Genomic DNA, 57,671 nt, shown 5'->3' with positions numbered 1-57,671 from the left:
TTTCCAACGAATGGTTGGACCACCCGCTGCCCCACCAACAACAGGAGGACTGTTATCTTTAAAGGCACCTAAATTACTAAACCACTCCCCATTTTTTTCAGTTTGATAATCAAACTTTGTGACGTAGGTTCCGTCGATCCCGAAACCAAAGCGGCCCGTTGATGTTTGTGGGGTGAGGTAGTTCAGTCCAATATCAAAACCTTGTGTTTTGATATTGCCCATGTTTTGATTTGTGGCAATCACATAATCAATTGAGCCGTTTGCTTTACGAACAAATTTATCTGCATACTTTGTTGGGTCTGCAAAAATACTGTCGGGACTGAGTGCAGAGATCTGGTTTTTCACTTCAATATTGTAATAATCAACAGAGAAAACGAGATTCTTGATTGGTTCAAGTACAAAACCTGCTGTGATTGAGGTTGATTTTTCTGGTTCTAGATTCTTATTTCCGCCATTTTGTTGGTAAAATTGTTGTCCGCAATCTCGTGTTGCATCCCCTTTGCCTGGAAGCGGTTTTCCGCCAGGGCATAAGATCGGATCATCATTAATGGGTGAGTTGGTTAAGGCATTGCCTGTATTTAACTCAGCAAGCGTCGGTGCCCGAAAACCAGTGCTATATGAGCTGCGGAGCATTAACTGTTTAATTGGTTCCCAGCGTAAAGCAAATTTAGGGTTAAATGTGCTGCCCACATCACTATAGTTATCGTAACGGGCTGCCAATTGAGCCTCTAGTGTTTTATGTAATGGAATATTGAGTTCAGTGAAGACTGAGCTAATATTACGGTCACCACTATCATTCGGCTTTTCTGCATCAACACCCGTACTTGGCGCTTGTGCTGCAATATTACGGTCTACTTTATATTTCCAATTATCATAGCGATAGCTCCCTCCAAAAGCGAAACCAACATCACCAGCAGGTAGGCTATAAATCGCGCGGCTTAAAGTGAAGTCAAAGATCGTTGAGTCAAGTGTTGCATCTAGATATTTGCCTTTCACATTAAGCGTATTCCAGATGTTGGGATCATCGCCTACTGCTTGTGGTCCAAAGGGGTTGAGAATTCCTTTGTCTAATACCGTTTGTAATTGGTCCTTGTTAATAAAACCACTTTGCAAACTTTCATTGCTATTACTACGGGCATATGTAACCCCAGTATTTAAATCCCATCCAGCAACGTCACCTTCAATCCCTGTAAACAAACGGTGGGATTCGTATTGAGATTTTTTCTCACGATTCCCTGCTTGTGAGCGAATTCTAAGTTCTAAGGGTTGACCACTTAAGCCGTCTACAGCAGGTACAATACCATTACCAGGGAAGTATTTACTTTGATCATTGATGGTTACGGTATCGACAAAAACATCGGGTGCAACAGAAGTATTGACTTGATTACGTGAATAAATATATTCACCGATTGCATTCAAATTATCACTGAGCTTGAAGGTGATATGCCCGAGTGCAGAAATATCCTCCGTCTTTGGTGTAATACCAATCGAGGATTGGGTATTGAGTCGGCAATTATTACCTACAGCGGTTGTATTTGCATAACCAAGGCAGCCTGTCTTCGCATATGGATTACCGCTTGCATCTTTATTACCTGGATCAACAAAGTTCGCTGGAAATGCGCCAATACTGCGAGATTCAAGACCTAATTCTGGAATGACTCCTCCACGTTTACTGACTTTACGGTCCTTTGCCCAAATTTCACTACCACGACGATAATCAATAACACCAAAAATATTAAAGCGATCTTCATCTAAATCACCATAGCCACCAAAGACACTAATATTTTGTGTATCTCCGCCACTTTCTTCTGGTTGAGTTAATCCCGCACTGAGGTTTAATCCTGTAAATTGTTTTTTGGTGATAAAGTTGATGACCCCACCAATTGCATCAGTCCCATAAATTGCAGAAGCGCCATCGCGGACAATCTCAATACGCTCAAGCATGGCAAGGGGGATAATATTTAAATTGGTCACACCACTATCAAAGGCATTTGCAGCCAAACGACGGCCATTGAGTAAAATGAGCGTTTTATTTGCTCCAATCCCTCTTAAGTTGGCAGTTGCCCCAGCAGTTCCTGAAAAACCAATACTTTGGGATGTGTTTAAACCTGACTGATTCGCTGTAATTTTAGAAAGCGCTTCCTCTGTCGTCGTTACCCCTTGTTTCAGAATTTCGTCTACTTTGACGATGGTAATGGGGGATGCACTCTGGGCTGCAACACCTTTGATGGATGAACCCGTGACTGCAACTTTTACAACTTTGGCTGCTTTTTCCTCGGATGGTGATTCTGCCTCGGCAGCATGAGCCATGGTTAAACACAGCATACTTAAACTAAGCGTACTAAGTTTGAGTATGGTTTTGCTCGTTTTTGACGTAGCGTTTGGTGGAGAGAAATCGGCATTTTTCATTGTTTGTTTAACCCCTAAATGGTTTGCCACTCTAAAATTCGATCAATCCGTTTTAGCAAGACCTGTGCCAAGCCCTATTTTTAGATTTCGCTTAATGTAGAATAAATTATGTAAAAGTGTTTTAGTTTTTATATATAAGCTTTTCATATTTTTACTAAATATTAAAAATATTGAATTATTTAAAAATGTAGACTCGTTGTCATAAAGTTCCAAATAATGCATATTCATGTAATGTATTAAAATGAATCATAAAGTTTTATTTTTGCTTTTTTGTGGTGCAAATATCATTTTGTTGCTATAAAACATGTAGTTTATTGTTTTTATTTCATTGAAATGGAAAATAATATATAAAAATATGATTTGGCATAAAGTTACTTTTATTTAAGATGCGTGAAAATCGGATCTGCTATGAATACGGTTTGATTAAAAAATAATCGCGATTTTTTTATTTGAAAAGTGGCATGAAATTGGCTAGGTAATTTTCAATCTTGAAGGGGTTTTTCTTTGGATTTGATTTTTCCAATTGGTAAAAAACATTAAATAAATGATTTTTTAATAAAAAATTGGAATAAGAATCGTTGGAAGGAAAACGGTTGTAGTGTTGAATGCTATGCGAAAGTCTAGTATTTATTAAAAAACGATGATGTGAGCACTGATTTGAAGTCAACTTTTTTTACGGTCACTGTGTTATCAACTGTTATTGCATTTATGCCGATGGGGTATGCGAAAACACCCGCTCAGGCAGATAAAGTACTCCGTGTTGCTTTTGAAGCGCCAGATGATGGTTTTGATATGGTTAAAACTTTCAATTTTTATAGTGGTAGTGTTGCCGATGTGATTTTTGAAAGGTTGCTTCAATATGATTATCTCGCGAGTCCAGTGAAGTTAATACCTGCAACGGCAGAGAGCTTACCTGTTGTTGAAAAAAATGGTCAGGTATATATATTCAAAATAAAGCCAGGGATTTATTTTACTGATGATCCTGCATTTAAAGGCAAGCGCCGAGAACTGGTTGCTGAAGATTATGTCTATTCAATTAAGCGAATATTAGACCCCAAAAATCATGCCTCAGCATTTTCTTTTATTGATAATAAAATTGTGGGTGCCAATGCGCTGGTTGAACAAGCCAAGAAAACGGGTAAGTTTAATTACGATGCAAAAATTGAAGGCATCAAGGCACTGGATAAATATACGATTCAATTTACCTTGACGCAACCTGATTATAATTTCCCTTATATTTTGGCCTATAGCACCTTTGGTGCGACTGCACGCGAAGTGGTTGAATACTATAAAGATCGTTTAGCTATGCATCCTGTGGGAACAGGGCCATATATGCTGAGTAAATATGTGCCCCGCAGCAAGATCGAACTGGTTGCCAATCCAGATTATCGAGGGTTTGTCTGGAATTTTAAATCGACAGGCACGGCGTGGGATAATCAACTGGTTAAAGAAATGAGTGGCAAGCAAATGCCACAAATTGGCAAAGTCAATATCAGCATTATTGAAGAAGAACAATCTCGTTGGCTCGCTTTTCAGTCCAAGCAACTCGATTTTGATAAAGTCACTGAAAATGCAATCCCAAAAGTACTGGATCAAAATAACCAGTTAAAAGCAGCCATACAAAAACAGGGTATACGCCTTTATGCGAATAAAGAAGCAGAGATCACCTTTTCAATGCTGAATATGCGTGATCCTGTGGTGGGTGGAAATAGTTTAGAGAAAGTGGCGTTAAGACGTGCAATTGCAATGTCTTTTAATGTGCATGAATATATTCGGATTTTAAGAAAAGGGCAGGCGGTAAAGGCAGAAATGCTCGTGCCAGCAGGGATCAGTGGTCATAATCCGAATTATCGCAGTAGCATCGGCTACAATCCAGTACTCGCCAATAAGTTACTGGATCATTTTGGCTATAAAAAAGGGCCAGATGGCTATCGTCATCTTCCCAATGGCAAACCTTTAACTTTAAAAATAAATACAGAAACGGGATCAGCCAAGGTGATTGCCTCTGAGCTTTGGAAAAAAAGTTTGGATGCAATAGGCATTCGTTCTGAGTTTAAAGTGAGTAATTTTGCTGATAATTTGAAAGCTTCAACCCAGTGTCAATACATGATGTGGAGTGGCGCATGGCATGCGGATTATCCAGAGGGTGAAAACTTCACACAATTGCTTTATGGCCCGAATGTTGGACGTGGTAACCAATCCTGTTATCAGTCAACTGCTTACGACAATTTGTATAAACAGGCAATGCAGCAACCCCCTGAAAAACGCATGCCATTCTATGAAAAAATGAGTCGCCAAATTGAAGCTGACAATGCATGGATTTTACAAGACACACGAATTCGGAACTGGTTGATTCAACCAGAAGTACAGGGGTTTAAAGCTCATCCGATCATGAATACCAATTGGCAATACTTAGATATTGTTTCACCAAATCAAAAATAAGTGATGCGTTTATGATGAAGCAAAATTTAAAACTTTCGATGCAACGGAGCTGTCTGGCACTGCTACTGGGGACAACACTGAGTTTTGGGGGCTCGCTTGCAGAAGCGAAAAACCCAGCCGATCCTAAAAAAGTCTTACGCTATGCCTTTCCAGTGGCAGAAACAGGATTTGATCCCGTAGCGACACAAGATCTATATTCAGCACATATCTTGTATTCTATTTTTGAAACGCTCTATACCTATGATTATTTAGCTTCGCCCGCCAAGTTGGTACCGAAAACGGCAGTGGCCTTACCTGAAGTGAGTGCGGATGGGTTGACCTATACCATTCGGATTCAGAAAGGGATTTATTTTACCCCTGATCCTGCATTTAAAGGCAAGCCACGTGAACTCACCGCTGCGGATTATGCTTATTCATTCAAACGTTTACTTGATCCAAATCTGCATTCTCCAAACAGTTGGTTGTTCGAAGATAAAATTGTGGGAATAGAACCTTTTATTCAACAAGCCAGTAAAACAGGAAAATTTAATTACGATCAGCCGATGGCGGGGATACAAACACCAGATCGTTATACTTTGGTCATTCGTTTAAAAGAACCGAATCATAATTTTCCGATGCTGTTGGCACATCAACCCACGGGTGCAGTGGCACGAGAGGTGATCGAAAAATATCGGGATAAAGCAGGTTATGTGATGGGACGGCCTGTGGGAACAGGTCCTTATCTGCTGTCACATTGGACACCGGGTTCACGGATTATATTGAAAGCCAATCCAGATTATCGTGGTTTTACATGGGATTTTAAGGCCAGTAGTCCAGAAGATCAAAAAATCGTACAACAGATGCAAGGCAAAAAAATGCCGCAGATTGGGGTTGTTGATATTCAGGTGATTGAAGAATCACAATCGGGTTGGCTGTCATTCCAAAAAGATGGTTTGGATTTATTTACACTTGATGGGGAATTACCTGCACAGGCCTTGCAATCAGATGGTTCATTAAAACCTGAACTGGCCAAGAAGGGCATCCAACTGTCTCGTATCTCAGATCCTTCGATTGATTATTTGTATTGGAATATCCAAAACCCCGTAGTAGGTGGTTTTAGTAAAGATAAGATTGCATTGCGTCGCGCGATGTCCATGGCAGTTTCTAAAGAAAAATTTATCACCGTCTTGGCCAAGGGGAATGCCAAAAAATTAGAATCACCGATTCCGTATGGTGTCGCAGGACATGATCCAAATTATAAAAGCAGTATTCCTTATTCTGTAAAGGCAGCCAATTTGCTATTGGATCGCTACAACTACAAAGTAGGTCCGGATGGTTGGCGAACTTTACCTGATGGCAAGCCTTTAGTGATTGAGTTTATGCCATCGACCAGCAGTGCACGAAGTATGCAAATGGCCGAGTTACTGAAGAAAGATTTAACCAATATTAAAATTAATATGGTGTCGAAGCCTGTTCCTTTCGCGGAAGGTTTAAAAGCAGAAAAACAGTGTAAAACCATGTTTAAGGCTTCGGCTTGGATTGCAGATTATCCTGACGCAGATAACTTTGTGCAGTTGTTTTATGGCAAAAATATTCATGCAACCAATCATACCTGCTTCAAATTACCTGAATATGACCGTCTCTATGAGCAATCATTGAGACTTGAGGATGGCCCTGAACGCGATATGCTGTATCGCAAAATGTCACGGTTGTTAGAGTTTTATTCACCGGTGCAATTTATGTCGACCCGTTACCGTACCGTGGTCGCGCAGCCGCGTGTGATGGGTTATAAAAAACACCCTGTTCTGCCAGCAGAATGGATGTATATCGATATTCAAGATAAGAAATAACAAACAGATTAAATGGGAGAAAGCGCATGGCGAAACAAATATTGAAGTTGTCGACACTGGGACTGTTATCGATGGCGGTTGCGGGAGTGAGCCAAGCGATTTGGGCTGAAAATACAAGAACCACGTTACCGATCTTAAAAACCAGTGAAAGTACTCAATGGTGTGATGCCAACTTGCAGACATTTAAACAGCGGATTGCTCAACTGGAAAAACAAACAGTAAAACCCCAATCTGATGCTGCACCTGTATTGGCAGAGTGGGATCAGTTGATGGCAAGTTTTGAAGATTTTGCAGGGCCGATTAGTTTATATAGCAATGTTGATCCCGATGCCAAATTACGTCAAGCTGCTGAAGATTGTGAAGTTAAGCTGAATCAACTACAAACTGAAATTTATCAGAATCCAAAACTGTATCAACGTTTTAAAAACACCAAAGCCAACGATGCAATCGATACTAAGTACCGCCAAGATATTCTTGATGCCTTTGAAGATACAGGGGTACAACTTCCTCCTGCAAAAAGAGCACGGGTCAAAACAATTTTTGATGAGTTGACCAAACTTTCACAAGAATTCTCCCGCAATATTCGGGATAACCCAGAAAAATTAGAATTTACGCCTGCCGAGCTGAAAGGCTTACCAGACAATTATATTTCAGGCCTAAAGAAAAATGATAAAGGCAATTATTTATTAGGCTTTGAATATCCAGAATACCAACCTTTTATGGAGTTGGCCGACAGTGATGATGCACGCAAACGTTATCAAACTGCATTTACACGTCGCGGTACAGAAAAGAACTTAGTCTTGCTTAAACAGATTATCGACTTACGTTATGAACTGGCACAGCTGTTTGGCCAGCCAAGCTATGCCGATTGGGCTTTGAAGAAACGTATGGCGAAAACGCCAAAAACAGTGAATACCTTCTTGGCAGATGTACACAAAGTGGTTGCACCACTTGAGCAAAAAGAAGTGGAGGAGTTACGTGCATTCAAAGCCAAGACCTTGAACACAACTGTAGAAAAAGCTGAAATTAACCGTTGGAATGTCAATTATTGGAGTGAAAAACTCCGTAAAGAAAAATACCAAATTGACCAAGAAAAACTGCGTGATTATTTCCCAACCTTAGCAGCACAAAAGTGGCTATTTGCGATTTCATCTGATCTTTATGGCATTGAATTTAAGCCAGCCAAAGTCGATGCATGGCAAAATGAAGTGGAATATTATGACGTCACTGACAAAAAAACAGGTGAAGTCCTTGGTGGCCTATACATGGATAAATTCCCACGTGAAGGCAAGTACGGGCATGCTGCGGTCTGGGGTGTATATGGCGGCAGTACGCTGAGCAAACGTAAACCCATTTCAGTGTTGGTCACCAACTTTAACCGCAAAGGTTTAAATAGTGACGAACTAGAAACCTTTGTGCATGAGTTTGGTCATGCCCTGCATGGCATTTTATCGAAAACTCGCTATTCAGCTCAGTCAGGCACCTCGGTAGAGCGCGACTTTGTTGAAGCGCCATCACAAATGTATGAAGAGTGGGCACGTCGTAAAGAAACCTTGTCTAAAGTAGCCGATTATTGTGACCCCGCTTGTCCACGCGTAGATGATGCGCTGATTGAGCGTCTTAAATCAGTACATAACTATGGACGTGGTCTACGTTATGCGCGTCAAACCCTATATGCACAATATGACATGGCTTTGCATGGTGCAGATGCACTCAAAGTACAGCCGATGGATGTCTGGAAAAAAATGGAATCGGCAACCGCATTGGGCTATGTACCGAACACTGAGTTCCCTGGTCAGTTTGGCCATTTGATGGGTTATCAAGCGGGCTATTATGGCTATATGTGGTCTGAAGTATTGGCCTTGGATATGTTGTCGGCTTTTGGCGATAACTTAAATAATCCAGAAGTAGGACAGCGCTACCGTCAGGCGATTTTGTCACAAGGCAGTCAAAAGAATGCGGCACAACTGGTCAAAGACTTCTTAGGCAGAGAGCCAGATAACAAAGCCTTTTTTAATGAAATTACAGGTCAACGGGTCAAATAAGGATTTGCCATTATGCTTGCTTATGTCGTGCGTAGACTATGGCAAATGATCCCGACCATGTTGGGTGTCATTTTGCTGATTTTCTTCTTGTTTAACTGGGTGGGGGGCGATCCTGCATATATCTTGGCAGGAAAAATGTCCAACCCCGAGCAAATCGAAAACATCCGTAAACAGTTGGGGGTTGATCAACCTTATTATGTGCAACTGTGGATTTTTATTAAACAGATTCTGACTTTCGATTATGGCGCCAGTTGGAGTACAGGTGAATCTGTTTCTCAGATTATCCTGACCCGTTTAGGGCCATCACTGACCTTATTGATTCCACTGACCATTTTGCAAACCGTGATTTCAATCATCTTGGCATTGGCGGTTGCATCAGTGCGTGGTTCCTTGACCGATCGTATGGTGATGATGTTGTGTACCATTGGTATGTCGATCAGTATCTTGGTGTATATCATCGTATTCCAATATGTTTTGGCCTATCAACTCAGTTGGTTCCCTGTTCAGGGCTGGAGCGATAGTTTTAGTCAAAACTTATTCCATTATGCCTTGTTGCCGATCTTGATCATGTTGGTGGTGAGTATTGCTCCAACGCTACGTTTATATCGCAGTTTCGTCCTCGATGAAATTAACCAAGATTATGTGCGGACTGCGCGCGCTAAAGGTGTAGGCGAGTCTCGGGTCCTCGGTGTACATGTATTGCGGAATGCCTCGATTCCCATTGTCACTGAAGTGATGGCCAGTCTGCCAGCCTTATTGATTGGTGCTTTCCTGATTGAACGTTTCTTTGGTATTCCAGGCATTGGTCGAGAAATTATTATTGCGGTTGAGCGTAGTGACTTTCCTGTGATTAAAGCCATCACCGTATATATCGCTGCGATCACCATGATTTTTAACTTGATCGCTGATCTGATTTATAAGCTTCTCGATCCTCGTGTACAGTTGAAATAGGAGGATAACGATGCTCAGTACAATTTTTAAAGGCAAAGCCTCCTCAAATGAATCTTCTGCATCAACAGGACTCTGGCATTTGGCCTTGAATCGATTGAAGTCAGATCGAATTGCCGTGGTGTCTTTTTTGGTGGTGTTATTTTATTTCATCTTGCTCGCTTTATCGATGACAGGGGTAATTGCCTCAAACTGGAATAAAGAAGTTGCAGTCAGTTATGCACCACCGACATTTTTAGGCGCAGATACAGAGTCAGATCAAATTAAATCCAATAGTGAAACCACAGCCGCTTTGCCTGAAAATCCAGTCGATCCCTTGAAAGATGTGATTCAGCAGCTTAATGCCGAAATTCAGGCTGAACAGCAAGGTGGTTCAGTCATTGATAATTATGGCATGGTTGATCCTTTGGCTGAGGATATGCAGCAGATTGATCAGCAACTCGGTGGGCATTTACTCGATCAAAAACAAGAACTCAAAACCACTTTGCCTTTTGGGGCGGATAAGTGGGGGCAAGATATCTTGTTAAAAACCATCAAAGGCGCTGAAACTTCAATTCTGGTCGGTTTATTGTCGGCATTATTGGCGGTGGTGATTGGTACTTTTTTGGGTGCAATTGCAGGTTATTTTGGCGGTTGGGTCGATGATGTTCTGAACTGGTTCTATAACATTTTTACTTCGATTCCTTATCTGTTATTGGTATTGGCCATTGCGGCAGTCCTACAACAAAAAGGCATTCTGTCGATTGTGTTGATCTTGGGTTTAACGGGATGGACGGGAGTATTTCGTCTGATTCGTGCCGAATATATGAAACATAAATCGCGTGAATATGTGTTGGCAGCCAAAGCCATCGGTGTCAGTCATCTGCGCCGTATGTTCGTGCATATTTTTCCGAATGTGAGTCATATTGCTTTGGTGCAGATTTCGATTTTGGTGGTGTCATTCATTAAATCAGAAGTGATTCTGAGCTTCCTTGGTTTTGGTGTACCTGTTGGCGTGGTGTCTTGGGGCAGTATGTTGAATGAAGCACAAAGTGAGCTGATCTTGGGTAAATGGTGGCAATTGGCTGCTGCATCCATCGCAATGGCTGTGTTAGTCACTGCATTTTCGATGTTTACCGATGCCTTACGTGATGCTTTAGATCCTAAGTTGAAATAGCGGAGAGACAAATATGCAATATCAGAATGAAACAACGCTATTACGTGTCGATGATCTCCGTGTCAGCTTTAAGGGTGAAAATAAGCAGTGGATCGAAACAGTCAAAGGCATTTCATTTTCAATTCCTAAAAATAAAACCGTAGCACTGGTTGGGGAGTCGGGCAGTGGTAAATCGGTCACTTCCTTAGCCGTGATGGGGCTGTTGCCAAAAGGGCAAAGCCAAATTGCTGAACACAGTCAAATTTGTTTTGAAGGTAAAGACTTACTTAACTTATCGGCCAAAGAGATTCGCAAAATTTGTGGTAAGGATATTGCCATGATTTTTCAGGAGCCGATGTCCTCGTTGAATCCTGTCTTTACCGTGGGAGATCAAATTGCTGAAGTGTTGTGTATCCACTTAGGCATGGGGCGCAAGCAGGCCAGAGTACGGGTACTTGAATTGCTGAAAGAAGTGGGTATTCCTGCACCGGAAACCAAGATTGATGCTTATCCGAGCCAGCTTTCAGGTGGTCAGCAGCAACGGGTGATGATTGCCATGGCGATTGCCTGTGAACCGAAGTTATTGATTGCCGATGAGCCGACCACAGCCTTAGATGTCACCATTCAAAAGCAGATCATTGATTTATTGGAATCTTTACGACAACGCCATGAAATGTCGATGCTGTTTATTACCCATGATTTAGCCTTGGTGGGTGAAATCGCAGATGAAGTGATTGTGATGCGTCATGGTGAAATTCGTGAAAGTGGCCCTGTAAAACAGGTGCTGGTACAACCACAAGATGTGTATACCCGTGCTTTGCTGCATTGTCGTCCACAGTTGGCCACTCGCCCATACCGGTTGCCTGTGACCAGTGATTTTATGAAGCAGGACGAAAATGGACAACTGATCGAAGCCACCAATCTGTCTGATTTAAATCTGAGACAACGTGCTCGTGGTCTGACTGGTGATGAACCCATTGTTTTAGAGGTTAAAGACCTGAAAAAGTCGTTTTATAGCCGTAAGGGCTTGTGGGGGCGCGAAGAATTTCAAGCGGTGAAAGGTGTCTCTTTTCAGTTGGCGAAAGGTAAAACCTTGGGGCTCGTTGGAGAGTCGGGTTCAGGTAAAACCACCATCGGTTTACTGTTGATGCGTTTGCATGAGGCAACGGGTGGGCAGGCTTTGATTGGTGGCAAAGATATTCTGGCGATGACTGAGAAAGAGTTTTGTCAGTATCAACGCAAAATTCAAATCATTTTTCAGAACCCTTATGCTTCACTCAATCCACGCTTTACCATCGGGCAGATTTTATTGGAACCGATGCGGATTCATGGTGTAGGACAGAATGATGCTGAGCGTAAAAAGATGGCATTGGAACTGTTAGAGCGCGTCAGTTTGCCTGTACAAGCCTATGACCGTTATCCACACGAGTTTTCAGGTGGGCAACGGCAACGGATTGCGATTGCACGGTGTTTAACCTTGAAACCAGAGATTTTGATTTGTGATGAATCGGTTTCTGCACTGGATGTGTCGGTACAGGCGCAGGTGTTGAATTTGTTGCAGGATTTACAGGATGAGTTTGGCCTGAGCTATATCTTTATTTCGCATGACTTATCTGTGGTGAAATACATTTCTGATCAAGTGATGGTGATGAATCATGGCGAATTAGTTGAAATTGCCAATTCTGATCAACTGTATTTACATCCTCAACATGAATATACCAAGAAGTTGTTAGCCGCAATTCCGCAAGGAAGTTATTTAAACTAGAAGTAATGAAAAGTTAATAAGTATAGGTTTATGCATGAGAGATAGAGGCTATTTCCTCTATCTCTATATTTATTTAAAAATCAATTTCTGAAAATGGTTTGAGCTTTTCAGCTTTCTCTTGAGCTATTTTATCTTGTTGGTTTTTTTGATATTGCTCTGTAACTTCTTGAGAATAAGCTGTAATTCGTTCTACCCATTTTCCAAAACGGAAGTCAGTAACATAGTGTTTCTCATTTATTGTTTGACTACGAAAGATAATAGTTCCATCAGCCATTGTAATACTTGCTGTTGGATAGTTACCACTATGATGTTTGAAGTTCTCATATTTATTAAAACTTAAAGTACAATTTTCCCATTCCGTTGTCCTTGCTTGTCCTCCTTGTAATGTAAGATTTGCACCTCCGCAGGTAATATTACGAATAATTTCATAAATTTTTAGTTGTTCCGCATGTGTTTGCTTTTTTCTTATTTCTGGATCATTAAAAACTTTTAAACTATTTTCAACTGAATATACTGCTGCAACCGATGATACTGACGACCAAATATTCACTTTTAACTTCCTTATAAATTTAAATTTTTAATTTTAACAAAGCAATTAGACAGGTGGTGTCTCAGTATCTAAATATTTTATTATTCAAAAAAAATGCAAGGTTATTAACCTTGCATCTTTATTTTCAATTAAAACTTCTTAAAGCCTTTATTGAAACCAATGGTTTTACGACCATTGTTATTGTTGGTATTGCCACTTGGACGTTGTTGCTGTGATTGATCTTGTTCATCATCACGACGTTGCTGACGCAAGTAACCGCCACGACGTGCCGCCATTGGCTTTTCAGACATACGTTCAGTACGGCGTTTTGCCATACCGAATAAACCTGTACCTTGGCGTGGTTTCAATTCCACTGATTTCGCCAAGTTGTCGATATCGCTTTTATCCAATTCCATCCAACGACCTGTACGTAATTCACGTGGCAAAATGACGGTGCCGTAACGAGTACGTAATAAGCGGCTGACTTTTAAGCTTTGTGATTCAAAGATACGACGGACTTCGCGGTTACGACCTTCTTTAACCACCACTTGATACCAACGGTTGATACCATCACCACCGATTTCAGAGAATGATTCAAACTTGGCTGGACCATCTTCAAGCTCAACACCTTTCAACATGTTATTGCGAATTTGTGGGGTAACTTCGCCCATCACGCGAACAGCATATTCACGCTCAACTTCGTTTGAAGGATGCATTAAACGGTTGGCAAGCTCACCATCATTGGTGAATAACAATAAGCCAGTACTGTTAATATCCAGACGACCCACCATCACCCAACGGTCGTTGGCGATTTGAGGTAAATGATCAAATACGGTTGGGCGTTTTTCAGGGTCATTGCGTGAGCAAATTTCACCTTCCGGCTTATAGTAAATTAATACGCGACGACGAATTTCATCTTCAATTTGGAATTGTACTTTACGACCATCGATACGGAGTTCATCACCTGGTTCGATACGTTCACCGACTTGGGCAATACGGCCATTAATGCTGACACGACCAGCAGCAATGACTTCCTCCATATAGCGACGCGAGCCTAACCCGACTCTCGCTAAAACCTTTTGTAATTTTTCACTCATGACAGCACAACCTTAGACATAATGATCAACAGTTCACCTTTCTCAGGACTTCGGCGCATGTGCGTCGAGTGTCATGAATGCTTCCTTGGCGTTCTGCAGGGGAGGCAATTGACCTAGCGAAGCTAGACCAAAAGCATTTAAAAATTGGGGCGTTGTAATCAACAACGCAGGTCTTCCAGGTAAATCTCTGAAACCAGCTTCTTTAATCCAGTTCCAGTCAAAAAGCGTTCTTAAATTTTGGCTATTATTGGATACACCACGAATCTGCTCAATATCGGCACGTGTGACGGGTTGATGGTAAGCAATCACTGCGACAGTTTCGAGTAATGAGGGTGACAACTTGGTTGGGCGCTCTGGCCAAACCTGCGCAATAACATTTCGATATTTAGCACGTACTTGAAAGCGAAAACCTTGTGCCGTTTCAATCAACTCGATTGAACGACCATGTTGTAACATTGCCAGTTGCTGTAAAAACGTGCGTAATTGCTGCTTATTATATTGGTTTTGAAATGCTTCTTTTAGACGTGCAAGCGAAACTGGTGAGTCACTGGCAAATAAAATCGCTTCAATCTGCAATAAAACTTCATGATGAATGTCTTCAAACGACATGCCTTCATTTTGCTCAAACTGATCTAAACTCATGCACTCACTCCTTGAATGGTTAAAGGAGCTTCAATGCCTGTATGGATAATCTGAATTCTTTGCTGACGTGTCAGCTCAAGTACTGCCATAAATGTAACGACCATACCCATCCGACCTTGCATGGGGTTTAATAATTCAATAAAACTCAATGCCTCACCTGATGCGAGTTGGCTTTCAATAAAGGCAATACGTTCTTCTAATAGCACGGGCTCTTGCGCTACCACATGGGTGATCGGTTCAGGCCGGTTGAAGACACAAAATAAAGCATCGTGTAAGGCAGCAACATCATAGCCTTCATAAATCGGAGCGATGTGTCCAATACTGACATTGGTACTAAAAGTATCGCGCTCGAAGATCGGCATTTGCCCCAATCGTTCAGCAGCTTGTTTAATACGTAAATAAGTTTCCAAACGATCAATTAATTCTTGTTTTGGATCTTTTTCGAATTGATCGACAGCAGCTGGTTTAGGTAGCAGTAAGCGTGATTTTAAATCTGCAAGCAATGCAGCCATCACCATATAGTCAGCAGTCAGCTCGATATTCAGCGATTTCATACTATCCATATAGGACAGATATTGGGTGGCAATCGGGGAAATATCGACTTGTAATAAATCAAAGCCATTTTTTTGAATCAGATAAATCAGAAAGTCCAATGGACCTTCAAACTGTTCCAGCAAAATTTCAAACGCGGCAGGCGGGATATACAAATCTTCAGGTATGACTTCTTGCCACTCGTCAAGCACGCGAATGGAAGGAGTGGACTCCAAAGTTTGGGGGAGAATTTGGTTCATTACCGTTATAAGCCACGCGAATTTTCAAAAGCATGAAAGATATAATTTTTTGTGCAAAGAGAGGCACATGCTACCAAGAGCAGGCCTATTGTAATCGAAATTGCCAATTTAATAAATTGCTGACTTACAAAAACCTTAAATTTCTCAGGGTATTTTATTTATTTATGTGCAGTCGGCTAGGTCATATAAAAAACTTATGCTTAAATTAACAACGAAAACCATTCTTTCTTTCAATTATAAATCATCATGAAACATTATTTAAAAACACAACAGAATCAGTTTGGGCAAACGGTTGGCTTTGCTCTAGAGCATCAATTTTGTCAGCCAATTCAACATCATCTAGATGGGCAATACGTCAAATTGATTTACATCGTAGATGAAATCTCTGATCAGGCTGCAAGTCAAATTTGGGATGCAGTTGCAACCGAAGAGAGTGCAGCTTGTTGGACGTATTTGCCATATGCCGCACCGCAAAGCCAAGTCTCACTAAAACAAGATTTACAAAATCTATTTGGTTTTAAAGCTTCCTCGCATTTTTTAATTGAAATTGATGGTGCGATTCAAGGTTGGATTGCGTTGTTAAACCCAAGGTTAGAGCAGGGTGCCATTGAAATCGGTAATGTCTATTTTTCTCATCGAATGAAGAAATCCAAAGCCTCAACGGAAGTGATATTCCTATTATTACAACAATGCTTTGCTCATGGTTTTAGGCGTGTAGAGTGGAAGTGTGATGACTGTAATGCACCGTCTAAAGCCGCAGCCTTACGTTTTGGTTTTCAGTATGAAGGCTTATTCCGTCAAGATCGAATCACTAAAGGGCATAATCGCAATACCGCATGGTTTTCAATTGTTGATGAAGAATGGCCTGATTTAGAAAAAGTCTATCAACAATGGCTGAGTCCAAATAATTTTGATGCGCAAGGTTTTCAGAAGCAGCGATTGTCTGATTTTTTGATGGATTAAAGATCAGTGCTCACTCAAAAGCACTGACATCACCGACACCACGACGTACGATTTCAGGATTTTCTCCAGATAAGTCCACGATACTGGTGGTGGATAAGGTACCGAAGCCGCTGTCGATAAATACATCTATGCGTTTGCCTAACTGGTTTTCAATATCATAAGGATCATCCAGCGGATCTTTTTGGTCAGGTAAAATCAGGGTACTGGTTAACAGCGGCTCACCGAGTTCTTGTAATAAAGCTTGCGCAACAGGATTGCTTGGAATACGTAACCCAATGGTTTTTTTCTTTGGATGCATTAAACGCTTTGGCACTTCGCTAGTCGCGGGCAAAATAAAAGTCGTAACCGCTGGTGTATTATTTTTCAATAAGCGATACATGGCATTATCAACTTTGGCATAGGTTGCAATGTCAGATAAGTCACAACACATAATGGCATATTGATGCTTAGGGCCTAGGCCACGAATTTGTGCAATCCGTTCCATCGCACTTTTATTCCCGATTTGGCAACCAATGGCATAGGCTGCATCGGTGGGATAAACCACAACATCACCCGCACGAATACGCTCAACGGCTTGGGTGATTAAGCGAGCCTGTGGATTCTCAGGATGGATATGTAAATGCAACATCTTTGAACTCCCTGATCTATATGGCTAAATTTAGTATGAAACGTGTTGAGGTCAAGTTGCAAGCATTAGATGTGACAATTTTGTCTTTTAATCAAGGTCTTCGCGTTTAAATTCATTCAGTTGTAATGGTGTGCTATTTCGGGTGCAATGACAGATGTAATCAATGAAATGCGCTGCGTCTCGAGGCAATTTAGCTTTACCAGAAAAATAAGCTTGTACTTGCGCAAAGACATGATCTTTAAATTGCTGACCGTTGCCGCCATCGCCGGTTAAATTATCCAAAGAGACACGAAATTTCCGACCAAATGCAGTCGCAAATAACCATTCAATCGCTTGCGGCTTGATTTCCACTTGCTCAAATAAGGCTTGCTGTTCGGCGGTTCGCCCATCTGGAGCATACCAATAGCCTAGATCTGGCAATAGGCGGCGTTGTGCGCCAGAGATGCTCCAATGGCTGATTTCATGCAGGGCACTATTAAAAAAACCATGGGCAAATTGGATTCTTGCAGCGTGCTCATTAGTCGCTGGGAAATATTCTGGTTCAAAATCACCTTTAACTAGTGTGACATTATGGTGGGAAAACCAGTGATTAAAGTGTAAAATAAGCCAATCGACCTGTTCTGGTTCTGATGTTAACTTTTGCCAAGATGAGCGTTGCACTTGATCTGGCGTTAATGCAGGAGCAGAGGTTGAATGGGTGCTTACAAGTAATGAAGTTGTTACTTCAAGTTGCGGCTGCAACAGGTGCATTGCTTAATTTACCCCGAGTTCTGTCTAAAGAAGTGCAAAATTGTATCTTAATCTTTGACAGAGTACCGATGAATTTGTAGAATTGCCGCCTTAATTATGTCAGCAAATACCTTTCCGGCACAGATTGAGCCGTTTAAATGGGCTGAACAGGGCTTTACATGGTCAGGCACACTGCCATTGTCTCGCTTTGCTCGTATCGCTCGTGAAGCTGTTGGATCAATTAATGATCGATTGATCAACGTAGACTGTAAGCTATCAATGGATGCATATCATCGCATTGTATGGCTAGATGGACATATTGAAGCGAAAGTTCCAATGGAATGCCAACGTTGTTTGGATACTGTTGAAACTGAACTTACTTCAAGTTTTCATTTGGCTTTGATCGATGATGAGTCACTGATAGAGCGCTTGGATGAGGATGCTGATTTCATCGTTTTAGGTGAAAGCGAGTCTTCGAAAAAAGGTGATTTTGATACACCTGCTTCGATTGATTTGCTCGCACTACTAGAAGATGAACTGTTATTGTTGATGCCTTTATCTCCCAAGCATGATGTTTGTGAGCATAAGCATCGACCTACCATTCAGGACGTTGTCGAAGAAAAGCGGGATAACCCGTTTGATGTTTTGGCAAGTTTGAAGGGTAAACTTAACTCATAATTTGTGATATAATGTTGAGTTAAGACAACTGAATTTGTTTCTGATCCATTTTTTCGATCTTTGTAAGGAGCCATCATGGCCGTTCAGCAAAACCGTAAAAGTCGCTCTCGCCGTGACATGCGCCGTTCACATGACGCTTTAACCGAGAATGCATTATCTGTAGACCAAACTACTGGTGAAACTCATCGTCGTCACCACGTGACTAAAGACGGTATTTACCGTGGTCGTCAATTATTCGCTAAAGCAGCTGATGCTGAATAATTGAACCATATGCATTAAGCGTTAGCTTAAAGTATAGAAAAAATGGGAGCGAAAGCTCCCTTTTTTGTTGTTTTTCGCAATTAAAAAACGATTTAATCAATGGTAAATTGCCGCATCGGGAAAGAGTCTATTGTCATTCTCATGTAAAATCATGCGTGTTGATGAAATTGGCGATAGACCATTTTAAGGATTTTTATATGTCGACTAAACGACTTGAGCAGGCTGCTCAAGCAACAAAAACAGCATTTGTTTTTCCAGGTCAGGGCTCACAAAAAGCGGGCATGCTGGCTGAACTTGCAGAGCAGTTTAGTGTCGTTAAAGATACATTTGCAGAAGCATCAGAAGCGCTAGGTTTTGATCTTTGGCAGATTGCCCAAAGCGGTGAGGGTTTAGACCAAACTGAAAATACCCAACCTGTGTTACTGACTGCAAGTATTGCCTTATGGCGTGTTTGGTTGGAACTGGGTGGTATTGCACCGAAATACTTGGCTGGCCACTCTTTAGGAGAGTACAGCGCATTGGTTGCAGCAGAGGCAATGACTTTGGCTGATGCAGTGAAATTGGTGCATTTACGTGGCAAATTGATGCAAAGTGCCGTTCCACAAGGGACAGGCGCAATGGCTGCAATTCTTGGCTTAACAGATGAAAAAGTGATTGAGCTTTGTCAAAAAGCCAACGCTTCTGCTGCAGGGCAAGGTTCGGTTGAAGCGGCAAATTATAATGCACAAGGTCAAGTTGTGATTGCGGGTAGCACTGCTTTAGTTCAGCAAGTGATGGCAGATGCAAAAGAACAATCAGGAAAGGCCATTGCGTTGCCTGTTTCTGTGCCGTCACATTGTACGTTAATGAAACCTGCTGCAGAAAAGTTTGCTGAAGCTTTGGAACAAACTGCCATTGAGCTACCACGCCTTCCTGTAATACAAAATGTCAACGCGGAAATCGCGACAGATGTTGCTCAATTAGGTCAGGCATTAACGGCTCAATTGTACCAATCGGTACAGTGGACACGGACCATGCAATATCTGCAAGATCAGGGTATTCAGTACGTGGTCGAATGTGGACCAGGTACGGTACTGAGTAATCTTGCTAAGCGATTACCGAACATAGAAAAAGCATTTGCCATTGATAGCAAAGCACGTATGGAAGATGCCCTAAACGCAGTGTTAGTGGCAGAAGGAAAAATTGCATGACACAACAACGAAAAGTTGCGTTAGTGACAGGAGCAAGCCGTGGTATTGGCGCAGCGATTGCACAGCAACTCATTCAAGACGGTTTTTTTGTGGTAGGTACCGCGACTTCTGAAGCAGGCGCGCAAAAACTCACAGAAAGCTTTGCTGAGCATGGAACAGGCGCTGTACTCGATGTTCGTGAAGGTGAAGCCATTGATGCACTGGTATCAGACATTGAGCAAAAATACGGTTCAGTGCTGGTATTGGTCAACAATGCAGGCATTACCAAAGATAACTTGTTGCTTCGGATGTCTGAAGATGATTGGGACGATATTCTCAATATCCATCTGAAAGCTGTTTACCGCTTATCTAAGCGCGTATTGAAAGGCATGACCAAAGCACGTTTTGGTCGCATTATTAATATCAGTTCGGTGGTTGCACACTTTGCCAACCCTGGACAAGCGAACTACTCCGCAGCAAAAGCAGGGATTGAAGCATTCAGTCGTAGCTTAGCCAAAGAGATGGGGAGCCGTCAGATTACAGTGAACAGTGTTGCACCTGGTTTCATTGCCACTGAAATGACTGATCAGTTAAGCGAAGATATTCGTAAAAAAATGACTGATCAAGTAGCTTTAAATCGTCTAGGTGAACCTCAAGATATTGCTGATGCAGTGAGTTTCCTTGCCAGCGATAAGGCTAGTTACATTACTGGTACAGTTTTACACGTAAATGGTGGTCTATACATGGCCTAACTGGCGATGTATAAACTTTTAAAAAATCTTATATTCAATTAAACTAGTGGCAAATTAAAACGCCACAAGCAATGAGGAGAATTCCTGTGAGCGATATCGAACAACGCATCAAACAAGCGGTAGCTGAACAATTAGGTATGCGTGCTGAAGAGATTAAAAACGAAGCATCTTTCATGGATGACTTAGGTGCTGACTCTTTAGATTTGGTTGAACTTGTAATGTCTTTCGAAAACGATTTTGACATCACGATTCCAGATGAAGATTCAAATGAAATCACAACTGTTCAATCTGCAATCGATTACGTAACTAAGAAACTTGGTTAATCATCTTGCATGATCAAAAGCCACCGTCAGGTGGCTTTTTTGTGTCTATAAATTTTACAACAGTGTGTTTTTCATTAAGTTCTAATGCATATACATATATTTACAAGACCGCGTTAAATTGAAACTCGAGTGTTTTATTTTTTCTGTATAACTAGATATAAGTCTATTTTGACGATGAATGCGGTTAATAATTACAGAGGAAATAACAATGGGTCTTTTTGATTTTGTTAAAGGTATTGGTAAGAAAAATACAGCGCCTGCAGAGCCTCAAGCTGCGCCAGCAACACCAGCTGAACCCTCAGCTCAAGAGATTGCAAATAAATTATTAGGTTTGATCAAAAGTTTAGGTCTTGGGGTAGATGGCTTATCGGTGACGTATAACGGTAATACTGATACGGCAACCATTAAGGGGCAAGTGAAGAGTCAGGCCGATAAAGAGAAGATTGTACTTGCGGTCGGAAATATTGATCATGTTGCACAAGTGGATGATCAAATGACAGTCGAAACACCTGAGCCAGAAAGTAAATTCTATACGGTGAAATCAGGAGACAATCTGTCGAAGATTTCGAAAGAATATTATGGTGATCCAAACCAATACAATAAAATTTTTGAAGCCAATCGACCATTACTTAAAAATGCAGATGACATTTTCCCTGGTCAGGTCCTACGTATTCCACAATAAACCTTCTTATTCATTGATAAAAAAGAGCAATTTCAACAATTGCTCTTTTTTATTGCTATAATTTTAGCCTAGCCATATCACCTCTTGATTAGCCAATCTTTTAAACATAATTTAAGGATAACAAATGAAGGTTGTTGTGATATTGGTGGCTTTGTGGGTAAGCACTGTAGTTTGGGCACAAGAAGAAAGCGAAGCTATACCGAAAGAATTACTTGATTTTAGAGTTGATAAGCAACTGGCTTTGCCAGCAGAAGCACAGCTACAACCCTCTATTGATCCAAAAAAAATTCAGTATCTCAGAAGACCGAAACTTAAATATCCTGAAAATATACAAAGCTTTGGGAATATTGGTGATGTTGAGCTTGGTGTAATGGTGGATAAAGAGGGTAATGTAGATAGAGTACACACATTATATTCTGTCCATCCTGAATTGGAACAGGCAGCGGTTGCTGCCATGCTACAAGCGAAGTTTAAGCCATTGCATATCCCGTTTCAGGTTCAACAGAACATGAATTTTGGACACTGGAGTGAAAAAGGTGGCGTTGAGCCATATCGAGTTCCTAAAGCATCAAAAAGTTTGCCTGAAGATTTACAATATGATGAAGCGCCCAAAATTAAAATTGTTGCACCTGTGGTTTATCCATTCGAGCTTTTGCAGTCAAAAACTTCAGGCAAAGCCAAAGTTTTTATTGTTATTGATGATCAGGGGCGAGTGCGTAAATCTGGTGTTGTGTCTGCAACGCATCCAGAATTTGGTTTCGCTGCACAGGCTTCTTTTCAGTCATGGTTATTTTATCCTGCAAAGAAACAGGGGAAAGCAAGTTGGTCAGTGATTACACGAGAACAGAAATTTAATTTAACAGATCGTGATAGCCAACAATCTAAATCAGCAAAAAGAATTCAGGCTTTATTAAAGCAGCCTACTTCATCAGATATTTATACACAGTCCCAACTAGATCGAGTTCCGAAAATACTGTATCAGCCTTTGCCAAAACAGATCACTGAAACTGGCAATAAACATGTCACGATTGAGTTTTTTGTAGATCAAAATGGTTGGGTACAATTACCTCGAATTGTCTCAACAGATCATCATGAGCAGGCTTGGCTTGCATTGATTGCACTTAAACGTTGGCAGTTTGAAGTACCCACTGTGGATGGAAAACCTGTGATTGCTCAGTTAATTTTACCTTTACAGTTTCAGTAATTATTATTTTAAAATGAATTGTGATTGCCCTGACTTGACTCAGGGCATAACATTTAAAAGCGTTTTGGTATCTTTTGCCCATTCGGTACTGGGGTTTCTGCATGTTTTAACACACCAAATAACCAGGTTTCAGCATGTTGAACTGCAATTTTTAACGAATCACCCAGCGCCAAACGTCCTGCAATAAAACTTGCCAGTGAACAACCAGAACCGTGATATTGACCTTCTAAGCGTGGACAGCTGCTTTCTGCAAGCATTTTACCATCGGCATAAAGCACATTACGGATATGATCAGGGGTATCTTCATGGCCACCTTTGACCAATACCGCTTTTGCACCCATTTCAAACAGTTTTTGGGTCGCTTGTTCAATATCATCCAGACCCGTTAAGGCCCTTAGTTCAACCGTATTTGGCGTGATGACTGTTGCCAGAGGTATCAACTCTACAAAAGCCTGAACTAAGGTTGCTTGGTCACCGAGCGAACCTCCACTATTTGCGACCAATACTGGATCAAGCACATAGAGATAATCGGGATGTTCACGCAAAAACTCAGCCAGTGCCGCAATATTATCTGTTGTGCCGAGCATACCTGACTTCACGCATTTAATCGGCAGGTCACCGACTACAGCATTGGCTTGCGCCAAGAGTAATTCTTTTGAAGTGGCTTCAAAACCAAACACTTGTTGCGAGTTTTGAATGGTTAAAGCGGTACAGGCAATGGCTGCATGTGCACCACTTTGTCCAATTGCTTCAATATCGGCCTGTAGGCCAGCTCCACCCGATGGATCTAAACCTGAAAAACAAAGTACGGTTGGACGCACTGCAATTTCCTTTTATTCTTCAATCTACGGTAGTATAGGGAAGTTTCGAGAAACTCTCGACTCTGTTGTGTAAGACTGCAAGAGATTGAACGAATGACGATCAAAAATATTCTCATCGATTTGGATGGAACCTTAACCGATCCTAAAACTGGGATTCATGGTTCAATTCGTTTTGCGCTAGAAAAATTAGGCCAACCTGTCGCTGATGATGTAGATCTGGATTGGACCATTGGGCCACCCCTCAAAGCATCTTTGGCAAAATTACTCAATACTCAGGATGATGACTTTGCTGAGCAAGCGTTACTTGCCTATCGAGAGCGTTTTTCGGTGACAGGTTTATTTGAAAATGAAGTATATCCAACCGTGGTGGATACTTTGCAACAGTTGCAGGCGCAGGGCTATGCTTTGTTCTTGGCAACGGCTAAACCAATTATCTACGCCAAGAAAATTTTAGCTCATTTCCAGTTGGATCAATATTTTACCGAGATGTATGGCAGTGAGTTGACTGGTGAGAGAACTAACAAGGCGGATTTAATCGCTTATATTCTTGAACAACAGCAATTGGATGCTCAGCACTGTATTATGGTGGGGGATCGCCAATATGACATTATTGGTGCGCGTGCCAATGGCATTGAAACCATTGCGGTCAATTATGGCTATGGTCGAGCAGAAGAGTTGGCACAGGCGCAGCCAGTGACGCAAATTTCACAGTTTAGTCAGCTCATTGAAACAGTGGCTGAACTGAACGCAGAACGAAAAGTTTCATAAAACGAATTGTAAAAAGCCTCGATAATTCGAGGCTTTTTTATATCTAATCAGACATTGTGTTTTAAGCGGTATTGCACCAATTCTTCGATGCTAATCACAGTTAAGTTATGTGTTTGTGCATAAGCAAGCACTTGAATCCCTGAAGCCATTGAGCCATCAGGATTGGTCAATTCACACAGTACCCCAGATGGTTTTAAACCTGCCAGACGTGCTAAATCAACAGTCCCTTCAGTATGACCGCGGCGACTTAGCACACCGCCTTCACGTGCACGTAAAGGGAATACATGACCTGGACGACTGAGATCACTCGCCACAGCACCTTCTTGGGTGGCTGCCAAAACAGTGGTGACACGGTCTTTAGCAGACACGCCTGTGGTCACGCCTTGTGCCGCTTCAATGGTTACGGTAAATGCGGTTTTAAACTGACTAGAATTATCGACCACCATGGGTGGAAGTTCTAAATGGTCAGCCAAGGCTTCGGTTAGGCATAAACAGACAATACCCGAGCCATCTCGAATCATTTGTGCCATCGTTTCAACAGTCAGTGTTTCGGCAGCAATAATAAGATCTGCTTCATTCTCACGGTCGAAGTCATCCATCACCAATACAGGTTTGCCTTGGCGGATATCTTCTAAAGCTTGTTGAATACGTTGTTCAGCAGGGGAAAGGGCTGAAAAGAACAGTTCGGGTTGGATTAAACTAGACATAATGAAACGCTCTCGTAAATAGGATACGGTTGAACATTTCAGGACTGATGTAAAAAATAAGCGTGCACAAAAACAACGCAAAAAGCGTGTTTTAGTGGTTTCGTCTTCTTTCATCCGGACTATACCGTCGGCTTTGGTTTCTCACCAAATCTGCGAGTATATATAAATATATATACAGGCTCGTGGGCTGATTAGGTCATTGCAATGTGATGCCTAACTTACCACCGGTGGGGAATTACACCCCGCCCTGAAGCGATGTGTCTTGATTATAGCCAGATTTTTATGAGAAAAGGCAAGTTTTTATAGAATGAATCGTTCTATAAAAATGAAAAAATAAGCTGAGAACTTGTTCATGTTTTTCTATTTATTGGTGAAACTGGTAATCGATTTAAATTGAGCATACACTCGAAAGATAAAACAACAATAATGCGGAGGGTTTAAGGATGGAGAAATCCGAGTTGGAACAATTAGCACAACAATTACATCGGCCTGTGATGAGTCTTAAAGCATTTTCTCAGCTGCCCCAACAGGATTTGGCTTGGCTTAATCAACAATTACAACATACCTTAGCGAATGAAGACCAGAAAATGAATCAGAGCTTGTATCAAACGCCTTTTTTTCTACGTTGGCTGTTCCGAGATAAAGCATAGGGAGTGCAGCCATGACTCGACTTGCGGTACAGGCAGAGATTATTAAATTGGCGCGTATTTTGAAGGTTACCGAAGCTGAATTGGCTTTTATGCAGCCCTTGGCACCAGAAAGTTTAAGACAATTCCGTTTTGCCATATTAGAGCGATTACAAAATCAGCAAAAAAAGCGTTTCCGTTATTTGGCTGCATGGGTGAATTGGTTACCGCGCTGGATTAGTGTGTTTATGGTGAAGCATTTTTTAGAACCCTTTATCGTGGCTCAAATTGCGGTGTATTTATCGACAGAAAGTTCTTATCGCATCGTAAAGCATCTGCCTGCTAAAACGGTTGCAGCAATTTCAGTGTATTTAGACCCACGCTTGGCAAGAGAGTTATTGGGCTATCTCACCACCCATCAGATTACAGACATCACCAAAGTTCTACTGGAACAACGTGATTTTGTCACGATAGGTCGCTTTGTCAGTATGTTGTCTGATGTAGTTCTACAAGATGTGGCGCAAGTCGTTGAGAGTGAAAGTGATCTGTTAGAGATTGCTTTTTTTATCGAGTCACGTGAGCAAATCGACCATTTGGTACATGTATTGCCCAAACAGCGGATTGAGAAAGCCTTATTGATTATTGGTGATCCAGCACAGCGCTTAGTTTGGCCCAAAGTTTTGGCCTTGATGAGTTATATCAGTTATGGGCTGAAGCAGGAGTTGGGCGATTTAGCAGTTTTGCAAGGCGAGCCTGTGGTCAATGCCATTATTCAAGCCACACAGGAAGATCAGTTGTGGGAAGATATGTTACCTGTGGTTGCTTGCCTGTCGGCACAAGCACAGCGTTTCGTAGCCAATTTGCCTGCATTGAGACAGGTAGAGATTATTCAGAGTATCGTCGAGGCAGCTGATCGTTGCGATTTATGGACCGATATGTTGGTGATTGTGAATTATATGCAAGATGAGGCTAGAGATGTCGTTGCAACCGCGATTGCACAAATTGATGAGCAAGTCCTGCATCATATTGCTTATGCTTCATTATTGCGCTCACAATGGGAGGTGACTTTTGACATCATGCGTCGCATGCCTGTTGCAAAGCAGCAACAATGCCACCGAATTCTAGATGGTTATATGCAGCAATTAGATCCGGAAACCTATCACTATTTAGATATTTTACTAGATCGTTATCAGATTCGATCTGTACAGTTGTCATAGTTCAATCTAGTGGCTTTATGCATTAGGCAATGTTTCGCGAATGGGTAACAACATCTCAATGGCGTGGTTATAGCCAAGCTCAACCAATTCATCCAGTTTATGCCAATCAAACATCCCGATGCCTTCGATCGGCATGCGAACATGTAAATTTGCCCGCTCAATTGCAGCTGTTTGGATCATGGTATCACTGGCAAGAGTCGCGGTACGCATCAAGATTTCTGCCAGTCGTGGTGCGTGCAACAGTTTATCTTTAATAATTTTATTCCAGTTAAGCAGGGCGCTCTGATCTGGTTCTTCCAAGCCAATTCCAGGAACTCGAATGTCATCGTGCAGGCTGACATTACTGGCAATTATGGTCCCTCTTTCTAGGTTTTGCATGACATCTGTGGGGAGGTTGTTAATCACGCCGCCATCGCAGAGCAGATTTTCATGCCAAGCGACGGGTGGTGCAACACCCGGCACACTCATACTGGTACCGACCCAAGTCGCCAGTTCACCTTGATCATGAATCACGGCTTGACCTGTAGTAAGGTTGGTTGAAATACAGTAATAGGTCTGTCTGAGCTCTTCAATTCTGCGACTTCCAAAGATGGCATGCAGACGACTGTGGAAACGTTGTCCCCGAATGAGGGAAACCCGTGGCATGGTGTAATCATTGAGATAATTACGCGCCACAAAAGTCTCATAGGCAATATGCGTCATTTCGACACTGTCAAAACCACAGGCCACTAGCGCCGCGACAAAAGCTCCCATACTGGTACCACCGACAATATCAATCGGGATATGCAGTTGTTCCAAGGCACGGATCAAGCCGATATGGGCGAAGCCGCGTGCACCACCGCCGCCAAGCACCAAACCCACCCCTTGACTGGAAATCTGTCGTGCTACCGCACAAATATCATTCTGTGCCCAAGGATGGACAAAGTAATGGGCACGAGCATGATAGAGTTGTTTCCAGATCAGGGTGTGTGGTGAAGGATCACCTTCGGAACGCAGTAAGACCAATTCAATTGGGCTTTGCCAGTCATGTTGGCTGAGGACATGCGAGAGTGGGGTTTGGGTCGGGGTTTGATTGGCTTCGGCCAGAATCAGAATGCGATCTGCCTGATGTAAACAGCGTTTTGACCATTCATCTTCACTGTTATCGGCAGCATAAAGGACATAGCAATGTTTTTCTTCTAAGCTGGCAAGCCATTGTCTCAGTTGTAAATCCTCAGGGCTATAGTCCAATGGGGTTTGGCTGAAACCTGTCCCAAACAGGGCATCAATATGTGCTGCAGTCACCAAACGCACATGCGGCCAGCGCTGTAAATGTTCAGTCAGTTTTTCTGCCAAATGGGTGGCGGGAATATGAGCGGAGACAGGAATGACTGAAAGTGTGCGACTGCTTCCCATCACATGGCAATGCTGTTGATCGGGCTGGGAGCGGTTGATGATCAGCCGAGATAAAGCGAATAGGACTTTGGGGTGTAGGTGAATAAAATCCAAAAATTGCTGCTGTGGAATTCCAACAAGCGCTGTATCTCGAACAGCATTGACTGTGCAATGATGAGGCTGATTGGAAATCACGCCAGTTTCACCGACAAGTTCATGACGACCATAATAGGTCAGTAATCCTGTTGTGCTGGTGAGTTTGACACGCCCATAGGCAACAATATAGACATGATCGGCAATGTCATGGGCGCAATAGAGTTGTTGTCCCGTTTGCAGATGACGTATATGGCAAAACGGAAGCAATGTTTCAAGCATCGCATGATCTAGATCAGCAAAGAGGCTAACTTTACTTAAAATATTAATAATATCCATATTGTTCAAATTATCTTTATTGTCTTTTTATTGAACAAATTTTAGTGCAATTTTACAAGTTTGCTTGCGTAAAACTTAGCCTTATTTTTCAGTATTTTTGTTCAAGTGCATGAGTGGGTTGTATTCATGCAATAAAAAAGCCATGAGCTGTGGCTCATGGCTTTTTAGGAATCTTTTATGGCTTATGCAATTTGTACAGGAATACAGTTTGCAGTGTGGTTCACTGTATTGTCTGGGTTTGCATAAACTAAACGTGGTTTGTGAAGATTGGCTTCGACTTCGGTAAAATCGCCGAAAGTTGCAATAATCACTAAATCACCAACATCAGCTTGGTGTGCTGCGCCACCATTCACTGAAATAATACCTGAGTCATCTTCACCACGGATTGCATAAGTGGTGAAACGTTTGCCGTTAGTGACGTTCCATACGTGGATTTCTTCGTATTCACGAATCCCTGCTAAGTCCATTAATACGCCATCAATTGCACAAGAACCTTCATAATGAAGCTCTGCATGAGTCACAACTGCACGGTGAATTTTACATTTTAATAAACGAGATAGCATGGCTAGCGTCTCCTGAGTAAGACCTAAGATGATTATCTTATGGTTGACTTGTCACGTTTTCCGCGGGCTATAGGCGGTTTGATGCGCATTTTGCGCTTAAAAATGCAATATGGCAAGCGGGATTGATCAACAATTCAGTTTAAGCGGGTTTGTAAGCGTTAATTTGATTCATTGCCTGAGACACTTGTCCACCAACAAGCATTTTCACTTGAGAGAGGGCATGGTCAATGGCTGCATCCATTAAGCCTTGTTCACTACTTGGTGCTTTACCAAGTACATGACCAGAAACGCGTTCTTTGGCACCCGGATGTCCAATTCCAATACGTAGACGATGGAAATTAGCACCGATATGCGGGACGATATCGCGGAGACCATTGTGTCCACCGTGTCCGCCACCTGTTTTCAAACGAATAATGCCAGGATTCATATCCAGTTCATCATGCGCGATCAGGATTGCTTCAGGTGCAACTTGATAAAATTTTGCGAAAGGGACAACACTTTGACCAGAACGGTTCATAAAAGTGGTAGGGAGTAATAAACGGACATCATGACCTTCGATTTGGCCACGACCGCTGTATCCATGAAACTTAGGATCAGCTTTTAAAGAGATGCCATAACGATCTGCAAGCTGTTCAACGAACCAGAAACCTGCATTATGGCGGGTTTGGGCATATTCCTTTCCAGGATTGCCCAAACCAACAATTAGCGAAATATTTGACACTAATTTACGCCTTTAACACTTATGCGCGTTTGAAGTCAGCGTGCATAGGCGTGTTTTTAGCTGGGTGACGTTGTAACGCTTGGATTTTAACGTTTTCAACTTTGTCACCGATTTTGATTTCGATTACTTCTTCGAAGAAAGCGTTGTTTTCTAAAGCTTTAACGATTTCACGAAGTTCTAAAGTAATGGTTACAGGCTCAGCGCTACCACCGTAGATGATTGCTGGAATTTGTGCTGCATGACGAAGGCGGCGGCTCGAACCTTTCCCTTGTTGTGCTACTTCACGTGCTTGAGCGTTTAATACGAAGTTTGCCATGGGCATATCCTCATTGAGTTTAATGAACTAAACTTGCGACCAGTTTAGTGATAGAAAAACCCTAGCGAGCTAGGGTTTAAGAAAAAAAGCTGGGCTATTATAGATAACTATCGAACATTGCGCTAATAGATTCTTCGTTATTGATACGACGAATTGTTTCAGCAACCATGCTAGCAACAGAAACTTGGCGAATTTTGCCTAAGCTCAATGCTTCATCTGAGAGTGGAATGGTGTCTGTAACAACCAATTCATCAATCACAGAATTACGAAGGTTATCAATCGCTTTGCCTGATAGAACAGGGTGAGTTGCATATGCAACAACACGGCGAGCACCAAATTGTTTCAGTGCATCCGCAGCTTTGCATAGCGTACCTGCTGTATCCACCATGTCATCTACGATGACACAGTCACGATCTTTTACATCACCAATCAAATGCATCACTTGTGATTCATTTGCTTTTTGGCGACGTTTATCGATAATCGCTAAGTCGATATCACCCATTTGTTTTGCAACAGCACGAGCACGAACAACACCGCCAACGTCAGGTGAAACCACCACGAGGTTATGATGTTGTTGTTGACGTAAGTCAGCCAATAACGCTGGCGTACCGTAAATGTTGTCAACAGGGATATCGAAGAAACCTTGAATTTGGTCTGCATGTAGGTCAATCATTACCACACGGTCAATTCCAACGGTTGTTAGCATATCTGCAACAACTTTCGCTGTAATTGGTACACGAGCAGAACGCGGACGGCGATCTTGACGTGCATAACCGAAATAAGGAATGACAGCAGTGATACGACCAGCACTTGCACGACGCAAAGCATCTGCCATGACCAAGATTTCCATGAGGTTATCATTGGTAGGCGCACAGGTAGACTGAACGATAAAAACGTCTTTACCACGAACATTTTCAGTAATTTCTACTGAAATTTCACCATCAGAGAACTTGCTTACAGAAGCAGCACCTAAAGGAATGTGTAAATGGCTTACGACTTTTTGAGCGAAATGTGGATGAGCACTTCCACTAAAAACGACAAGATTGGGCATGAAGCACCCTTGGCGGTTGGCTTATAATGAATTTGGATGGCAGGGGCGGCTGGATTCGAACCAACGGATGCCGAGATCAAAACCCGGTGCCTTACCACTTGGCGACGCCCCTAATGCGGCAGAACTTTAATAGTTTTACAGGATAATGTCAATATATTTGATCAAATATCAATATAAAACAAGTCTGTCTTAGATATGGCAGGGGCGGCTGGATTCGAACCAACGGATGCCGAGATCAAAACCCGGTGCCTTACCACTTGGCGACGCCCCTATATATTACATATATCTATCTACAGATGAAAATTGGCAGGGGCGGCTGGATTCGAACCAACGGATGCCGAGATCAAAACCCGGTGCCTTACCACTTGGCGACGCCCCTATATATTACATATATCTATCTACAGATGAAAATTGGCAGGGGCGGCTGGATTCGAACCAACGGATGCCGAGATCAAAACCCGGTGCCTTACCACTTGGCGACGCCCCTATATATTACATATATCTATCTACAGATGAAAATTGGCAGGGGCGGCTGGATTCGAACCAACGGATGCCGAGATCAAAACCCGGTGCCTTACCACTTGGCGACGCCCCTATATATTACATCCCTAAATTCGATGATATGTAATGGCAGGGGCGGCTGGATTCGAACCAACGGATGCCGAGATCAAAACCCGGTGCCTTACCACTTGGCGACGCCCCTATATATTACATATATCTATCTACAGATGAAAATTGGCAGGGGCGGCTGGATTCGAACCAACGGATGCCGAGATCAAAACCCGGTGCCTTACCACTTGGCGACGCCCCTATCAGGTAACTTTAAAATGTCTAAGAGGTGATTCTGCTAAACTATTGACCAAGTAAGCTTTACAAGGCGCGTTTTGCAAAATTTGCTCTATATCCATTTCATTGGTTACTTCAGTAAAAACACAAGCACCTGTACCTGTAAGCTTTGCTAGACCAAACTGATCTAAATATTGCATTGCTTCTTCTACTTCAGGATATAACTGTCGAGCCAGAGGTTCAAAGTTATTTCCAAATTTAGAAGGTTCTATCTGATAGGCGCAAAATGTAGTGATCTTAGAATCTCTTGTCAATGTTTTTTGCGAAAAAAGCTGTTGAGTGCTGATAAAACAGTCAGGTTTTAGGATTATGAATTTTTTTTGAGCTAAGTCTATGAATGATAAATGTTCCCCGATGCCTTCGGCCCATGCATTTCGACCTAAAACGAAGATGGGAACATCCGCACCCAGTTGCACAGCATACTCGGCCAATTGTTGCTCATTTAGATCGCATTGCCAGAGTTGATTGAGCACAAGCAGGGTGGTGGCGGCATTGGATGATCCGCCACCGAGTCCTGCACCCATTGGGATATTTTTTTCAATGGTTATGTTCAAACCACAGATTTTTTTCGCATGAGGTTTGAGCAGTTGTGCTGCACGATAGATTAAGTTTTGTTCAAGAGTGACTTCGCTTAGACCCTCAATTTGAATTGTTGGCTCTGCAATCGGTTCAAACGTCATCCAATCATATAAATCAATCAGTTGGAAAATGGTTTGTAATTCATGATAACCATTGTCACGACGACCTGTGATATGCAGAAATAAATTCAATTTGGCAGGAGAAGGCACTCTAATCATATAAACAATCTAAATTATCGGTTTTGAATAACCATTGTAATACGGTTTTCTTTGTCATCGGCAAGCGCTTGCTTCAACAAAAGTTTATTGGGAAGGGTTTGCGCATCGTTATAGCTAAAATCAACCGTCCAGCCATCTTCAACCAATTGCTTTAAACGGTTACTTTCATCTTTACTGGTTTGGGCGTTTTGAGTGGCTGGCTTAGCTTGTACCCAATAGGCAAGATGCATAATCGGAGCTTGCCAACCGGTCGCCTTCTCAAGTAGTTCTTCAGGTGTTTCAGCCGTAATCAGGCCTGTTTTGGCGCTGTTTAAGGTCACTTGCCCTGGTTTCCCTTCAATTTGGGTTTTACCAACCCCTAAAATTCCGGTGAGCTCAATATCAAACTGATCTTGTTGCTGTACCCATGTAAAAAAAGCACTGCCAGATTGTTGTGGTGTACGGACACCAATTTTGCCTTGCAGGCTAAAGTTGTTTTCATCTTGCACTTGAGGGGAAGTCACGACTTTATTTGGCTGGCTGAAATGTTGACAGCCCGTTAATAATAAAACGCTGCTGCTACATACCGCGACGCATAATTTTGAAAACAAGCGCATGGGTTTAACTCTTTTTTACGGTGATGGGTAAGATTAAGCTATCAAGTTGTTGTAATTGTGGGGCATTGGCATGTTTTTGTTTCAATTGCTGTAACACCTCGCTAAATTGCGTGAGTGCCCCTTGCATATACAAGGCTTTGGCATAACGGATGCCGATATTGACATTTTCACTTAAGGAATAGGCTTGGCCCAAAACTTTGGCCGCGGTATCAAAATCATTTTGCAGGAAGGCGATATAGCCCAAAGTATCTAAAATTGAAGCCTGTTCAGGGGCAAAATCCAGTGCCAACTCTGCATATTTTCGTGCCTCTTTGAGACGGCGGTTTTGCAGCGCTAAGGTATAGGCATAGGCATTCAGATAGGTGGGGCTATTTGGCTCGATCGCTAAAAGTTGTTTGAGGGTTTTGTCCAACTTATCGCGATCAGTATACGGGTCGAGCAATAACACCTCGGCATAAATCAACTCTGGATCGTCAGGTAGACTCTTAATCGCTTCATCCAGTAAGGCCAAAGCCGCCTTTTTATTATCCATCTTCTTTAAAATATCGGCCTGTGCCTGATACAGGAAGCTGGCATGTTGTGGATAGTTTACTCGTTCCTGCGTCAAGAAACGTAAGGCATCATTCAGTTGCCCTTGTTTCTCAAAAATCGAAATCATATTGCGTCGCGAAACGATATATAAACTACCATCTACCAAGCGATAATAGGCTTTTGCGGTTTCATAATGCTGTTTACGCTGTGCATTGATCGCAAGGTAGTAATACGCTTCATTCTGATATTTTGCCGATGAGCGCAATTCAACCAGATATTGCTCGGCTTTTTCGTATTGTTTTAAGTCAATACTGGTTAAACCTGCAATAAACAAGGCTTCTTCGGCCTTGGGATGGTCCTTGATAATATCTTCAAGTTTTTCCAAGGCTTCTTGCTGCTGATTGATTTGAATGTAATAACGTGCTTCTGCCATACGAACATCAACATTATTTTTGTTTTTACGACTGGCTTTTTCAAACCATTTACGTGTTTCTTCATCATCCTGCAAAGCCATTAACAGGTTGGCTTTCATCAGAATAAAACTGGTCGATTTTGAGCGTTTGCGCAATGCCCGATTGATATTATTCAGTGCTTGTTCATACAAGCCATCTTGTGCTTCTAAACCTGCGATCAAGGCCAGAATTGAAGGGTTATTACGTTCCTCGCTGGCACGGAGTGCATTCAGCAAGATTTCTCGATCCTGAGCCTGTTCAGGGGCAATCCCTGCTAAAATTTCTTCTAGATCGGCGGTAGGATCAATATTGAGAATCTTATCCAGCGTTTTTGCTGCTAACTCATATTCATGGGTCTTGAGTGCAATATGAGACAAATAAAACAGGGCGGGAACATCTTTCGGTTCTTGCTCAACCCAATGCGTGGCAATGTTTAAAGCTGATTGCAAGTCATTGTATTCTAGAGCAATATCTAGGGCGCGCTGTTTGATTGTGGTTGAATTGCTGCGAATCGCAAGTACCGTATAATTGTGTAATGCGGTTGCAATATCATCATAAGCAAGGGAAAATTCAGCCACCATGCTTTGTTGTAGGGCATGTTCAAAACTCTTGTCTGCATACATGTCGTGTATTGCTTGTGCAGAGACATAAGAGCTCATGCTACCTAACAACAAGATTGTGGTAGAATACCGTCTAATCGTCTTGCCGCTAAAAAGGGTACGGCGATATAGCTGACGCAATTTTTATTGATCCAAAGTAATGCTTTTTATGACACCGATGTTGCACAATAACATAAATTTAGCGAAATGATGATCTGATATGTCTTTCTTTGCATTGGGCGTCAACCATCAAACAGCTTCTGTTGAACTTCGCGAACAAATTGCTTTCAATGCAGAGCGATTAGCTGCGCTATTGCTTGAACAAAACCAACATTCATCGCTGAATGATCTGGTGGTGGTGTCAACCTGCAACCGCACCGAAGTCTATGCCATGACAGAAGATGCGGATAGCGTTCTGACTTGGCTGGCCCAAGTGAATAATATTGATGTAAAACAGTTAATTCATCATGTTTATCGTTACGAGAATGCCCAAGCAGTTACACATCTGATGCGTGTTGCCAGTGGTTTAGACTCGCTGATGCTGGGTGAGCCACAAATTTTGGGGCAGGTGAAAAGTGCATTGGCGCTGTCCAAAGATGCAGAAACCGTTTCGCCAGAATTAAACAGCGTATTTGAATATGCATTTTATGCGGCAAAGCGTGTCCGTTCTGAAACTTCCGTAGGAAGTCATGCTGTTTCAATGGGTTATGCGGTTGCGCAGTTGGCTTCTCAGGTGTTTAGTCATACTGAAAAACTGACGGTGATGGTGGTCGCAGCAGGTGAAATGAATAGTCTGGTTGCCAAACATCTGGCAGAAATGGGTGTGGCGAAGATCTTGATTTGTAACCGTAGTCGAGAGCGTGCTGATCTTTTGGCCCAAGAGATTGCCCATCAAGTTGATGTGGAAATCATTCCTTTTGCAGAACTTGCACAAAACTTGCATAGAGCGGATGTGGTCTCAAGTTGTACAGGTAGTTTGCATCAAGTGATTGAATATTCAGACGTTAAAGTAGCCCTTAAAAAGCGCCGTTATCAACAGATGTTGATGGTCGATTTAGCTGTTCCACGTGATATTGACCCCAAAGTCGAATCATTGGATAACGTCTATTTGTATGGTGTTGATGACTTACAAAGCGTGATTGATGAGAACCTGGCACAACGTCGTCAGGCCGCGGTTGAAGCTGAAATTATGGTGAATCAATTGGCGACCCAATTGATGACCCAGCAAAAAGTCAAAGAAGCCAGCGGTACCATTCAGGCTTATCGCCAACATAGTGAAGAAGTCAGCCAAAAAGAGTTGGCGCATGCTTTGGAAGCACTGCAACATGGTCATGCGGCAGAACAGGTGATGCAAGAGTTTGCGCATCGTCTGACGCAAAAACTGATGCATCCCACTTCGATTTTACTGAGAGAAGCGGCAAAAGCTGAAAATCCAGATTATTTCGAATGGTTACAGCAGCATCTGCAAGATGTGTTTGAACATGAGCGGAAGCCACGTCAGTAATCATCGTTATGACAATAACCGCAAGCTAATCTGTTTGGTCAACTCATTTAGTTGTTGACGCAAATTACGTGACTCAATCAAAGAAATGGGTGATTTGAGCTTTAAACGCAAATATTTCTCTTGTAGGCCTAAGGCGTACTCTTTGGCAAGTTTATCCGCAATTTCAGGTGCCTGGGTCAGTGATTGAATATTGGTTCGCTGTATGATATCCGCCAATTCATGGCTAAAACTGCTACATGCACCGAGCACATAATAAGTTGCCAATTCCTGATCATCTGGCAAGTCATCAAACACAATATTCAATGCTGCCAGAATCTTGGCCAACAGTTCATTTTGATCAATCACTGCCCGTAGCTCTTCAAAATGAATATAAAGAAAAGGGTGGTGCATCAAGATTGCCACTGCAAAATCTTCATCTTTGGTCTGAATATTAAATGACAAAGAAGCATCATGGCTGATTTGTGGCGTAAAGCGTTTACCCAGACCGAGCTTCTCACGGAAAGACTGACTCAGTAGATAACGAAATGAGCCATGTTTAGGTAACAACTCCGTTAATTCACGTAGTTCACCCATGACCAGACTTTTACCTTCTGGCGTACTGACATCATGCTGTCCTGTTAGGTGGGCAAACACAAAGTCAGATAACAGTGGTGCTTGTTGTAAGAGTTTTTGGAAGTTTTCTAAGCCTTCACGGCGAATTAAGGAATCAGGATCATGTTCATTCGGAAGCACAAAGAATTTCAATTCACGACCATCATTGAGTAATGGCAGGGCAATTTCTAAGGTGCGTCGAGCCGCTTTTTGACCTGCGGCATCTCCATCAAAGGCAATGGTAATTCGAGAATTTTGTTTAAACAGGGTGGTTAAGTGATCGGCATTACTGGCGGTTCCCAATGTTGCCACCGCACCATTAATCCCATATTGCTGCAACGCAATCACGTCCATATAACCTTCGACCATCAACCAGTCATTGGCCTTGAGTTTACGGCCTTCGTATAAGCCATAAAGCAATTGGTTCTTATGGAATACTTCCGAATCAGGCGAGTTGATATATTTGGGCTTAATCTCATCGTTTAAGGCACGACCACCAAAACCGACCACACGACCTTTATGATCGCGAATCGGGAAGATGACACGTTCACGCAATAAATCGAAATCTCGACCACTGTCACTGGAACGAATCAGGCCAAGTTGTTTTAAACCTTCAATATCTTGCGGAAAGGCTTTTTCCAAATGCTGCCAGTCTTCAGGGGCATAACCCAAACGCCAGAATTGAATGGTCTGTGGGGATAAGCCACGCTGTTTAAAATAGTTCTGTGCCTTTTGACTATTTGGGAGTTGGCGTTCGTAGAATTGCGCTACATTTTCCAATAAATCGTAAAGATTACCTTCCTGTACCTGTTCATCGATAATATTGAATGAGGGATCGAACTGGGCAAAAGGATCATCCATATAACGATCCATATCGACAAAATGTCCGTCGATAAATTCCTCAGTCGCAGGTGCGGGGACGGCATTCTCGACTACAGGTACAACTGTTGGCTGTGGAGCCGCAACTTGCTGAGGGCTACGTCTATAAGAGAGTTTTTTATTGTCCTGATTGTCTTTGGGGAGTTCGATGCCTGTCTTATTCGACAGTTCTTTCATCACATCGACAAAATTACGACCATCAATATCCATCAAGAAGCGAATGGCATTGCCGTTGGCCTGACAGCCGAAGCAATGAAAATATTGCTTATCACGATAAACATGGAAAGAGGGTGATTTTTCTTGATGGAAAGGACAACAGCCCGAATAAGTACGTCCCGTCTTTTTTAACTTCACACGCTGACCGATCAAATCGACGATGTCGGTTCGATCTAAAATTTGATCAATCGTATGTTGTGGAATTGCCATGTGTGTTTAACCATTTAAGACGGGGGAGTAGAACATTGTTGCATTGCAAAATGTCAGGAATCATTGTTGCATAAAATAAAAAACAGGCAAGGGAGACTTGCCTGTTTGATGTATCAGGTGATTGCAAATTAGTTTGCGGCATCGTCCTCAGATGTATTGTTCGCTTCTGGCTTATCGAGTAAGCCAAAGCTTAAACGGTTTTTCCAACTCGGTTTATTTTCCGTGGTTGCTGCTGGTGCTTCAGGTGCTACCACTGGAACAGGTGTGGCTTGTTCAGCTTCAGGCTTACCTAATAAGCCAAAGCTGAGACGATTGGTGAGGCTACGTTGTTCAGTATCGCCTTTTGCTTCATCTTTAACTTGTACAGTTTTTGATTCACGTCCGAGTAAACCGAGTGTGGCGCGGTTGACCCAACTGCCTTCTTTACGTGCAGCACGTAAATTCACTTCACCATTCGATTTGACCAAGTTTGGATAGTTGAGTTTTAAAATCTCAATATATTGTTGCGCAGTCGCTTGATCGCCCAACTTTTGATAGCTATACGCCAAAGTGGCTAAAGCTTCAGGTGTTTGAGGTGTTTGCGGATAATGTTCAATTACCCATTGTGCACGCTCAGCTGCTGCTAGCCATGCTTTACGCTCAATGTTGAAACGTGCAGCATTCATTTCGCTTTCAGCCAATTCTTGACCGATAAATTTCATGCGCTGTGCTGCATCGACAGAATACTGACTACTTGGGAAGCGACGGATTAACTCGACAAAGTTTTGATAAGCCAGTTTGACATAGCTCACATCACGGTGTGATTGCTGTAAAGAAGTATAACGAATCAAGCTATCGTAGTTCATTTCCATGTTGGCTACACCACGAACATAGTAGGCATAATCGACATTGGGATGTTGTGGATTTAAACGAATGAAACGATCTGCAAGTGCAATCGTACCTTCATAATCTTTTTGTTTAAATTTCGCATAAAGCAGCTCAAGTTGAGCTTGTTGCGTATATTGCCCCGTTGGATAATAGGTATCTAAAGCTTCAAGTGACTTGACTGCATCGGTATATTGGTTGCGTTCAAGTGATTTTATCGCTTTTTCAAAATAAACTTGTTCACTCGATTGTGGTCCTTTATCAACCACTTCTTTCTTACTTGGATTGCTGCTACAGCCCACAAATGCAGACGCTACACCTAAAGATAGTGCAAGCACCGTAATTTTATAACGTGGTAGCGACATAAAAACTCCTCTGTTATTCTGGGCAATGAGCTACAATGGTGCTATTAAACCATTTTTGTACCGATCATCAAATGACTTCAGCACAATCTTCCAATTCAAACTTCTCTGAAACAGATTTCTTACTCGAAGATTCTGTCGATGCAGATAATCATAATTCCGACTCAACTGCAACACGTTTATCGTTGCAAATTCAACTTGATGAAAACTATTTAGGTCAACGCATTGATCAGGTTGCCGCAATGGTTTGGAGCGAATTTTCTCGTGAAAAACTCAAGCAATGGATGAAAGATGGTCATCTGTTGGTAAATGGTAACATTGTTAAGCCCAAGTACCGCTGTGAAGGCAATGAACTGCTCACGCTTGAAGTCGAACTTGAAGCGCAAACCTCGAGCCAGCCAGAAAATATCCCCTTAAATATTGTCTATGAAGATGACGATATTATTGTCATCAATAAAGAAGTCGGCATGGTGGTTCATCCAGGCGCTGGTAATCCAACTGGAACTTTAGTCAATGCCTTACTTTATCATGCCCCAAAATTAGCTGAGCTTTCTCGCGCAGGTTTGGTGCATCGTATTGATAAGGACACCAGTGGCTTATTGGTGGTTGCGAAAAATCTAGAAGCACAATTCTCACTCAGCAAGCAATTGGCTAAGAAAACGGTTTACCGTGTTTATGATTTGATTGCCTATGGCAACATCATTGCGGGTGGCACCATTGATGAACCGATCAAACGCCATCCTGTCGATCGCATCAAAATGGCGATTTTACCAGGCGGACGTGATGCAGTAACGCATTACAACGTGAAAGAACGCTTCCGTGACTTTACGCGCGTTCAGGCGCAGCTGGAAACAGGTCGTACCCATCAGATCCGCGTGCATTTTAGCTATCTAGGTCATGGTTTGGTGGGGGATCCAGTGTATGTCAATCGTGTGCGTTTCCCCGCAGGTGCTTCAGAAAAACTGACGGATATGTTGCGTAGTTTTAAACGACAAGCCTTGCATGCTGCAAAGTTGGGGCTGGTACATCCCCGTACGGGTGAAGAAATGATGTTTGAAGCACCGTGGCCAGAAGACTTTACCCAATTGCTTGAAGTCCTGCGTAGTGAAAATGAAGCGTATTAAGTAAAGCGCTACCGCCCTCTAAATCTACCTCCTTAAAAATGAGGTAGATTTACGTGAATTCAATGTTTTAGAGTGCTTTAAATTCCCTCTCTTTTTAGGAGAGGTTGACGGTAGACAATACAGCTCAGGAGATATTTATGGAATTTGTACAAGGTCTGCCGAAAGGGGTCTATGTGGCTCAAACACGGATTGAACATCCTCAGAGCATTGCAACATCCAATCAAAATCTATCCGGATTTAATTTGGCTTTGCATGTCAATGATGATGCGCAACGTGTTCAGCAGCATCGCATGTTATTACTGAATCAGTTATCTGCATTTGGTGTGGATAAAATTACATGGATGACGCAAACACATAGCACCATTTGTCATACCATCAATGAACAGATTCCATTTGTAGCTCTTGAAGGCGATGCTTTGGTCACCCAAAAAGCAGGTCATGCCTTAATGATGATGACGGCTGATTGCTTGCCTGTGGTTTTGGGTAATGCCGAAGGGACAGAAGTTGCCAATTTACATGCTGGTTGGCGTGGCTTGGCTAATGGCATTGTCGAAAATACAGTGGCTGAAATGCAGTCTCAACCCACTTGGGCGTGGTTAGGTGCTGCCATTAGCCAACCTTGCTTTGAAGTTGGTGCTGAGGTAAAAGCAGCTTTCTGTGACAAATACCCTGAATTGGCTTCGGGATTTATTGCGGGTCAAGTTGAAGGGAAATACCAAGCTGATTTATATGCGATTGCTGGCTTTATTCTTAATCGCTTAGGTGTCAAGACTGTTTTGGGTGGAGATCAGTGTTCTTATCAACAGGCCCAAGACTATTTTTCTTATCGCCGTGATGCAAAAACGGGACGGATGGCAACGCTGGTATTTATGCAGTAAAAGACATTCTTGGCATGCTTGATTCGCCTTGTAGCCTTTAAAAATGTTAAACTTGATCTAATTCATTGGTTTTTAAATTTTCCATGTCTGTGATTGAACAAGTTAGTTCCCAAGTTAAAGTTTGTGTGGTCTATCATAGTCCTTATGGACATACGGCCAAAGTTGCGCAATACATTGCTCAGGGTGCGGAGCAGGCAGGTGCGGAAGTACATCTACTTTCTGTGGCTGCACCCCAATGGGATTTACTCGACCAAGCCGATGTGATTGTGATGGGCTGTCCGACCTATATGGGAAGTCTCACCTCTGCGCTGAAGCAGTTTATGGAGGATTCTTCTAAACGTTGGTTGGCGCGTACTTGGCAGGGAAAATTGGCCGCTGGTTTTACCAATGGTGGTGGACTCAGTGGTGATAAACTGGCTGTATTACAACAGATTAATTTATTTGCGATGCAGCACGGCATGTTGTGGGCTGGTTTACCGTTTATGCCAACAGGACGAAGTCCTTCGGATATTAACCGTATGTCGAGCTTTTTAGGATTGATGACCCAGTCGGATAATGCCAGTGTAGAAGTCACTCCACCTGAAGGGGATTTGGAAACTGCGCGCAAGTTTGGGAAATACTTGGCTGAGTTACGGTTAAAACATATTCCTATTTAATTAAGAATGATAAAAAAACCTCCAATTGGAGGTTTTTTTATTACTTATGTAGCAGACGAGATTTATCTCGTTGCCAGTCCCGGTCTTTTTCAGTGGCTCGTTTGTCATGTAATTGCTTACCTTTCACCAGTGCAATTTCGAGTTTGACCAAATGGCCTTTCCAATAACATGCCAAAGGTACACATGAATAGCCTTTTTGATTCACTGCACCCAAAAGCTTTTCTAGCTCACGACGAGAGAGCAGTAATTTACGCGTACGTGTTGCTTCTGGAACCACATGAGTTGAGGCAGACAACAAGGGCTGAATTTGTGAGCCCAATAAAAAAGCTTCACCATTCTTAAAAATGACATAACTTTCAGTCAAGCTCATGCGCCCAGCACGTAGGGATTTTACTTCCCAACCTTGTAGGGACATGCCTGCTTCAATTTTTTCTTCGATAAAGTAATCGTGGCGCGCTCTTTTATTTTGAGCAATCGTGCCACCATTATGTTTTTTTACAACTGTTGCTTGCGCCATAATTTAAACTTCCACAATTGGCTCTATTGTGCCGTAAAACGCAACCTTTTTCCAATGTTTAGGAATTTCGCATTTAGAGCCAGCATTTGTTAAAATACACGCCTTATCTCATTAACTAGAGTACAACGCATGTCTAAAACACGTGTGATTTATCCGGGGACTTTCGATCCAATAACCAATGGACATGTTGATTTAGTTGCAAGAGCATCAAAAATGTTTGATGAAGTTGTGGTTGCAATTGCGATTGGTCATCATAAAAATCCAGTGTTTAGTTTAGAAGAGCGTGTTGAATTAGCAAAAGCATCATTGAGTCATTTAAACAATGTTGAGTTTGTTGGTTTTGATGGCCTATTGGTCAACTTTTTCCGTGAACAGCATGCAACAGCTGTACTCCGAGGTTTAAGAGCAATCTCAGATTTTGAATATGAATTTCAATTGGCGAATATGAACCGTCAGCTTGATCCACATTTTGAATCGGTATTTTTAACTCCATCTGAGCAATATTCATTTATCTCATCGACATTGGTAAGAGAAATTGCTCGCTTAAAAGGTGATGTGACCAAATTTGTGCCTGCCGTTGTGGTTGAGGCCTTTGAACGTAAACATCAACAAGGTTGGTAGCGTGTCCTTATATATTACAGATGAATGCATTAACTGTGATGTCTGTGAACCTGTATGTCCCAATGAAGCCATTTATATGGGTGAGCTGATTTATGAGATTGATCCTGCACTCTGTACAGAGTGCATTGGTCACCATGATCAGCCACAGTGTCAGTTGTTTTGCCCTGTTGACTGTATTCCGCTCGATCCCCAACATGTCGAATCGCATGATGACTTGATGGCGAAATACAAAAAGTTGACTGCGCAAAAAAATACGAGCAATTAACGGCGAACTTTGATAAGATGCGCCACGAAGTGGGCTGGACGGTCGCTGCTGTGGAGGTCTCCGTGACTGAAACAGGGGAGGAAAGTCCGGGCTTCATAGGGCAAGGTGCCAGGTAACGCCTGGGCGGCGAAAGCCGACGGCAAGTGCAGCAGAGAGTAGACCGCCTCATTCGTGAGGTAAGGGTGAAAGGGTGCGGTAAGAGCGCACCGCGTGTCTGGTAACAGTTCACGGCAAGGTAAACCCCACCAGAAGCAAGACCAAATAGGAATCCTGAGGCACGGCCCGTGCTGGATTCGGGTAGGTCGCTTGAGCGTATGAGTGATTGTACGCCTAGAGGAATGATCGTCCTCGACAGAACCCGGCTTATAGGCCCACTTCTTAAATTTTTTAAAATTGTGCTTGACGTGTGTATTGAAAGTTAAGATAATGCGCCCACAGTTTTCGGCTATGTAGCTCAGTTGGTTAGAGCACCGCACTCATAATGCGGGGGTCACAAGTTCAAGTCTCGTCATAGCCACCATTTTATAGACCACGCTCCTGCGTGGTCTCTTTTTGTCTGCAGTTTTTGTAAACTTTAAAACAATCTTTTTGATGCGAAGTTTTTGATTATGTTTATTTGAATAGCAGCTCAGTCATGACTCAATTTCGTGGTTGAGGCATAGATGTGTTGAAATTTGATCAATTGAAGATTAAAAGCCTAAAAACTGTTCATATATTCTATATTTTCAATGCGATAGACTTGACCCGCTATGCGGAACACTAGATAATGCGCACACAGTTTACGGCTATGTAGCTCAGTTGGTTAGAGCACCGCACTCATAATGCGGGGGTCACAAGTTCAAGTCTCGTCATAGCCACCATTTTAAAAACCACGCTCCTGCGTGGTTTCTTTTTATCTAGATTTTGCTTGAAAAAATAATACACCAGACATGCAAAAGCCTGTAAATGAGTGATTCATTTACAGGCTTTATTTTTTATAGATGCTTTTCGATGGTGGCTAGGGTTTGTGGGCTTTCATAGAACGGTTTTAGGATCAACGTAATGATCGGTTCTAATACGCCGTGCTCATCTAATGCTTTCACAACTTTTGGATAGAATCGTACAGCCTCATTCAGCAGATCGGTTTCTTCCAAGCCAATTGCCGTGAAGACATCTGCTAGACTTTCATCTTTATAGAAGTCATAAAATACTTTAACACCGTATAAAATCAAATCTTGTATGAAGGCGGACTGGCGTAATTCTTTCCAGTACTCATAAATCATGACAAAGAATTCTTCGACGTCGAGTGGTGTTACTTGTTTGGTATATTCGGAGAGGGGCTGAGCTTTGTTGTCATCCCAGATATTGCGCGCAAGACTCTCAAGGTCGTCATTTGAAAGTAGGCTGAGATCGACCAGTTGTTCTTGAATGAATCGGCCAATGCTTTCTTCAATTTTTTGTTCAATACGTTGTTGTTGGCGATGTGAAAAGCTTTTGAGTTTTTGTTGCCATTCATATTTGCTTGCAGAAATCCGATCTTCATCCGATTGAGCAAACAGTTTCGGTAATTTGTTTTGTAGTGTTGTGGTGGCAATGTATTGGCACAGCTGCTGAATCGAAGGGCTTTCTTTTAAAAACTGATTTAAATAATGGCGAATATTTTCCAGCTCTAAAAACTTGGACAGCCACATTTCAAACTGGTGGTCTGAGAATACATCTTGTAATTGTGCCGAGGATTGCAGTGAAAACACATGCAGTCTTTGAGCAATTTCCCCAATAAATTCTAATAAGCCTGCACCGAGCTGCATTTCAAAGGCATAGCGTTTTACTACAGCCTGAATTTGGGTGAGTTCAACCACTTCCTTAAGTTGAATATTGGGTGCATGTTGGAGAAAGAGTTGAATAAACTGCTGGAAGAAATCAGCAGAAAGTTGGGTGGTGAGTTGGTTTTTATAAAATGCAACTTGCTCAAGCATTAAAGCTTGAGCAAGTAATTGTGACTTTTCAGAAACAATTTTTTCAGTCATTCGCGGTCCATCCGTTGACGATAGGATAGCGTCGTTCGCGACTGAAGGCACGTGAACTAATACGAGGCCCGATCGCGCCCTGACGACGCTTGTATTCATTACGATCAACCAGACGAATCACTTTCTCGACCACCTCGGTTGGGTAACCTTTGGCGATAATGTCTGCTTGGCTGAGATCTTCCTCAATATAAGCATATAAGATGGCATCAAGTACATCATAAGCAGGTAAAGAGTCCTGATCTTTTTGATCTGGGCGCAGTTCTGCCGATGGTGGACGTGTAATGACACGTTCTGGAATCACAGGTGTTTCTTCTAGTGTGTTACGGTATTTTGCCAGTTCAAAGACAATGGTTTTGTACACATCTTTGAGCACAGAGAAACCACCAACCATGTCGCCATACAGGGTGCAATAGCCCACTGAGATTTCAGACTTGTTGCCTGTAGAGAGCACCAGATTACCAAACTTATTTGATAAGCCCATCAATAGCGTGCCCCGAGTACGTGCTTGTAAGTTTTCTTCAGTCGCGTCAGCAGGTGAGTTGCCAAAGAATGGGAACAAGGTTTGCATAAAACTATTCACGATTGGGTGAATTTCTGCAATACCAAAAGTCACACCCATGCGACGAGCTTGTTCAGTCGCATCTTCGACACTCATTTGTGAGGTGTAGGTATATGGCATCATCACCGCTTGGACTTTCTCTGCACCAATCGCATCGACTGCAATGGCCAAAGTTAGGGCTGAGTCAATTCCACCTGATAAGCCTAGAATCACACCAGGGAAGCCTGAACGTTGTACATAATCACGGGTTGCCATGACCAGTGCTTGATAAATCTCGGCAAAGGTTTCTAAGGCTGGAATCGCTTCGCTTATTTTATATTGCTTTTGTACAGCATCGTATTCAGCATAAGCCAATGCTTCTTGGAAGCTTGCAATTTGTAATGCCAATTGCCCATTATTATTGCTCACAAAACTTGAGCCATCAAAAATCAAATCATCTTGTCCACCCACTTGGTTGACATAGATCAAATTGAGATTTAACTGTTTTGCCAGTTCATTTAAGGTCTGAATACGGTGTTGTGGTTTACCCACTTCATAAGGTGAAGCATTTAACACCAGCACAGTTTCAACATTCAGCTGGCTGAGTTGTTTGACGGTATTGAGTGACCAAACATCTTCACAGATCAACACACCGAACTTGTGACCTAAATATTCGAACACAAGGTGTTGGTGACCTTCTTGGAAATAACGTTTTTCATCAAACACGCCATAATTTGGCAGGTTTTGTTTGTTATAAACCCCTAATACTTGCCCATCTTTCATGACAGCAGCAGAGTTATAGCGATGACCATCCTCAGTTTGGTGCACAAAACCGAACACCATCAAGATATCTTTTACTTCGCTGAGTTGGGCAAACGCTTTTTGAGTGCGTTTTTGAAGATTGGGGCGGAGTAATAGATCTTCAGCAGGGTAACCTAGCGTAGAAAGCTCAGGGAAGATGATCAAATCAGCCTGTTGTTGTTTCGCTAAATTTGCTTGCTCAACCATCTTTTGAGTATTTGCATCAATATTGCCAATGTGCGGAGAGAATTGAGCAAGGGCAACTTTAAAATTTTTCATTCAAACCTAATCCTGAGTTTTAACAAGTTCTGATATACAAGTTTTTGATTTATATGGGTATAGTTATTAAAAACAAGTGTATATCATGGCGCCAAACATTTTATATCTTAAAGAAAAATGACAAGTTTACTAATATATACTAAATGCACATTTTTCTGCGTAAAAATAACAAGTTTTTCTGTATAAAACAGCAACATTTCTCAATGTTTGCGTGATTATGGTGCATGATTGTGAATAAATTGAATAGAGCAATATAAAGTTTTTTTCATGCTATTTTTGCATTTGGGTGTGACACATCAATTACAGAGTCGATAAATATAAAAAATCTGAGAAAAAATAATTACTTTCACGTCTTTATTTGCTTTATAAGAATATTGAGTACATGTGTACTTTTTAAAAAAATCAATTAATTCATTGCATTATCTATTTATTGTGCGTTTTTTATACCGTTTATCGGGAATATCTTTGCGACACTTGAGTGTACATTTGTGCACTGTTATTATCCTAATTAATGTGAACAGGCGTACACTTTGATGCTAATCCAGTGTACTCAAACACGAAAATGAAGAGGTAACAACAATGTCCGTTTTATTATTCCCTGTGATTGCTTTTGGATTGGCTGTTGTGGTTGGTCGTGTAGGCACCGTAATGTTCCAAGAAAAAGATCAGCAAGTTTAATTGATCGCTCAATTTTGATTGATTCATACATGAGGTAAAGACAATGTCGGTTTTATTATTTCCTGTGGTTGCATTTGGTTTAGCAGTGGTTGTTGGTCGTATTGGGACAGTGATGTTCCGTGAACAAGATCAACAATCTTAATTTATTGATTTTAATAAAAGGTAACCCATTATGGTTTCAACAATTTTATTGCCTGTCATTGCCTTTGGTTTAGCCATTGGTGTAGGGCGTGTAGGTACCATTGTTAAGGATGCAATGCGCGTAGATTTTTCGACTGAAATGGATGATAGTCATGAACACCCAATTGAGACTGGTAAAGGCACTGCAGCATAAGTTCAAGTGCGAATTACTCACTTAAAAAGCCCTGTAAATGCAAATTACAGGGCTTTTTCATTTTTGAGGATAATATTGGGGATTCGCTTTAAAAAAATATCGCGTGCAATATCACCTTGCTGTTCAATATTGTAACTAGAAAAAGCTTTACCTTGGATCAAGTGATATTGATAAGGGTTATAGTGTTTAAAGCTGAGATAATAGCCCGCCTGAAGGATTGCACCTTTGACAATCACATTGGTGTGCTGTTGAAACTGTAAAATATGTGCCAATTCGTGAATAAAAATTCCCTGCAAGGAGATGGAGCAAGTAGAGTAGTCTTCGTGGAAATATTTTTGATGGACGAATAGGTTGCCATTGGGTGCCATAAAAATATTGACAGGTTGCCAAGGTAAATAGGGGATATTAAAAATTTTGACTTTTGTATAATCAATTAACTGCCCAAAGATGGGACGCGCCATTTCGATTTCGCCAGAAGTCAAACCACGATATTGAAATTGATTCATTTTGAGATAAAAGATTAAGCTGGAAATGAATCGAGCTTTTAATCCTTGTATCGTGTGCTGAATTGGTTTGTTCATCTGACCTAGGCATCTGAAAAACGTGAAATCTGGTTTATTCTAAAATAAAAGTGAACTGAGCAGGGTGAATTTTGGTATGCGAAGCATTAAATTAATGGTTCTTTCACTCTGCTGGGTGAGCAGCGCAGCTTATGCGGATTTAGGGATACAGCACTATAAAAACTGTACGGGATCATCATTGAAAGCCTTACAAGCTGATAGCACGCTTTTTTTCTTAACCATTGATGCTTATAAAAATAACCAATACAACTACGCTGCAATCTTGGATGCATCTGAAACTGAAATGACGCAGTGTCTTATTGTGGATCAAAACCGAAACGTGATTTTAGATACGATACCCAGCATGATTTCTAACAGTTGCAGTGGACAATGGGATAAACAAAGTCGTACACCTGTGTGGATGGCAGATATTGGGGGTGGGAAAGATGGGGTTAACTATTTTCCTTATTTAGCCTCGGAGCAATTAAAGCAAGTCAATAAAACTGATGTATCGGGGATCAAGCAAATTATTAAAAGCATTGATTGCCAATTATCGACCTATAAAAAACAGGATGCAGCCGAGCTAAATGATGCTGCATTTTTTCTCTATCAATTGGGTTATTATGATGCTTCATTAAGATTGTTAAACTATGTCATAAAGTTAGATCCGAATAGAACTGTGGCTTACTTAAATCGAGCGGATGCTTATTTAGCTTTAAAAAATATAGATCAAGCCAGAAAAAATTATAGGATGTATGCTGATCAAATGAAAAAGTTGGGCTTATCCAACAAAGTCCCGTTAAGAATAAAGAAATATTTATAATCTGAAGATAAGAGCAGAAATATAGAGCAGTCATTGCTAGCAAGAGATGAAATGAATGATGAAACAAACTTTATGGTTGTGCCTATTTTTATCTGTGTGCGTACAGGCTTATGCAAGTAATGAATATTACTGTTTTGCGGATGGCAAAAAATCAATTTTATTGGTTTCACCAGAATATCAAAAGATACGGTCGATTAAGTATTATCCTTATCTCAAAAATATCAAGCTTTCTGAGCCAGTCCATATTGAAGAGGTTGAGATGGGTGAAGTCGCTCAGCCCGAAGTGTATAAAACCATGAATGAGCTGATTGATGGCAAAGTGACAGGACAATATACCTTTGTGTCGCAAGGCTATATTCTTTATGACGTCAGCTATCGAAATTTGCAAACAAAAAAAGAGACCCACTTTGAGCAAGTGTCTTTAAACTTGAAGGGGATAAGCTGTTTGTAGTTTGGATTGGGGTTAATGCTGTAGTCTAAGCTACAGCATTAGAAAAAGAACAATGCTGTTGAGTTAAAACTGAGGTTTTACCACGACTAAAATGACTACCGCGAACAAGATTAGGGTTGGCATTTCATTAAAAAAGCGCCAGAACTTGTGCGACTTATAGTGAGCGTTGCCAATCAGTTTTTTACGGTAATAACCACAGACAAAATGGTAAATCACCAATAAACCGACCAGACCGACTTTGAGGTAAAACCATAAAGCTTCATGATAATGTCGGCTTGCATCGCCCCAGTCGACCAGAAAGTGGGCGGTAATGAGTGTGGCAATCATGGACGGCCACATAATACCGCGATACAACTTACGTTCCATGACTTCAAAGCGTTGATGACTGACGGCATCTTCGCTCATGGCATGGTAAACAAAAAGACGTGGTAAGTAGAACAATGCAGCGAACCAACACACTACAGCAATAATATGTAATGCTTTTACCCACAAGAAAGCATCAGAAGGTGCATCCATCGATAATCCTGCTAAATGGGATTATGCATCCCATTTCTTGAAAATAAGGCAGGCGTTAACACCGCCAAAGCCAAAACTGTTACTCATGACAGTATTCAGTTTTGCATCACGTTTTTCAAGTACAATATCGAAACCTTGTGCGCCTTCATCAAGCTCAGTCACGTTGATGTTTGGCGCAATAAAGTCATTTTGCATCATTAATACTGAGTAAATCGCTTCCTGTACACCCGCTGCACCTAAGCTATGACCTGTCATTGACTTGGTCGAGCTGAGTGGTGGAACCTGACCTTCACCAAATGCGCGCTCCATGGCTTTAAGCTCAGTCACGTCACCGGCTGGTGTTGATGTACCATGCGTGTTGACATAGTCAATTTGCTCTACACCATGCTGTTTTGCTTCATCTAATGCCATGATGATACAACGTGTCGCACCTTCACCACTTGGGGCAACCATGTCAGCACCATCACTGTTTGCCGCATAGCCAATCACTTCTGCTAAAATATTCGCACCACGTGCTTGCGCATGTTCAAGCGATTCAAGCACCACGAAACCACCACCACCAGCGATGACGAAACCATCACGGTCTTTTGAATATGGACGTGAAGCCGTTTCAGGTGTGTCATTATATTTTGAACATAAGGCGCCCATCGCATCAAACAATAAGCTTTGTGACCAATGATCTTCTTCACCACCGCCGGCAAGCATTAAATCTTGTTTGCCTAATTGGATCAGGTTGTAGGCATAACCAATGGCATCAGCAGACGTTGCGCATGCACTGGTAATTGAGTGCGCAACACCTTGCAGTTTAAAAGCAACCCCAACGTTCGCAGTAATGGTATTACTCATATTACGAGGTACAAAGAAAGGACCGATTTTACGCGCGCCTTTTTCTTCTAATAGTTTGATCATTTCTGCAACAGATGCAGTTGAGTTGCCGCCAGAGCCGCCAGCAATACCGTAACGTGGATTGTTTGCCAAATCTTCTTGTTTCAGTCCGGCATGTTCAACAGCTGCGACAGCTGCGTTATACGCATACATCGCACAGACGCCCATAAAGCGTTTGAGTTTACGATCAATGCCATCAAAATCTTGTTCAGCGGCTGCACTGACATGGCTCTTGAAATTCAGTTCTGCATAAGTTGGGTTTAAACGTGTGCCTGAGATTCCATTTTTTAAAGAATGAGTGACCTCTTCTAAAGAGTTACCGATACATGAGTTAATGCCCATACCAGTGATTACAACACGTTTCATTTACAGATCCCTTTTATGGTAATACTAAGCCTGTGCATCTCGCTATGAATACAAGTCAGGAGAAAAATAACGATTAAAATGGCTTATGAGTGAATGACACCATGATAGCAGAAAGGTTTTTTATTTCTTATGGCAAATTTTATGCCTATTTTCAGTTGTGTAAATATTCGTAAATATTCGCGATGTTGTGACGAAACGAAATGAAAGTACACAGATAAAAGTTGAGATAAATCTGCATTCAACCTAGTATTTACCTAGACATGCACAGATTACACGACAGAGGTACTTGATGACAAAATCTAAAAACAAGCAATCTTCAGGTTTATTTGCACAAGCCTTTGGAGTGGCTAAAAAGCTCAGTTCTGAATTACAGAAACTTCAAGTTGCCCCAACCACTTCTGGTGCAGAACTTGCAAATTCAACTCAGATTGTTGAAGGCAAAGCACGTTTCAAAAGTCCATTTGAAATAGAAAAATATGAGAGTCCACAGCAAATGCTACGTCAGCAGTTTCCAAAACTATCTCATCAGCTGTTAGGTCGTCATTATGCTAGAGTGAATAATGTGGCGTCATTTGTCTCGCCTGATTTGGGAGAAAAGGTTTCTGATTATTTATTCCAATGGTTGAATGAGTTTAGTTCGAATAGTTCTCTGACTGAAAAAATCCTGGAAGAAGCAGGGGTCAAGGATATTATTGAGCTAACCCAAGATACGGGGCGTTCGCAACGTTTAAGTCAAGCCCTGATTGAGCAGAATAAATTGCTTGCAGCAGCTCAAGGTGCTATTACGGGTGCGACAGGCGTATGGGGTGCGGCGATTGATATTCCTGCTTCGATTGTATTGGCGCTCAGAACAATTTATCAAACGGGTCGTTCACATGGTTTTGATTTAGCTGAAGATGCAGATCAAGACATTGTTGCCTTTATCTTTAAAGAAATAGATTTAAGTCTGGTGGCGGAAAAACAAACTTTATTGCTTGCCTTAAAAGCTTTGAAATCAATGCTTGAAACCCATGATTTGCAGCAGTTCCAACAATTGTTAGGCTCGAATAATGATATCGAGTTAGTGAAAAAGTGGCTGGTAGATGAAAGCGGTCAGTTTAAATGGAATTGGTTAAACCGTATTCCTCAGGCATCGGTGATTGGTAAGTTGACCCCAGTCGCAGGTGCCGCACTCGGTGGTTTCTATAGTTGGAGACTTTTAGAAGACGTTGGACATAAATCTCAATCTGTTTTTGGTGCGGCGCGTTTCTATATGAATGAGCATCCGCAGGAAAAGCTTTCGCCTTTAGAAGCTTACTTTAAAGCCGAAGCGATGTCGAAAAAGAGTCCACGTTTATTAAGTGCGACCAGCGTTGAAACCAATAAAGCCCCATCTGATGAACAGAATGCCGTGATTACCAAGGTCAGCGTTCAAGTTAAAGAGCATACAGCTGTTACGGTTTCTGTAGATGATAAGGTTGAAGAGGGTATTCAACAATTAGCAGAGCAACATGTGGTTGAGCATTCGCATAGCGAACAACAACCCGCATTAAAGGCTCAGCCTGATGAATTATTGGCTGAAGGTGAGGCTGAAATTGGCACTGAAACTAAATCAATTGATATTGAACCAGCGTCCACAAAACACAGTTAATATGATGTTGTGATGTCATAGATATCGAAAAGCAACAAAATTATAGAAATGGTCAGCACTTGCCTTGTCTTGCAATGTTGACCATTTTTACTTCTTAGCTTACAATTATGTGCCCTTAAAAAGAGGTTCTTTTCTTTTTTTAAGGTTGTTTAATAACGGGAGAATTGCCAAATGGCAACAACAAATCAGTTGATCCGTAAGGGTCGTACGACTTTGATTGAAAAATCAAAAGTTCCTGCGTTGAAGGCTTGTCCACAACGTCGTGGTGTATGTACACGTGTTTATACTACTACACCTAAAAAACCTAACTCAGCAATGCGTAAGGTTTGCCGTGTTCGCTTAACTTCAGGTTTTGAAGTATCTAGCTACATCGGTGGTGAAGGTCATAACCTACAAGAGCACAGTGTTGTTCTTATCCGTGGTGGTCGTGTTAAAGACTTACCAGGTGTACGTTACCATACCGTTCGTGGTTCTTTAGACTGTGCTGGCGTTAAAGATCGTAACCAGTCACGTTCTAAATATGGTGCTAAGCGTCCTAAGAAGTAATTCTAGGAAATTAGCCCAAGCAACCCTTTAGCGTTTCGCTTGTTTGAATTCTTCATAGATTTGTAATTCAAGCGACGTATAGTAAGGCCAGCGTCGTGTACATGACACTTGTACAAACTGCTGGATTATCCTGAAGTGTCATATTATTAGGTGTATTAAAATGCCAAGACGTCGCGTAGTCGCTGCTCGTGAGATCCTTCCAGATCCAAAATTTAGCAGCCAAACAATCGCTAAATTCATGAACCACGTAATGCAAGATGGTAAAAAATCTATTGCTGAAAGTATCGTTTACGGTGCTTTAGACCGCGTTCAAGAAAAAAACAAAGTAGACCCAGTTGAATTTTTCGAGACTACTCTTGAAAAAGTTCGTCCTATGGTTGAAGTAAAAGCACGCCGTGTTGGTGGTGCTACTTATCAAGTACCTATGGAAGTACGCCCATCCCGTCGTACTGCTCTAGCTATGCGTTGGTTAGTAGATGCTGCTGCTAAGCGTTCTGAAAAAACGATGGCTTTACGTCTTGCTGGTGAGTTGCTTGATGCGGCTGAAGGTAAAGGTGCAGCGATCAAAAAACGTGAAGACGTGCATCGTATGGCTGAAGCCAACAAAGCCTTCTCTCACTACCGTTTCTAAGCGGATAAAACAGTCCCTAATCAGGAGAATATTCATGCGTACCGCAGCTCGATTCAACATCGCTCTTTACCAAAGTGGGGGCTTTGCGGGTATTTAAGTTGCCTGCTTGGATATTCGTGCGCATCAATTTAATTGGTGCGTCCTGTTTTAAATATAACATTTAGGAATGTAGACATCATGGCTCGCCAAACCCCAATTAGTAATTACCGTAACATCGGTATTTCTGCGCACATTGACGCAGGTAAAACAACTACAACTGAACGTATTTTGTTCTACACAGGTGTATCTCACAAAATTGGTGAAGTACACGATGGTGCAGCAACAATGGACTGGATGGAACAAGAGCAAGAGCGTGGTATTACAATTACCTCTGCTGCTACAACTTGTTTCTGGTCTGGTATGGCTAACCAATTCCAACAACACCGTATCAACGTAATTGATACACCGGGACACGTAGACTTCACAATCGAAGTTGAACGTTCTATGCGTGTTCTTGACGGTGCGTGCATGGTTTACTGTGCAGTTGGTGGTGTACAGCCTCAGTCTGAAACTGTATGGCGTCAAGCGAACAAATATAAAGTGCCTCGTTTAGCATTCGTGAACAAGATGGACCGTACTGGTGCAAACTTCTTCCGTGCTGTTGAGCAAGTTAAAACTCGTTTAGGTGGTAATCCTGTACCTATCGTTGTGCCAATCGGTGCAGAAGATACGTTTGCAGGTGTTGTTGACCTTATCGAAATGAAAGCGATTATCTGGGATGAAGCATCTCAAGGTATGAAGTTCGAATACGGTGATATTCCTGCTGACCTCGTTGAGACTTCTCAAGAATGGCGTACTAAGATGGTTGAAGCTGCGGCTGAAGCATCTGAAGAGTTAATGGACAAATACTTAGAAGAAGGTGATCTTTCTAAAGAAGAAATCATCGCTGGTCTTCGTACACGTACATTGGCATCTGAAATCCAAGTTATGCTTTGTGGTTCAGCGTTCAAGAACAAAGGTGTTCAACGTATGTTGGATGCTGTAATTCAATTCTTGCCTTCTCCAACAGAAGTTAAAGCAATTGAAGGTATTCTTGACGACAAAGATGAAACTAAAGCATCTCGTGAAGCATCTGACGAAGCACCGTTCTCTGCACTTGCGTTCAAAATCATGAACGATAAGTTCGTAGGTAACTTGACCTTCGTACGTGTTTATTCTGGTGTTCTTAAACAAGGTGATCCGGTTTATAACCCAGTTAAATCTAAGCGTGAACGTATCGGTCGTATCGTGCAAATGCATGCGAACGAACGTCAAGATCTTGATGAAATCCGTGCAGGTGATATCGCAGCGTGTGTAGGTCTTAAAGACGTTACAACGGGTGATACATTGTGTGATGAGAAAAACATCATTACCCTTGAGCGTATGGAATTCCCAGAGCCAGTAATTTCATTGGCTGTTGAACCAAAAACTAAAGCTGACCAAGAAAAAATGTCTATCGCTTTAGGTCGTTTGGCTAAAGAAGATCCATCGTTCCGCGTTCGTACAGACGAAGAATCTGGTCAAACCATTATTGCTGGTATGGGTGAGCTTCACCTTGACATCATCGTTGACCGTATGAAGCGTGAATTCGGTGTTGAAGCGAACATTGGTAAACCAATGGTTGCTTACCGTGAAACGATCAAAAAGTCTGTTGAACAAGAAGGTAAGTTTGTTCGTCAAACAGGTGGTAAAGGTAAATTCGGTCATGTATATGTTCGTTTAGAACCTATGGATGTTGAAGAAGCTGGTAAAGAATACGAATTCGCTGAAGAAGTTGTCGGCGGTACTGTACCTAAAGAATTCTTTGGTGCGGTTGATAAAGGTATTCAAGAACGTATGAAGAATGGTGTATTGGCTGGTTACCCTGTTGTGGGTATCAAAGCGACATTATTCGATGGTTCTTACCATGATGTCGACTCTGATGAATTGTCGTTCAAAATGGCTGGTTCATATGCTTTCCGTGACGGTTTCATGAAAGCAGATCCTATCCTTCTTGAACCAATCATGAAAGTTGAAGTTGAAACTCCAGAAGACTACATGGGCGATATCATGGGTGACTTAAACCGTCGTCGTGGTATGGTTCAAGGTATGGACGATCTTCCTGGTGGAACAAAAGCAATTAAAGCAGAAGTTCCATTGGCTGAGATGTTTGGTTACGCGACTCAAATGCGTTCTATGTCTCAAGGTCGTGCGACTTATTCTATGGAATTCGCTAAATACGCTGAAACTCCACGTAACGTGGCGGAAGGCATCATCGCTAAGTTCCAAGCTGGCGGTAAAAAAGGTGACGACGAGTAATCTTTCGATTACTATATTACCCAACTAAAATTTAGTTAAAAAACCAAGTGCTCATGGGCGACCCTCATGAGCAGTTTATAAAGGAAGATCATCATGGCTAAAGCCAAGTTTGAACGTAATAAACCACACGTAAACGTGGGTACAATTGGTCACGTTGACCATGGTAAAACAACTTTAACTGCTGCG

The 57,671-nt window shown here is 42.0% G+C and carries 56 protein-coding genes, 9 tRNA genes, 1 other RNA gene and 1 riboswitch (1 of these 67 running past the window's edge); of the genes, 34 read left to right on the top strand and 32 right to left on the bottom strand.

What is annotated here, in order from left to right; genetic code table 11:
* Positions 1-2,409: the 5' portion of a TonB-dependent receptor gene (locus NG55_RS13235; protein ID WP_065343512.1), read on the bottom strand. Its footprint begins 321 nt before the window's first position; the window shows 2,409 of its 2,730 coding nt (coding positions 1-2,409); the start codon lies at positions 2,407-2,409; its stop codon lies beyond the left edge, outside the window.
* 657 nt (positions 2,410-3,066) lie between these two features.
* Here NG55_RS13235 and NG55_RS13230 point away from each other — a divergent pair.
* From NG55_RS13230 to NG55_RS13205, 6 genes are read left to right on the top strand one after another with little or no spacing between them, the layout of a single operon-like run.
* Positions 3,067-4,851: an ABC transporter substrate-binding protein gene (locus tag NG55_RS13230; RefSeq protein WP_065343609.1), complete on the top strand. Its 1,785-nt coding sequence runs from the start codon at positions 3,067-3,069 to the stop codon at positions 4,849-4,851.
* Positions 4,852-4,865: 14 nt separating this feature from the next.
* Positions 4,866-6,680 carry an ABC transporter substrate-binding protein gene (locus NG55_RS13225; RefSeq protein WP_065343511.1) on the top strand — a complete coding sequence of 605 codons (1,815 nt, stop codon included), beginning with the start codon at positions 4,866-4,868 and terminating at the stop codon, positions 6,678-6,680.
* A gap of 26 nt (positions 6,681-6,706) precedes the next feature.
* Positions 6,707-8,725 (top strand): M3 family metallopeptidase, encoded by a 2,019-nt coding sequence (locus NG55_RS13220; protein ID WP_065343510.1) that lies wholly within the window; start codon positions 6,707-6,709, stop codon positions 8,723-8,725.
* A 12-nt stretch (positions 8,726-8,737) separates the two neighbouring features.
* Positions 8,738-9,676, top strand: coding sequence for an ABC transporter permease (locus NG55_RS13215; protein ID WP_065343509.1), 939 nt, complete (start codon positions 8,738-8,740; stop codon positions 9,674-9,676).
* 10 nt (positions 9,677-9,686) lie between these two features.
* A complete protein-coding gene (locus NG55_RS13210) occupies positions 9,687-10,829 on the top strand; it encodes an ABC transporter permease (protein ID WP_065343508.1) in 1,143 nt (380 codons plus the stop codon).
* Positions 10,830-10,842: 13 nt separating this feature from the next.
* Positions 10,843-12,573 (top strand): ABC transporter ATP-binding protein, encoded by a 1,731-nt coding sequence (locus NG55_RS13205; RefSeq protein ID WP_065343507.1) that lies wholly within the window; start codon positions 10,843-10,845, stop codon positions 12,571-12,573.
* A gap of 73 nt (positions 12,574-12,646) precedes the next feature.
* Here NG55_RS13205 and NG55_RS13200 read toward each other — a convergent pair whose 3' ends face one another.
* The 4 genes from NG55_RS13200 to NG55_RS13185 form a co-directional block, all read right to left on the bottom strand.
* Complete coding sequence (locus tag NG55_RS13200; RefSeq protein ID WP_065343506.1) at positions 12,647-13,123, bottom strand: hypothetical protein; 477 nt, start codon at positions 13,121-13,123, stop codon at positions 12,647-12,649.
* Between the two features lie 128 nt (positions 13,124-13,251).
* Positions 13,252-14,199 (bottom strand): 23S rRNA pseudouridine(2605) synthase RluB, encoded by a 948-nt coding sequence (gene rluB, locus NG55_RS13195; protein ID WP_065343505.1) that lies wholly within the window; start codon positions 14,197-14,199, stop codon positions 13,252-13,254.
* 42 nt (positions 14,200-14,241) lie between these two features.
* Entirely contained in the window at positions 14,242-14,841 is a 600-nt protein-coding gene (scpB, locus tag NG55_RS13190) for an SMC-Scp complex subunit ScpB (protein ID WP_004655286.1), read from the bottom strand.
* Entirely contained in the window at positions 14,838-15,632 is a 795-nt protein-coding gene (locus NG55_RS13185; RefSeq protein WP_016541723.1) for a segregation and condensation protein A, read from the bottom strand. The genes scpB and NG55_RS13185 overlap by 4 nt, the downstream gene beginning before the upstream one ends.
* 246 nt (positions 15,633-15,878) lie before the next feature.
* On the opposite strand from NG55_RS13185, the gene NG55_RS13180 reads away from it, so the two are divergent.
* The gene (locus tag NG55_RS13180; RefSeq protein ID WP_065343504.1) at positions 15,879-16,595 is read left to right on the top strand and encodes a GNAT family N-acetyltransferase; all 717 of its coding nucleotides are present in this window, start codon (positions 15,879-15,881) and stop codon (positions 16,593-16,595) included.
* Between the two features lie 10 nt (positions 16,596-16,605).
* Here NG55_RS13180 and NG55_RS13175 read toward each other — a convergent pair whose 3' ends face one another.
* Together NG55_RS13175 and NG55_RS13170 are read right to left on the bottom strand one after the other, a co-directional pair.
* Positions 16,606-17,223 carry an L-threonylcarbamoyladenylate synthase gene (locus tag NG55_RS13175; RefSeq protein WP_004655282.1) on the bottom strand — a complete coding sequence of 206 codons (618 nt, stop codon included), beginning with the start codon at positions 17,221-17,223 and terminating at the stop codon, positions 16,606-16,608.
* Between the two features lie 87 nt (positions 17,224-17,310).
* Complete coding sequence (locus NG55_RS13170; RefSeq protein WP_065343503.1) at positions 17,311-17,973, bottom strand: elongation factor P hydroxylase; 663 nt, start codon at positions 17,971-17,973, stop codon at positions 17,311-17,313.
* Between the two features lie 96 nt (positions 17,974-18,069).
* Here NG55_RS13170 and NG55_RS13165 point away from each other — a divergent pair, with 96 nt between their 5' ends.
* From NG55_RS13165 to NG55_RS13135, 7 genes are all read left to right on the top strand, one after another.
* Positions 18,070-18,630: a YceD family protein gene (locus tag NG55_RS13165; RefSeq protein WP_016541727.1), complete on the top strand. Its 561-nt coding sequence runs from the start codon at positions 18,070-18,072 to the stop codon at positions 18,628-18,630.
* A gap of 75 nt (positions 18,631-18,705) precedes the next feature.
* Positions 18,706-18,891 carry a 50S ribosomal protein L32 gene (rpmF, locus tag NG55_RS13160; RefSeq protein WP_004638135.1) on the top strand — a complete coding sequence of 62 codons (186 nt, stop codon included), beginning with the start codon at positions 18,706-18,708 and terminating at the stop codon, positions 18,889-18,891.
* A 197-nt stretch (positions 18,892-19,088) separates the two neighbouring features.
* Complete coding sequence (gene fabD, locus NG55_RS13155; RefSeq protein WP_016541728.1) at positions 19,089-20,081, top strand: ACP S-malonyltransferase; 993 nt, start codon at positions 19,089-19,091, stop codon at positions 20,079-20,081.
* Complete coding sequence (gene fabG, locus NG55_RS13150; RefSeq protein WP_004655274.1) at positions 20,078-20,812, top strand: 3-oxoacyl-ACP reductase FabG; 735 nt, start codon at positions 20,078-20,080, stop codon at positions 20,810-20,812. Before fabD ends, fabG begins: the two co-directional genes overlap by 4 nt.
* 86 nt (positions 20,813-20,898) lie before the next feature.
* Positions 20,899-21,135 (top strand): acyl carrier protein, encoded by a 237-nt coding sequence (gene acpP / locus NG55_RS13145; protein ID WP_004655272.1) that lies wholly within the window; start codon positions 20,899-20,901, stop codon positions 21,133-21,135.
* 208 nt (positions 21,136-21,343) lie between these two features.
* Positions 21,344-21,817 (top strand): peptidoglycan-binding protein LysM, encoded by a 474-nt coding sequence (gene lysM / locus NG55_RS13140; RefSeq protein ID WP_016541730.1) that lies wholly within the window; start codon positions 21,344-21,346, stop codon positions 21,815-21,817.
* Between the two features lie 124 nt (positions 21,818-21,941).
* Entirely contained in the window at positions 21,942-23,021 is a 1,080-nt protein-coding gene (locus NG55_RS13135; protein ID WP_081409006.1) for a TonB family protein, read from the top strand.
* Positions 23,022-23,074: 53 nt separating this feature from the next.
* On the opposite strand, the gene NG55_RS13130 is transcribed toward NG55_RS13135, so the two are convergent.
* Complete coding sequence (locus NG55_RS13130; RefSeq protein WP_065343502.1) at positions 23,075-23,842, bottom strand: hydroxymethylpyrimidine/phosphomethylpyrimidine kinase; 768 nt, start codon at positions 23,840-23,842, stop codon at positions 23,075-23,077.
* 93 nt (positions 23,843-23,935) lie between these two features.
* Here NG55_RS13130 and NG55_RS13125 point away from each other — a divergent pair, with 93 nt between their 5' ends.
* Positions 23,936-24,610 (top strand): HAD-IA family hydrolase, encoded by a 675-nt coding sequence (locus tag NG55_RS13125; RefSeq protein WP_016541732.1) that lies wholly within the window; start codon positions 23,936-23,938, stop codon positions 24,608-24,610.
* Positions 24,611-24,657: 47 nt separating this feature from the next.
* Here the strand turns inward: NG55_RS13125 and ribB are convergent, their stop codons facing one another.
* On the bottom strand, positions 24,658-25,317 hold the full coding sequence (ribB, locus tag NG55_RS13120) for a 3,4-dihydroxy-2-butanone-4-phosphate synthase (RefSeq protein ID WP_065343607.1): 660 nt from the start codon (positions 25,315-25,317) through the stop codon (positions 24,658-24,660).
* A 98-nt stretch (positions 25,318-25,415) separates the two neighbouring features.
* Positions 25,416-25,575, bottom strand: a riboswitch (FMN riboswitch).
* A gap of 185 nt (positions 25,576-25,760) precedes the next feature.
* On the opposite strand from ribB, the gene NG55_RS13115 reads away from it, so the two are divergent.
* Together NG55_RS13115 and NG55_RS13110 are read left to right on the top strand one after the other, a co-directional pair.
* Positions 25,761-25,967 (top strand): hypothetical protein, encoded by a 207-nt coding sequence (locus NG55_RS13115; protein ID WP_065343501.1) that lies wholly within the window; start codon positions 25,761-25,763, stop codon positions 25,965-25,967.
* 11 nt (positions 25,968-25,978) lie between these two features.
* Positions 25,979-27,160 (top strand): hypothetical protein, encoded by a 1,182-nt coding sequence (locus NG55_RS13110; RefSeq protein ID WP_016541735.1) that lies wholly within the window; start codon positions 25,979-25,981, stop codon positions 27,158-27,160.
* 15 nt (positions 27,161-27,175) lie between these two features.
* On the opposite strand, the gene NG55_RS13105 is transcribed toward NG55_RS13110, so the two are convergent.
* The 15 genes from NG55_RS13105 to NG55_RS13035 form a co-directional block, all read right to left on the bottom strand.
* Positions 27,176-28,966 (bottom strand): patatin-like phospholipase family protein, encoded by a 1,791-nt coding sequence (locus tag NG55_RS13105; protein WP_065343500.1) that lies wholly within the window; start codon positions 28,964-28,966, stop codon positions 27,176-27,178.
* Positions 28,967-29,148: 182 nt separating this feature from the next.
* Positions 29,149-29,529 (bottom strand): aspartate 1-decarboxylase, encoded by a 381-nt coding sequence (panD, locus tag NG55_RS13100; protein WP_004655255.1) that lies wholly within the window; start codon positions 29,527-29,529, stop codon positions 29,149-29,151.
* A 139-nt stretch (positions 29,530-29,668) separates the two neighbouring features.
* Entirely contained in the window at positions 29,669-30,250 is a 582-nt protein-coding gene (pth, locus tag NG55_RS13095; RefSeq protein ID WP_016541737.1) for an aminoacyl-tRNA hydrolase, read from the bottom strand.
* 19 nt (positions 30,251-30,269) lie between these two features.
* Entirely contained in the window at positions 30,270-30,566 is a 297-nt protein-coding gene (gene rplY / locus NG55_RS13090; protein ID WP_004655250.1) for a 50S ribosomal protein L25, read from the bottom strand.
* Between the two features lie 97 nt (positions 30,567-30,663).
* Positions 30,664-31,617, bottom strand: coding sequence for a ribose-phosphate pyrophosphokinase (locus NG55_RS13085; RefSeq protein WP_005273299.1), 954 nt, complete (start codon positions 31,615-31,617; stop codon positions 30,664-30,666).
* 37 nt (positions 31,618-31,654) lie between these two features.
* Positions 31,655-31,729: transfer RNA gene (locus NG55_RS13080), tRNA-Gln, on the bottom strand.
* 84 nt (positions 31,730-31,813) lie between these two features.
* Positions 31,814-31,888 (bottom strand) — tRNA-Gln (locus NG55_RS13075).
* Between the two features lie 33 nt (positions 31,889-31,921).
* Positions 31,922-31,996, bottom strand: a tRNA-Gln gene (locus tag NG55_RS13070).
* Between the two features lie 33 nt (positions 31,997-32,029).
* Positions 32,030-32,104 (bottom strand) — tRNA-Gln (locus tag NG55_RS13065).
* A 33-nt stretch (positions 32,105-32,137) separates the two neighbouring features.
* Positions 32,138-32,212, bottom strand: a tRNA-Gln gene (locus NG55_RS13060).
* Between the two features lie 33 nt (positions 32,213-32,245).
* Positions 32,246-32,320: transfer RNA gene (locus NG55_RS13055), tRNA-Gln, on the bottom strand.
* Between the two features lie 33 nt (positions 32,321-32,353).
* Positions 32,354-32,428 (bottom strand) — tRNA-Gln (locus tag NG55_RS13050).
* 1 nt (position 32,429) lies between these two features.
* Positions 32,430-33,260 (bottom strand): 4-(cytidine 5'-diphospho)-2-C-methyl-D-erythritol kinase, encoded by an 831-nt coding sequence (gene ispE / locus NG55_RS13045; RefSeq protein WP_016543199.1) that lies wholly within the window; start codon positions 33,258-33,260, stop codon positions 32,430-32,432.
* A gap of 14 nt (positions 33,261-33,274) precedes the next feature.
* Positions 33,275-33,856: a lipoprotein insertase outer membrane protein LolB gene (gene lolB, locus NG55_RS13040; RefSeq protein WP_065343499.1), complete on the bottom strand. Its 582-nt coding sequence runs from the start codon at positions 33,854-33,856 to the stop codon at positions 33,275-33,277.
* Positions 33,857-33,860: 4 nt separating this feature from the next.
* Complete coding sequence (locus NG55_RS13035) at positions 33,861-35,579, bottom strand: tetratricopeptide repeat protein (RefSeq protein ID WP_065343498.1); 1,719 nt, start codon at positions 35,577-35,579, stop codon at positions 33,861-33,863.
* Between the two features lie 79 nt (positions 35,580-35,658).
* Here NG55_RS13035 and hemA point away from each other — a divergent pair, with 79 nt between their 5' ends.
* Positions 35,659-36,942, top strand: a complete 1,284-nt coding sequence (gene hemA / locus NG55_RS13030; RefSeq protein ID WP_016543196.1) for a glutamyl-tRNA reductase — start codon at positions 35,659-35,661, stop codon at positions 36,940-36,942.
* A gap of 6 nt (positions 36,943-36,948) precedes the next feature.
* Here the strand turns inward: hemA and NG55_RS13025 are convergent, their stop codons facing one another.
* Positions 36,949-38,838, bottom strand: a complete 1,890-nt coding sequence (locus NG55_RS13025; protein ID WP_065343497.1) for a DNA primase — start codon at positions 38,836-38,838, stop codon at positions 36,949-36,951.
* Positions 38,839-38,966: 128 nt separating this feature from the next.
* Positions 38,967-40,067 (bottom strand): outer membrane protein assembly factor BamD, encoded by a 1,101-nt coding sequence (locus NG55_RS13020; RefSeq protein WP_065343496.1) that lies wholly within the window; start codon positions 40,065-40,067, stop codon positions 38,967-38,969.
* 71 nt (positions 40,068-40,138) lie between these two features.
* On the opposite strand from NG55_RS13020, the gene rluD reads away from it, so the two are divergent.
* The 3 genes from rluD to NG55_RS13005 all read left to right on the top strand — a co-directional run bounded on the left by rluD (position 40,139) and on the right by NG55_RS13005 (position 42,722).
* A complete protein-coding gene (rluD, locus tag NG55_RS13015; protein ID WP_032861272.1) occupies positions 40,139-41,188 on the top strand; it encodes a 23S rRNA pseudouridine(1911/1915/1917) synthase RluD in 1,050 nt (349 codons plus the stop codon).
* A 137-nt stretch (positions 41,189-41,325) separates the two neighbouring features.
* Entirely contained in the window at positions 41,326-42,066 is a 741-nt protein-coding gene (pgeF, locus tag NG55_RS13010) for a peptidoglycan editing factor PgeF (protein ID WP_065343495.1), read from the top strand.
* Between the two features lie 83 nt (positions 42,067-42,149).
* Positions 42,150-42,722: a flavodoxin family protein gene (locus tag NG55_RS13005; protein WP_065343494.1), complete on the top strand. Its 573-nt coding sequence runs from the start codon at positions 42,150-42,152 to the stop codon at positions 42,720-42,722.
* 40 nt (positions 42,723-42,762) lie between these two features.
* Here the strand turns inward: NG55_RS13005 and smpB are convergent, their stop codons facing one another.
* Positions 42,763-43,239, bottom strand: a complete 477-nt coding sequence (gene smpB, locus NG55_RS13000) for an SsrA-binding protein SmpB (RefSeq protein WP_065343493.1) — start codon at positions 43,237-43,239, stop codon at positions 42,763-42,765.
* Between the two features lie 129 nt (positions 43,240-43,368).
* Here smpB and coaD point away from each other — a divergent pair, with 129 nt between their 5' ends.
* The 5 genes from coaD (at position 43,369) to NG55_RS12975 (ending at position 44,985) form a co-directional block, all read left to right on the top strand.
* The gene (coaD, locus tag NG55_RS12995; RefSeq protein WP_005273330.1) at positions 43,369-43,860 is read left to right on the top strand and encodes a pantetheine-phosphate adenylyltransferase; all 492 of its coding nucleotides are present in this window, start codon (positions 43,369-43,371) and stop codon (positions 43,858-43,860) included.
* 1 nt (position 43,861) lies between these two features.
* Positions 43,862-44,125, top strand: a complete 264-nt coding sequence (locus tag NG55_RS12990; RefSeq protein WP_004655229.1) for a YfhL family 4Fe-4S dicluster ferredoxin — start codon at positions 43,862-43,864, stop codon at positions 44,123-44,125.
* A gap of 26 nt (positions 44,126-44,151) precedes the next feature.
* Positions 44,152-44,507: RNase P RNA component class A (gene rnpB / locus NG55_RS12985), an RNA gene on the top strand.
* Between the two features lie 61 nt (positions 44,508-44,568).
* Positions 44,569-44,645 (top strand) — tRNA-Met (locus tag NG55_RS12980).
* A gap of 263 nt (positions 44,646-44,908) precedes the next feature.
* Positions 44,909-44,985 (top strand) — tRNA-Met (locus tag NG55_RS12975).
* Between the two features lie 114 nt (positions 44,986-45,099).
* On the opposite strand, the gene NG55_RS12970 is transcribed toward NG55_RS12975, so the two are convergent.
* Both NG55_RS12970 and NG55_RS12965 read right to left on the bottom strand, forming a co-directional pair.
* Positions 45,100-46,131 (bottom strand): hypothetical protein, encoded by a 1,032-nt coding sequence (locus NG55_RS12970; protein ID WP_065343492.1) that lies wholly within the window; start codon positions 46,129-46,131, stop codon positions 45,100-45,102.
* On the bottom strand, positions 46,124-47,749 hold the full coding sequence (locus NG55_RS12965) for an NAD+ synthase (RefSeq protein WP_065343491.1): 1,626 nt from the start codon (positions 47,747-47,749) through the stop codon (positions 46,124-46,126). Before NG55_RS12965 ends, NG55_RS12970 begins: the two co-directional genes overlap by 8 nt.
* A gap of 850 nt (positions 47,750-48,599) precedes the next feature.
* On the opposite strand from NG55_RS12965, the gene NG55_RS21035 reads away from it, so the two are divergent.
* Positions 48,600-48,761: a hypothetical protein gene (locus NG55_RS21035; RefSeq protein ID WP_016543186.1), complete on the top strand. Its 162-nt coding sequence runs from the start codon at positions 48,600-48,602 to the stop codon at positions 48,759-48,761.
* 44 nt (positions 48,762-48,805) lie between these two features.
* Here NG55_RS21035 and NG55_RS12960 read toward each other — a convergent pair whose 3' ends face one another.
* Positions 48,806-49,342, bottom strand: coding sequence for a hypothetical protein (locus NG55_RS12960; protein WP_023270636.1), 537 nt, complete (start codon positions 49,340-49,342; stop codon positions 48,806-48,808).
* 76 nt (positions 49,343-49,418) lie between these two features.
* On the opposite strand from NG55_RS12960, the gene NG55_RS12955 reads away from it, so the two are divergent.
* Together NG55_RS12955 and NG55_RS12950 are read left to right on the top strand one after the other, a co-directional pair.
* On the top strand, positions 49,419-50,144 hold the full coding sequence (locus tag NG55_RS12955) for a tetratricopeptide repeat protein (RefSeq protein ID WP_065343490.1): 726 nt from the start codon (positions 49,419-49,421) through the stop codon (positions 50,142-50,144).
* Positions 50,145-50,199: 55 nt separating this feature from the next.
* Positions 50,200-50,595 (top strand): hypothetical protein, encoded by a 396-nt coding sequence (locus NG55_RS12950; protein ID WP_065343489.1) that lies wholly within the window; start codon positions 50,200-50,202, stop codon positions 50,593-50,595.
* Between the two features lie 63 nt (positions 50,596-50,658).
* Here the strand turns inward: NG55_RS12950 and hemJ are convergent, their stop codons facing one another.
* Both hemJ and NG55_RS12940 read right to left on the bottom strand, forming a co-directional pair.
* Positions 50,659-51,111, bottom strand: a complete 453-nt coding sequence (gene hemJ / locus NG55_RS12945; protein WP_016543182.1) for a protoporphyrinogen oxidase HemJ — start codon at positions 51,109-51,111, stop codon at positions 50,659-50,661.
* A gap of 21 nt (positions 51,112-51,132) precedes the next feature.
* Positions 51,133-52,362 (bottom strand): beta-ketoacyl-ACP synthase II, encoded by a 1,230-nt coding sequence (locus tag NG55_RS12940; protein ID WP_004805136.1) that lies wholly within the window; start codon positions 52,360-52,362, stop codon positions 51,133-51,135.
* A 289-nt stretch (positions 52,363-52,651) separates the two neighbouring features.
* Here NG55_RS12940 and NG55_RS12935 point away from each other — a divergent pair, with 289 nt between their 5' ends.
* The 5 genes from NG55_RS12935 to NG55_RS20670 form a co-directional block, all read left to right on the top strand.
* Positions 52,652-53,992 (top strand): EcsC family protein, encoded by a 1,341-nt coding sequence (locus tag NG55_RS12935; protein WP_065343488.1) that lies wholly within the window; start codon positions 52,652-52,654, stop codon positions 53,990-53,992.
* A gap of 171 nt (positions 53,993-54,163) precedes the next feature.
* Entirely contained in the window at positions 54,164-54,538 is a 375-nt protein-coding gene (gene rpsL / locus NG55_RS12930; RefSeq protein ID WP_004638184.1) for a 30S ribosomal protein S12, read from the top strand.
* Between the two features lie 160 nt (positions 54,539-54,698).
* A complete protein-coding gene (gene rpsG, locus NG55_RS12925; RefSeq protein ID WP_004655203.1) occupies positions 54,699-55,169 on the top strand; it encodes a 30S ribosomal protein S7 in 471 nt (156 codons plus the stop codon).
* A 177-nt stretch (positions 55,170-55,346) separates the two neighbouring features.
* Positions 55,347-57,485: an elongation factor G gene (gene fusA, locus NG55_RS12920; RefSeq protein WP_065343487.1), complete on the top strand. Its 2,139-nt coding sequence runs from the start codon at positions 55,347-55,349 to the stop codon at positions 57,483-57,485.
* A 93-nt stretch (positions 57,486-57,578) separates the two neighbouring features.
* Positions 57,579-57,671 (top strand): GTP-binding protein (locus tag NG55_RS20670; RefSeq protein WP_017397055.1); only part of this gene is annotated, 93 nt, incomplete at its 3' end.

Source organism: Acinetobacter gyllenbergii, from assembly GCF_001682515.1.
GTDB lineage: Bacteria > Pseudomonadota > Gammaproteobacteria > Pseudomonadales > Moraxellaceae > Acinetobacter > Acinetobacter gyllenbergii.
The sequence above is the reverse complement of the archived record's forward strand: the minus strand, read 5'-3'. Positions and strand labels throughout refer to the sequence as shown.

What these genes read in the sequence shown, in the direction of transcription:
- NG55_RS13225 (WP_065343511.1), top strand. Translation starts at nt 4,866, where the DNA reads ATGAAGCAAAATTTAAAACTTTCGATGCAACGGAGCTGTCTGGCACTG.
- NG55_RS13220 (WP_065343510.1), top strand. Translation starts at nt 6,707, where the DNA reads ATGGCGAAACAAATATTGAAGTTGTCGACACTGGGACTGTTATCGATG.
- NG55_RS13215 (WP_065343509.1), top strand. Translation starts at nt 8,738, where the DNA reads ATGCTTGCTTATGTCGTGCGTAGACTATGGCAAATGATCCCGACCATG.
- NG55_RS13210 (WP_065343508.1), top strand. Translation starts at nt 9,687, where the DNA reads ATGCTCAGTACAATTTTTAAAGGCAAAGCCTCCTCAAATGAATCTTCT.
- NG55_RS13205 (WP_065343507.1), top strand. Translation starts at nt 10,843, where the DNA reads ATGCAATATCAGAATGAAACAACGCTATTACGTGTCGATGATCTCCGT.
- rluB (WP_065343505.1), bottom strand. Translation starts at nt 14,199, where the DNA reads ATGAGTGAAAAATTACAAAAGGTTTTAGCGAGAGTCGGGTTAGGCTCG.
- scpB (WP_004655286.1), bottom strand. Translation starts at nt 14,841, where the DNA reads ATGAGTTTAGATCAGTTTGAGCAAAATGAAGGCATGTCGTTTGAAGAC.
- NG55_RS13185 (WP_016541723.1), bottom strand. Translation starts at nt 15,632, where the DNA reads ATGAACCAAATTCTCCCCCAAACTTTGGAGTCCACTCCTTCCATTCGC.
- NG55_RS13180 (WP_065343504.1), top strand. Translation starts at nt 15,879, where the DNA reads ATGAAACATTATTTAAAAACACAACAGAATCAGTTTGGGCAAACGGTT.
- NG55_RS13175 (WP_004655282.1), bottom strand. Translation starts at nt 17,223, where the DNA reads ATGTTGCATTTACATATCCATCCTGAGAATCCACAGGCTCGCTTAATC.
- NG55_RS13170 (WP_065343503.1), bottom strand. Translation starts at nt 17,973, where the DNA reads ATGCACCTGTTGCAGCCGCAACTTGAAGTAACAACTTCATTACTTGTA.
- NG55_RS13165 (WP_016541727.1), top strand. Translation starts at nt 18,070, where the DNA reads ATGTCAGCAAATACCTTTCCGGCACAGATTGAGCCGTTTAAATGGGCT.
- rpmF (WP_004638135.1), top strand. Translation starts at nt 18,706, where the DNA reads ATGGCCGTTCAGCAAAACCGTAAAAGTCGCTCTCGCCGTGACATGCGC.
- fabD (WP_016541728.1), top strand. Translation starts at nt 19,089, where the DNA reads ATGTCGACTAAACGACTTGAGCAGGCTGCTCAAGCAACAAAAACAGCA.
- fabG (WP_004655274.1), top strand. Translation starts at nt 20,078, where the DNA reads ATGACACAACAACGAAAAGTTGCGTTAGTGACAGGAGCAAGCCGTGGT.
- lysM (WP_016541730.1), top strand. Translation starts at nt 21,344, where the DNA reads ATGGGTCTTTTTGATTTTGTTAAAGGTATTGGTAAGAAAAATACAGCG.
- NG55_RS13135 (WP_081409006.1), top strand. Translation starts at nt 21,942, where the DNA reads ATGAAGGTTGTTGTGATATTGGTGGCTTTGTGGGTAAGCACTGTAGTT.
- NG55_RS13125 (WP_016541732.1), top strand. Translation starts at nt 23,936, where the DNA reads ATGACGATCAAAAATATTCTCATCGATTTGGATGGAACCTTAACCGAT.
- ribB (WP_065343607.1), bottom strand. Translation starts at nt 25,317, where the DNA reads ATGTCTAGTTTAATCCAACCCGAACTGTTCTTTTCAGCCCTTTCCCCT.
- NG55_RS13115 (WP_065343501.1), top strand. Translation starts at nt 25,761, where the DNA reads ATGGAGAAATCCGAGTTGGAACAATTAGCACAACAATTACATCGGCCT.
- NG55_RS13110 (WP_016541735.1), top strand. Translation starts at nt 25,979, where the DNA reads ATGACTCGACTTGCGGTACAGGCAGAGATTATTAAATTGGCGCGTATT.
- NG55_RS13105 (WP_065343500.1), bottom strand. Translation starts at nt 28,966, where the DNA reads ATGGATATTATTAATATTTTAAGTAAAGTTAGCCTCTTTGCTGATCTA.
- panD (WP_004655255.1), bottom strand. Translation starts at nt 29,529, where the DNA reads ATGCTATCTCGTTTATTAAAATGTAAAATTCACCGTGCAGTTGTGACT.
- rplY (WP_004655250.1), bottom strand. Translation starts at nt 30,566, where the DNA reads ATGGCAAACTTCGTATTAAACGCTCAAGCACGTGAAGTAGCACAACAA.
- NG55_RS13085 (WP_005273299.1), bottom strand. Translation starts at nt 31,617, where the DNA reads ATGCCCAATCTTGTCGTTTTTAGTGGAAGTGCTCATCCACATTTCGCT.
- ispE (WP_016543199.1), bottom strand. Translation starts at nt 33,260, where the DNA reads ATGATTAGAGTGCCTTCTCCTGCCAAATTGAATTTATTTCTGCATATC.
- lolB (WP_065343499.1), bottom strand. Translation starts at nt 33,856, where the DNA reads ATGCGCTTGTTTTCAAAATTATGCGTCGCGGTATGTAGCAGCAGCGTT.
- hemA (WP_016543196.1), top strand. Translation starts at nt 35,659, where the DNA reads ATGTCTTTCTTTGCATTGGGCGTCAACCATCAAACAGCTTCTGTTGAA.
- NG55_RS13025 (WP_065343497.1), bottom strand. Translation starts at nt 38,838, where the DNA reads ATGGCAATTCCACAACATACGATTGATCAAATTTTAGATCGAACCGAC.
- NG55_RS13020 (WP_065343496.1), bottom strand. Translation starts at nt 40,067, where the DNA reads ATGTCGCTACCACGTTATAAAATTACGGTGCTTGCACTATCTTTAGGT.
- rluD (WP_032861272.1), top strand. Translation starts at nt 40,139, where the DNA reads ATGACTTCAGCACAATCTTCCAATTCAAACTTCTCTGAAACAGATTTC.
- pgeF (WP_065343495.1), top strand. Translation starts at nt 41,326, where the DNA reads ATGGAATTTGTACAAGGTCTGCCGAAAGGGGTCTATGTGGCTCAAACA.
- NG55_RS13005 (WP_065343494.1), top strand. Translation starts at nt 42,150, where the DNA reads ATGTCTGTGATTGAACAAGTTAGTTCCCAAGTTAAAGTTTGTGTGGTC.
- smpB (WP_065343493.1), bottom strand. Translation starts at nt 43,239, where the DNA reads ATGGCGCAAGCAACAGTTGTAAAAAAACATAATGGTGGCACGATTGCT.
- coaD (WP_005273330.1), top strand. Translation starts at nt 43,369, where the DNA reads ATGTCTAAAACACGTGTGATTTATCCGGGGACTTTCGATCCAATAACC.
- NG55_RS12970 (WP_065343492.1), bottom strand. Translation starts at nt 46,131, where the DNA reads ATGACTGAAAAAATTGTTTCTGAAAAGTCACAATTACTTGCTCAAGCT.
- NG55_RS12965 (WP_065343491.1), bottom strand. Translation starts at nt 47,749, where the DNA reads ATGAAAAATTTTAAAGTTGCCCTTGCTCAATTCTCTCCGCACATTGGC.
- NG55_RS21035 (WP_016543186.1), top strand. Translation starts at nt 48,600, where the DNA reads ATGGTTTCAACAATTTTATTGCCTGTCATTGCCTTTGGTTTAGCCATT.
- NG55_RS12960 (WP_023270636.1), bottom strand. Translation starts at nt 49,342, where the DNA reads ATGAACAAACCAATTCAGCACACGATACAAGGATTAAAAGCTCGATTC.
- NG55_RS12955 (WP_065343490.1), top strand. Translation starts at nt 49,419, where the DNA reads ATGCGAAGCATTAAATTAATGGTTCTTTCACTCTGCTGGGTGAGCAGC.
- NG55_RS12950 (WP_065343489.1), top strand. Translation starts at nt 50,200, where the DNA reads ATGATGAAACAAACTTTATGGTTGTGCCTATTTTTATCTGTGTGCGTA.
- hemJ (WP_016543182.1), bottom strand. Translation starts at nt 51,111, where the DNA reads ATGGATGCACCTTCTGATGCTTTCTTGTGGGTAAAAGCATTACATATT.
- NG55_RS12940 (WP_004805136.1), bottom strand. Translation starts at nt 52,362, where the DNA reads ATGAAACGTGTTGTAATCACTGGTATGGGCATTAACTCATGTATCGGT.
- NG55_RS12935 (WP_065343488.1), top strand. Translation starts at nt 52,652, where the DNA reads ATGACAAAATCTAAAAACAAGCAATCTTCAGGTTTATTTGCACAAGCC.
- rpsL (WP_004638184.1), top strand. Translation starts at nt 54,164, where the DNA reads ATGGCAACAACAAATCAGTTGATCCGTAAGGGTCGTACGACTTTGATT.
- rpsG (WP_004655203.1), top strand. Translation starts at nt 54,699, where the DNA reads ATGCCAAGACGTCGCGTAGTCGCTGCTCGTGAGATCCTTCCAGATCCA.
- fusA (WP_065343487.1), top strand. Translation starts at nt 55,347, where the DNA reads ATGGCTCGCCAAACCCCAATTAGTAATTACCGTAACATCGGTATTTCT.